Origin of the sequence: Nocardia sp. NPDC049220 (assembly GCF_040647855.1) — a bacterium.
Lineage (GTDB): Bacteria > Actinomycetota > Actinomycetes > Mycobacteriales > Mycobacteriaceae > Nocardia.
On record NZ_JBEZDA010000002.1, the window covers coordinates 1 to 57,122 of the forward strand.

Consider the following 57,122-nt stretch of genomic DNA (forward strand, 5'->3'; position numbering starts at 1 on the left):
GGTCACCCGATCCCGCTGCAGTATCAGGGCGCTCCGGTGCCGAAGAAGATGAGCAAGCTGGGTTCGGCGGGCAAACCGGGCACCGGCAGCTTCCTCCGCGCGGACCCCTGGCAGGAGTCGGAGCGGAACCATTCGATCGAGCACGAAGAAGAACACAAACAACTCGCGGTGCTGCGCAAATACCAGAGACGGGCCAACGGCAGCGGAAATGGCTCTGCTGGTTGATGATTCGACCCTCAGGAAAGCTCGCCGCGGCTGGCCCGAACATCGCGAAGGCCCCGAGTCCGTGCCGACCCGGGGCCCGCTCTGCCTTATTCAGGCGCTTCGGGAGCCGCTCAACCGCGCCGGAACTCCCCCACCGAGACACCGGCTAGGAATGCATCCCACTCGCCCGGCGCGAAGGCGAGGATCGGACCGCTTCCGTTGTCCTTGGTATCACGGACCGCCACATTGCCGTCGATGAGAAAGGCGACTTCCACGCAGTTCCCATCCGGACCACTGTGTGCACTCTTGCGCCACACCGCGCCCGTCAAATCAACCTCCACGGCACTAGCTCCTTTGCTGCGTCGAGAACGAAAATTCTCCTGACATCGTTCTAGCTAGCATCGGCACCCGGCTGGAGACGCCGAATCCCGTAGTGCGCCTCGCGGTAGCGCGCACTTCCCCGGTGCGTCGAGGGCGCACATCGAGTTCAAGAGGAATACACCTCGTACGGGGTTGGCCCCGCGCGGTAAAGACTAGCAGGTCCTTCGAAAGTTTGCCCGTCTCTTACCTATTCAATCATCGCAACGTCCTACGGTTTGCGAACGAATAGTTTGCGGAAGCATTGCCAGCGGTTGGGATACATTCTGAACACCGGCATACCACAATGTCTTTAACGTCTGTGATTGCCCCGTTACCCGGTCGACAATTCGCGGGCGCGCCCGGTCACATCGACGCCGTCGCCGGGGCCGTGCATCATGGAACCTATGGTGGAACGCGATCGCGACGACGCAGGTCGCGCCCGTAGTGCTCGTCCGCGCGACCAACTCGGGCGTCCGCTGCCGCTGGGAAGTGTCGGAGTTGCCCGAATTCCGGATGATCTGGAACTGCCGCCGCAGCAAACCTTGACTTTCGCCCAGCAACTGCTGGACGACGGTCTCGCATTCAACGCGCACGAGGTATTAGAGGCAGCATGGAAGAACGGCCCGTTCGCCGAGCGGATGCTGTGGCAGGCGCTCGCGCAGTTCGCTGTCGGCGTTACCCACATACAGCGCGGAAATCCCAAAGGGGCGCGTACACTGCTGACCCGCTCTGTGACCCGGCTGACCGCCTATCAACCGGAAGGCGACATGGTGCCATACGGAATCGACCGTGCCGGACTGATCAGCCGGGCCGAATCCCTACTCGCCGCGCTCGACGCCGGCGCGCGACCTACCGCCGAAGACCTCAGACCCCGACTTCGCGGCTGACCCCCGCCCCTACCATGGCCATCGTGCGCACCCCATCGTTCAGCCGGGCCCGTGTCTGAGGCCGGGGCAGGCCGGTACGCGCCGAGCCCGTCTGGGGACCTGCACCTGGGTAACCTCCGCACAGCTCTGCTCGCCTGGGCGTTCGCCCGCTCCACCGGGCGGCGGTTCGTGCTCCGGATCGAGGATCTGGACCGCGCGCGCCCTGGCGTCGAACAGCGGCAACTGGATGACCTCGCCGCGATCGGCGTGGACTGGGACGGTCCTGTCGTCCGGCAGTCCGAGCGGTTGCCCCGCTACGAGGCGGCCATCGATCAACTCACCGCGGCCGGACTGACCTACGAATGCTATTGCACCCGAAGGGAAATCCAGCAGGCCGCAACGGCGCCGCACGGACCGATGGGCGCTTATCCCGGCACCTGTCGCACGCTGACCGCGTCCGCGCGCGAACGACTGCGCGCGCAGGGCCGTCCGGCCGCGCTTCGCCTGCGCGCGACGGTCACCGAGCTCGATGTCGTCGATGAACTGCGCGGGCCCTACCGCGGCCGAGTCGACGACCTCGTGCTGCGTCGGGGTGACGGTATCCCGGCCTACAATCTCGCGGTCGTGGTCGATGACGCGGCGCAGGGCGTCGACCAGGTGGTTCGCGGCGACGACCTGCTGCCCTCCACGCCACGACAGGCCTATCTCGCGATGCTGCTTGACCTTCCGGTGCCGCGCTATGCCCATGTCCCGCTCGTGCTCAACACGGCAGGGCAGCGACTGGCGAAACGCGATGGCGCGGTCACTCTCGCCGACCGCCGGGCACTCGGCAACACACCCGGACAGATCGTGGCGACTCTAGCCGCCTCGCTCGACTGCACCGCGACGTCGGCCTCCGAGCTACTCGCGCATTTCAACGCCGGGAAACTGCCCCGCGAACCGTGGATACTCGATGTGAACGGGTTGTTGCAATGCAGCCGATGTCCGTAACGTACGCATCGTCCATCTACTGATTCACTCGACGAGGACAAACAACTATGACTAGCGGTGGGTACGACCCCAACCAGTATCCGCAGGGCGGGCAGCCGTATGGGCAGCCGTACCCGGGCGGCGACCAGTCGGGGCAGCAGCCCCAGTACGGGCAACAGCCACAATATGGGCAACAGCCGCCGCAATACGGGCAACAGCCCCCCCAGTACGGCCAGCAGCCCCAGTACGGGCAACAGCCGCCGCAATACGGGCAACAGCCCCAGTATGGCCAGCAGGCCCAGTACGGCCAACAGCCCCAGTACGGGCAACAGCCGCAATACGGGCAGGATCCATACGGCCAGCAGCCTTACCCGCAGCAGCCCGGGAACTTCGGTTATGGCGGCCAGCCGGGCGACCTCGGCACCCGCATCGGCGCCCGCGTCATCGACGCGCTCATCCTGATGATCCCCTACTTCATCATTTACTTCCTGGTCCGGGATTCGTTCGGCCTGACAATCGGCCTTGGCCTGTTCTGGACCCTCGTGCAGCTCGGCTACTTCGTCGGGATGGAGACGACCCAGGGCACTACGCTCGGCAAGAAGATTCTCGGCCTGAAAGTGCTCGCCCCCGGCGGCGCCGCCAAGATCGACCCGGTCACCTCGCTGAAGCGAAACCTGTTCATCGCGGCCAACATCATCCCGTGCGTCGGCGGCCTCGTCTCGTTGGGTCTGGCGATCTACATCATGGTCACCATCTCGCAGGACCCGAACAAGCAGGGCTGGCACGACAAATTCGCCGGCGGCACCCAGGTCGTCAAGCCCTGACCTTCGGCAGTCGTATCAAACCAGTAGGGGCGCACCCGAATATCGGGTGCGCCCCTACTGCTTTCCCGGCGTCGCCGCTATGAACTCGTCGCCCCCACGACGATCACGAAGACGAACCACAGGATGCCGAGCACGATCGACCCGACACCGACCCAGATACCGGCCAACGCCATGCCACGCCCTTCTTGCCCCGACTGCTTGATCTGGTTCAACGCGACAGTGCCGAGGATGATGCCGACGATCGACCCGAGCCCGCAGGTGACGAACCCGACCAGTGATGAGATCAATGCGCCGATCGCCACGCCGTTGGTGCCCTGCACCGACGCGCCGTAAGGCTGGTAAGGGTACGGATAATTCGGCTGCGGATAGGGCTGTGCGGCCTGGTGGTAGGCAGGGTACTGCGGTTGCGGCGGGGGTGTCATCGGCTGGGCGGGCGGTTGCACCGGGTACTGCGGCGCCGACGGGTAACCGGACGGCGCGGCGTTCGGGTACTGCGGCGTCGACGGATAACCAGAAGGCGGCGCGGCGTTCGGGTACTGCGGGACCGAAGTCTGCCCACCGGATTCCGGCGAGACGCCTTGGCCGCCGTACTGTTTCCACCATTCGTCGGAATCGCCGGGATTCGTCATCGCTACAGCGTATTCGACAACCTGGTTGGATGATGCGGGTGAGTGAGTCGAAGACAACCGAAGAACACGACCAGCCTGCCGGCCCCGTACCGCACCATGCCGCATTCGCGCAGGTAACGCGGGGGTATTACGCACCGATCGTCGCACTGTTCACCGCTACCTTGATCATCTCGAATATCTGCGCCACCAAGGGGGTGGAGTTCCTCGGCGAGGAGTCGCTGTCGCTCGGGCCGCTGCAGATCCTGCCCATCGCCACCGACGGGGCCTTCTTCCTGTTCCCGTTGGCCTACATCCTCGGTGACGTCCTGAGCGAGGTGTACGGCTTTCGCGCTACGCGACGCGCCATCTACTACGGTTTCGCCGCGCTGCTGCTGACGGTCGCGTGCTTCGCCATCGCGATCCGGCTGCCCGCCGCGAGTTTCTACGAGAACCAGGAGGCGTTCCGCACGGTCATCGGGACGACGCCACGGCTGGTTGTCGCGGGTCTGGCCGGATACTTCGTCGGCCAGCTGCTGAACTCGGCAACGCTGGTGTTGATCAAGGAGCGCACGAAGGAAAAGCACCTGTGGGCCAGACTGATCGGATCGACGGTTGTCGGCGAGTTCGCCGACACTCTGATCTTCTGCTCGATCGCCGCGGGAGCCATCGGTATCGATACCTGGCAGCAGTTCGTGAACTACCTCATCATCGGCTTCCTCTGGAAAACGCTCTGCGAGGTGCTCGTGCTTCCGATCACCTACCGAGTGATCGCGATCCTGAAGAAGCACGAACCCAGTTACGCCCCCACCGACGTTGCCCCGCTGCAAGCCTGACCGAAGCCCCACTACACCGAGCGACGCGATTCACCCCAAGCATCGGCTATGACCGCTTCCAGCGGCCCAGCGTCTCCGCTTTGTGCTCATCGAAATAGTCGCCCTCGATGCTGCGCCGGATGCGGTCGACGAGCCGCACCGTGAACCGCTCGTTGTGAATCGTGCACAGCGTGGACGCCAGCATCTCCTTGGCCTTGAACAGGTGGTGGAGATAGGCGCGGGTGTAGTTGGCGCAGGTGTAGCAGTCGCAGGTCTCATCGATCGGGGTGAAGTCGCGGCGAAAACGGCTGGTATTGATGTTGAATCTGCCGTTGTCGACATAGATCGCGGCGTTGCGGGCGACTCGCGACGGGTTCACGCAATCGAAGGTGTCGGCGCCGTTCTCGATCGCGGCGAAGACGTCCTCCGGTTCGCTGATTCCCAACATGTGGCGCGGCTTGTCCTCGGGCAGTTCGTCACAGCACCAGCCGACGATAGCGCCCAGGTTGCGCTTCTCCAGTGCGCCGCCGATGCCGTATCCGTCGAAGCCGGTTCCCGCTCTTCCTCGGATCGACTCGAGTCCGCGACATGCCTTGCGGCGTAGGTCCTCGTACTGCGCGCCTTGGACGACGGCGAACAGCGCCTGGTACGGGCGGTGCGTGCGTGCGGAGGTCAGCCGCTCGTGCTGATCGACGCAGCGCTGTGCCCACTCATGCGTGCGCTGCAACGATTTCTCCTGGTAGGCACGGGTGTTGAGCAATGTCGTGAGTTCGTCGAAGGCGAACATGATGTCGGCGCCGAGCTGGTGCTGGATGCTCATCGACACCTCGGGAGTGAACCGATGCTCGGAGCCGTCCAGATGTGAGCGGAAGGTGACACCGTCGTCATCGACGGTGGCCAGCCGCTCCTTTCCCGGGGCGATCACCTCGTCGCTGCGGATGTCGACCGCCTCCATCGCGAGCACCTTCTTGAACCCGACTCCGAGCGACATCACCTGAAACCCGCCGCTGTCGGTGAAGGTCGGCCCGGACCAGTTCATGAACTTGCCGAGGCCACCCGCCTCGTCCACGATGTCAGCGCCCGGCTGCAGGTACAGGTGGTAAGCGTTGGCCAATAGCGCCTGTGCGCCGAGCTCCTTCATGGTTTCGGGCAGCACCGCCTTCACCGTCGCCTTGGTCCCCACCGGAATGAACGCGGGCGTGGCGATCGATCCGTGCGGCGTGCCGATCACACCGGACCGGCCGTGCCGCCCATCCAGGCGAGCGCCGACGGCGAAGGAGAAGGATTCGGGACTGGACACCCCGCTATCCTCGCAGTTCAGCGGATACCAACCGCACGGGGCCATCGATCACCAGATCCGGTATCGCTCGCGACGTGTGCGCGGGTAGACATCGTCAGCCGCGCCGGCTGCCGTGACGGCCCCACCCCCACTCGCCCCGCGAGCCAGTAGCGCCCGTCACATTCCGTGCCGACCCACGGAAGATACCCGACCTCTACGTCGCCGGATTACCCAAGCAAACCCACCCGCGCAACACATCCACAGATAAACCGATCACTACCCACCGAACACCCCTTGCGAGCAAAGCGAGACCGAACATCCCCGTTCACGGCCGAAGGCGCTGCTAATTAGATACAGCCCCCGCGAATTGGGCGTTGTACAGGCGGTAGTAGGCCCCACGTTCGTCGAGTAGTCGTTCGTGTGTGCCGTGTTCCACGATGCGGCCCGATTCCATGACCACGATCAGATCGGCGTCGCGGATGGTGGATAGGCGGTGGGCGATGACGAAACTGGTTCGGTCGCGGCGCAATGCGGCGGTGGCGTGCTGCACCAGCAGTTCGGTGCGAGTGTCCACTGAGCTGGTCGCCTCGTCGAGGATGAGGATGGATGGTTTGGCCAGGAACGCTCGTGCGATGGTGATCAGCTGCTTCTCGCCCGCGCTGACTCCGGAGCCTTCTTCGTCGAGGACCGTGTCGTAGCCGTCGGGCAGCGCGTGCACGAAACGATCCACGTATGCGGCGCGCGCCGCGGCAAGGATCTCCTGTTCGCTCGCGTTCGGGTTGCCGTAGGCGATGTTCTCCCGGATGGTGCCGTGGAACAGCCAGGTGTCCTGCAACACCATGCCGATGCGGGCGCGCAGGTGGTCGCGAGTGATCTCGGTGATATCGACGCCGTCGATGGTGATGGTGCCCGCGTCGAGTTCGTAGAACCGCATGAGCAGATTCACCAACGTGGTCTTACCCGCGCCGGTCGGGCCGACGATGGCGATCACATGGCCGGGTTCGGCCACCAGCGACAGCCGCTCGATCACGGGTTTGTCCGGTTCGTAGCGGAACGAGATGGCCTCGAATTCCACTCGGCCGCGATCCACCGGGCGAACAGTGGGCATCACCGGGTCCTGGCTCTGTTCCTCGGCGTCGAGGATCTCGAAGATTCGCTCGGCCGAGGCGACACCGGACTGCAGCAGGTTGGCCATCGCGCCGAGCTGGGTCAGCGGCTGGCTGAACTGTCGGGAGTATTGGATGAACGCTTGTACCTCGCCGAGCGACAAGTTGCCTGTCGCCACCCGCAGGCCGCCGACCAGGGCGACCAGCACGAAATTCACGTTTCCGAGGAACATGATCGCGGGCATGATCAGGCCGGAGATGAACTGGGCCTTGAAACTGGCCTGGTACAGCTGCTCGTTGCGCTTGTCGAACTCTTTGCCGACCTCGTGGTTGCGGCCGAACGCGGCGACCACCTCATGCCCGGTGTACGCCTCCTCCACCTGGGCGTTGACCAGGCCGGTGTACTTCCACTGATCGACGAAGTGCGGTTTGGAGCGTTTCGCGATTTGCGCGGTGATCAAGACCGCGGCCGGCACCGTGAGCAGCGCGATCACTGCCAGCAGCGGCGAGATCCAAAACATCATGATCAGGATGCCGAGCACCGAGAACACCGAGGTGAGCAGCTGACTCATGGTCTGCTGCAGGCTCTGCGAAATGTTGTCCACGTCGTTGGTGACCCGGCTGAGCAAGTCACCGCGCGGCGCGGAATCGAAGTAGCGCAACGGCAACCGGTGAATCTTGTCTTCGATATCGCCGCGCAGCCGCTTCACCGTTCGGTTGATGACGATATTGAGCAGATAGCCCTGCAACCAGCTGAACATCGCGGCGCCCAGGTAGAGCGCGAGCACCAGTGTGAGCACCCGGCCGACCGCGCCGAAATCCACACCCGCACCCGGGACGACATTCATCGCACCGAGCATGTCGGCAAAGGTGTTGTCGCCCTTGGCCCGCAGCCCCTCGACGGCCTCGTCCTTGCTGATTCCCGCGGGCAATTGCTTACCGACCACACCGTCGAAGACCAGATTGGTCGCTTTGCCGAGGATGTACGGCCCGAGCGTGTTCAGTACCACCGAGACGATGACGAGCGAAATGATCAACCCGACATAAAACTGCTCCGGAGCGAGCCTGCGCAGCAGTCTCCGCAGTGAAGGGCCGAACGATGTGGCCTTCGTGCCCGGCGCACCGGGGCCCGGCATTCCTGGCCTCATCACACCTCCAGTGCCATGCGGGACACCCGCACCCGGTCGGCGCAGACGAGCGCTGCGCGATGATGACTCATCACACCTCCAGTGCCATGCGGGACACCCGCACCCGGTCGGCGCAGACGAGCGCTGCGCGATGATGACTCATCACACCTCCAGTGCCATGCGGGACACCCGCACCCGGTCGGCGCAGACGAGCGCTGCGCGATGATGACTCATCACACCTCCTCGGCACTCAGTTGTGATTCGACGATTTCCCGGTACTCCGAGCAGTCCCGCATCAGCTGTTCGTGGGTGCCGACCCCGGCCATCACGCCGTCCTCCAGCACCACGATCTGATCGGCGTCGCGGATGGTCGTGATGCGCTGGGCGACGATGACCACCGAGGCCTGCACGGTGGCCGGCTTCAACGCCTCCCGCAACCTGGCGTCCGTCGCAACGTCCAGCGCGGAGAACGAGTCATCGAACAGGTAGACCCTCGGCTTCTTCACCAGTGCCCGCGCGATGGCCAGCCGCTGGCGCTGACCACCCGAAACGGTGGTTCCGCCCTGCGCGACCGGGTTCTGGAGGCCCTGCGGCATCTCCCGGACGAAATCGGCGGCCTGCGCGATCTCCAATGCCTGCCACAGCTCCTCGTCGGTGGCGTCCGGATTCCCGTAGCGCAGGTTGCTCGCGATCGTTCCGGAGAACAGGTAGGCCTTCTGCGGAACGAGTCCGATCTGCGCGCGCAACAGTTCCAGGTCGATATGCCGTACGTCGGTACCGCCGACGTACACCGCACCGTCGGTGACATCCATCAACCGGGGTATGAGATTGAACAGCGTGGTCTTGCCCGCGCCGGTGGACCCGACGATCGCGGTGGTGGTGCCGGGCCGCACCTCGAACCGGATGGCTTTCAGCACCGGCTTTTCCGCGCCGGGAAAGCAGAATTCCGCGAACTGGAAGTCCACCGCGGCCGGGTCGTCGGTGAACGGCCGCGGCAGTCGTGGTGGGTGGACGGAGGATTCGGTGTCCAGCACCTCGCCGATCCGGTCCCCGGAGACCGCCGCGCGCGGCGCCATCATGGCCAGAAACGAGGCCATCATCACGGCCATCAGGATCTGCATGATGTAGGACAGCAGCGCGGTGAGTGAGCCGATCTGCATGTGACCCGCGTCGATCGCGCGCCCGCCGAACCAGATCACTCCGACAGCGGTGACATTGCTGATCAGCATGACCGTCGGAAACATCAGCGCGGTCAAACGGCCGACGCGCAACGCCGTCTCGGTGAGTTCGGAGTTGGCCACGCCGAAGCGCCAGGTCTCCTGCCGCTCCCGCACGAAGGCCCGGACCACCCGAATGCCGGTGATCTGCTCGCGCAGCACCCCGTTCACCCCGTCGATCCTGGCCTGCATCTCGCGGAAGCGAGGCACCATCCTGGAGATGAGCAAACCCATGGTGATCCCGAGCGCGGGCACGGCGATCAGCAGCAGCCAGGACAGGCCGAGAGCCTCCCGCAGCGCCATGATGATGCCGCCGACGCACATGATCGGCGCCATCACCAGAATGGTCGCCGACATCACGATGAGCAGTTGAACCTGCTGAATATCGTTGGTGTTGCGGGTGATCAGCGACGGCGCGCCGAACATGCCCACTTCCCGCGCGGAGAACGTGCCGACCCGGTGCAATACGGCGGCGCGCAGATCCCGTCCCGCACCCATCGCTGCTTGCGCGCCGAGATAGACCGAGCAGGCCGATGCGACGATCTGCACCCCGGTGACCGCGAGCATCCACATCCCGGTCGTCCAGATGTAGCCGATATCGCCCTTGGTGACGCCGTCATCGATCAGATCCGCGTTCAAACTCGGCAGGTACAGCATCGCGATGACAGAAACCAGCTGAAGCGCAACGACCCCCGCCAATTGGGCGCGGTAGGGGTACAGATGCGTACGGAGCAGACTGATCAGCATGGTGATTCGCAGGCTACCGGCAAACGACGCACTCCGTCGTGGAGATTGCTGACCAGCATGAATACCCTTCCTGGCACGGAGCTATCGGCGTGACCAGGCTCCAGGATCCTCGGTGAGCGCCTCGACGAATCCGGGCAGCCGATTCCGCGCGATATCGTCGATGGACACATTCTCCAGCACCGCGCGCAAATTCACCCGCACAGCGATCCACACCCGCTGCAGCGACTCGGCCGCGCCGGAGTAGTGCACGTCCTCGGGTCGTTCGCCGCGTACCGATGCGAGCGGCCCTTCGATCGCGCGGATCACGTCGGCGATGGAGATCTCGGTGGCGGGCCGTGCCAGCCAGTAGCCGCCGTCCGGCCCGCGCCTGCTGATCACCAGTTCGGCCCGCCGTAGCTCGCCGAGCACGGACTCGAGCACCTTGGGCGGAATCCGCTGCGCGGTGGCGATCGCCTCGGCTTTGACGACCGGGGCGGCCGGCACGACGGGCGCCGCGCGCTCGACCGTGGGCGGACCCGGCCGTGGTACCTGGGCGATCTCGAGCAGCGTCCGCACCGCGTGATCGACCTTCGCGCTGATGTGCACAGCGACAACTCCCTGGCGTTGGCGGCGGTAGGTCGAATCTACGCGGTTGCACCCGCGGTGAGTACCCAAGTCGCGGCGTCCAGCAGGGACGACTCGACCACCGAGTCGTCGGCGCCGGGCACCAATTCCTTGGACACCAGCGCGACGCCGATCACCTCCAGTGCCGCGCAGGCCCGGAGTTGGGCGTCCTCGGTCGCGTTCGGCCCAGCCAGCCATTCGCGCAGCACCCTGCTCGCTTCCATCAGATCCGGGTAGCGGTCGGCCATCGCGTTGATGATCGCGACCGTGTCGCGCACAACCAATGCTCCGGCGTCGCGGTGATGGATCAGGCCGCGCAGATACGTCCGCAATACCTGACGGATGCTGTCGGGGTCGCGCGGCGCCTGGTCGAGATCGTCGACCACCGAGCGCATGTGATCGACGATCGGATCGATGATGGCGAGCAGGAGGTCGAGCTTCGAAGCGTAGTGATAGTAGAGCGACGCCTTTGTGATTCCCACCGCATCCGCGACCTCGCGCAGGCTCGTCTGTTCGAATCCTTTGGCTCCGAACAGCCGAACGGCAGCGTCGCGAATCGCAATTTTCGTGCCTCCACCTGCGGCAACGGTGCCAGGTGTGTCGCGGACAGCCATGGGATGATCCTCTCATCACTTCTCAGCCGAGCGAGCGTTGCCCTCAGAATTAGAGGTTGTACCTCCGCTTAGCTCCTGGGTAGTCTACCTACCGCACGGTAGGCAGAAGCGTCAGTGTGGAGGCGGGGCAGGCAGGGCTCCCCGCGAGAGTGCTGTCTACACGCGAACCAGCACGTTCCCAGTCACCGCTAGGAGTAATCCCTCGTGTCCGTTTACCTCTATAGATGGGGAAAGTTCGCTTTCCGCCGGAAATGGATAGTCCTCCCCGCCTGGATCGCCTTGTTCGTGCTCGTCGGGGGCCTGGGCGCACAGCTCAGCAAACCGATGACCAACGACTTCAGCTTGCCGAACCTGCCGTCCGCGCGAGCCACCGACATTCTGGACAAGCACTTCCCCGGCGCCTCCGACGCGTTCAAATTCGACGCGGTCACCGGCACCTATGTCATTGCCGCGCCGGACGGGCAGAAGCTGACCGACCCGGCCAACCGGGTGGCGCTCGAAGCGTTCATCGCCAGGCTCGGCCAGCTCGACATCGTCGACCACAGCAAACCGATCATGAACCCGATCGAAGCGGCCGAGAAGATGGGCTGCCTGGCAGATCCCGACCCGACCAAGTGCAGTGGCGCGCCGCTGAACGTACTCAGCAAGACCGAGCCGGACGCGGTAGCGGTGATGAACGTCCCGTTCACGATCGCGAAGTTCACCGACGTGACCGACCAGAATCGGGATGCGGCGTACGAGGTGGCCGCCGACGCGCGCAATGCCGGACTCACCGTCGAGATGAGCGGCTCGATCGCGATGAAGCAGGAAGTTCCGAGCGGCAAGTCCGAGATGATCGGCATGGCCGTCGCGCTGGTCGTGATGGTCGCGGCGTTCGGCGCCATCGTCGCCGCGTTCGTGCCGATCGTCACCGCGATCGTCGGCCTCGGCGCGGCCACCTCGCTGATCATGCTCGGCACCTCGGTGATCGAGGTCCCCAGTTTCACCACCTTCCTCGCCTCGATGATCGGTATCGCGCTCTCCATCGACTACGCGCTGTTCATCGTGTCCCGATACAAACACGAACTCGCCGTACAGGATTCACCCGAAGAAGCAGCCGGCACCGCACTCGGCACCGCCGGGTCGGCCGTGGTATTCGCCGGACTGACCGTCATCATCGCGCTGGCCGGTCTGAGCATCGTCGGCGTTCAGTTCATGACGTTCATGGGCCTGGGTGGCGCGATCGCCGCGGGCTTCGCGGTGCTCACCGCGATCACGCTGATGCCCGCCCTGCTCGGCGCGTTCGGACGTTTCCTGTTCAAGCCGAAGCTGCCGCTGATCGCGCAACACGACCCCGAGGACGACAGTTCGGTCACCAACGGCATGCGCTTCGGTCGACTGATCGGCAGAGCGCCGTGGGCCGCGCTGGTTCTGAGCGTCGTGGTACTCGGCGCGCTCGCCGCGCCCGCGGCCGGGCTGAACCTCGGCCTGCCCGGCGACGACAGCATGCCGAAGACCTCCACCGTCCGCAAGGCCTACGAGCTGCGCACCGCGGGCTTCGGCGAGGGCAGCAACGGCGTGCTGAATGTGGCGGTCGACCTGACCGACGTACCCACCGAGAACCGGCAGGCCGCGGTCACGGCGCTGCGGGACAAGCTCGCCGCCTACCCCGGCATGGACTATGTGACCGAGCCGCAGTGGAGCAAAGACGGGCAGGGCGCGCTGCTGGACGGCGTGCCGAAGTCGGGCCCGAACAACCAGGCCACCAAGGACTTGGTGCAGGACGCCCGCGCTGCCGAGGGCCAGCTGAAGGCCGAATACGGCATCGAGTACGGCATCACCGGCACCACGGCGATCTTCGCCGACGTGGACCACGTGCTACTCGGCAAGATCGTGCCCTACCTGGCCATCGTGGCCGGTGCCGCGTTCGTCCTGCTGATCCTGGTGTTCCGCTCGATCCTCGTGCCGCTCACCGCGGCGCTCGGATTCCTGCTGTCCATGGCGGCGACCTTCGGCGCGACCGTGCTGATCTTCCAGCAGGGCAAGCTCGGCCTGATCGAGGACCCGCATCCGCTGATCAGCTTCCTGCCGATCATGCTCATCGGCCTCGTCTTCGGCCTCGCGATGGACTACCAGGTGTTCCTGGTGACCCGGATGCGGGAGGAGTACGTCAACGGTAAGTCCCCCAGGGAGGCGGTGGTGGCCGGTTACCACCACGGCGCCCGCGTGGTGACCGCGGCGGCGGTCATCATGATCTCGGTGTTCGGCTCCTTCCTGCTGGAAACCGACGTGACCGCGAAGTCGTTCGGCTTCGCGCTGGCCGCGGGGGTGCTGTTCGACGCGTTCATCGTCCGGATGGTGTTGATCCCGTCGCTGCTGGTGTTGATGGGTAAGTGGTCCTGGTGGATACCGACCTGGCTCGATCGGCTACTGCCCGATATCGATGTCGAAGGCACCAAACTGCGTGAACTGCAGCAGCGTGCGACGGACGACATGAAGGTGCCGGTCGGCGTCAGCTGATCCGGCCAGTACCGTTCGGCCCCGCACCCGAGGACGGCGATTTCTAGGGGTCGTCGCAATCTCTCAATCGAGAGCGTTGCGACGACCGCGTGAACCCGCCGGACTCGGGTGCGGGGCCGCGTGCGTTTCCGGTTCTTGACTCGCGAGTAGTCGGCAGCAGACTCAGAAACTGTTCGACCTCCAGCTCGGAAGTACCGGCCGTTCCCGGCCGGCCGTTCGTGAAGCGGGCCGCTGGCCCGCGTATGTCGCTACACCCGACCGGCACGAACCGATCAGCGCGAGGAGAGCACTGTGTCCGCGTATGGCATGCGATACGGCGTCACCGGCACCACCGCGATCTATGCCGACATCGACAGCGTGCTGCTCAGCAAGATCGTGCCGTACATGGCGATCGTGGCGGGCGCGGCATTCGTCCTGTTGATTCTGGTGTTCCGCGCGATCCTCGTGCCGCTCACCGCGGCGCTGGGATTCCTGCTGTCCATGGCGGCGACCTTCGGCGCGACCGTGCTGATCTTCCAGGACGGCGGGTTCGGGCTGATCGAGGACCCACACCCGATCGTGAGCTTCCTGCCGATCATGCTCATCGGCCTGGTCTTCGGCCTCGCGATGGATTATCAGGTGTTTCTGGTGACCCGGATGCGCGAGGAGTACGTACACGGCAAGCCACCGAACGAGGCGATGGTCCACGGCTACCACCACGGCGCGCGCGTGGTGACCGCGGCCGCGATCATCATGATCTCGGTGTTCGGTTCGTTTCTGCTGGAGTCGGATGTCACCGCCAAGTCCATGGGCTTCGCACTGGCGGCGGGTGTGCTGTTGGACGCGTTCATCGTCCGGATGGTGTTGATCCCGTCGCTGCTGGTGCTGATGGGTAAGTGGCCTGGTGGATACCGGCCTGGCTGGATCGGATCGTGCCGGATATCGACATGGAGGGCGCCCGGGCAGCCCACGCTGGATGACTCCAAACAACCGGCCGACGTGGGCTGACCTGATCCGCCCGCATCCCCCGCCCGGATGCCGGGCGGGGGATGAGTAATTACGACTATCGTTCGGTCACCGGCTGGGCTGTGGCAGCTCGCAGTCACCGACTTTCGGATTCATCCCCAGGTAGTTGAAGGGGCCGACGACCGTTGTCAGACCGATCGTGCCCCAGCCCGCGCAGTCGATGACCGGGCCGCTGTCGAAATAGTGCCGCTGGGCGGCCGCGAGTAGCCCGACGGCCAGCCAGACCATCAGCAGGAGCCCGACCAGTCGGCTGCCTGTGCCACGAGTGGATCGCCGACGCATTTCGCGGTCGCGCATCGCATCGCTTCCTTCCGTGCTCCCCGTGAGTTGGATACCCGGATCCCGAACAGTTACCCCGCACCCCCAGTGGAGAAGTAGTGCACCACAGTTGCCGAATTCGACAGTCGTCCCGGCTGCACTCAGGCCCGGTGCCCACTCGTCACACAGGCGATGCCGACTCATCGCACAGGCGCGGCGCCGATCCTCTTACCGGGCGGATGCGGTGCAGATTCCCTGACTCGGAGCCGCGCCGGACGTGGCACGACGACGGCCGAGCGGAACCCGCTCGGCCGTCGGTGTCACTCCGCTGAACTACGGACTTGGTTGCGGCACATTGCAATCCTCGATCTTCGGGTTCACGCCCATGTAGTTGAGCGGTCCCGCGATGACGGTGACGGCAATGGTCCCGAAACCGGCACAGTTGACCGGGCCGCTGTCGAAGTAGTGCCGCTGTCCCGCGGCGACCACACCGATCAGCAGCCAAACCAAAACGATTACACTTCCGATTCTCATGTTTCTCTCGCGCATCGTTCCTGCGCGGACTGTTCGACGGCGCATTCTGGCATCGTGTCCTTTCCGCACTCCTATATCCGGCGGATACCCCGGATTCCGCCGAATATCCGTCGGACGACCAGCATTTCTCGAACCGCACCGACCAGGCGGTTCGTATGTCCGGACGCGGAGCGCTACTCACCGAGCCCGCTCCTGGTACCTTCCGGAGGTATGACATCCCGTCGACGGTGCGCCTGCGCCGGGTGACGCCAGCGGCATCGAGATCGTTGGGTATCAGCGAAGACTGACGTCGAAGATGAGTGTTCTCGCTGGACGGGAGTGTCCGCTGAACGCATGATCGTGCCGAATGGCGAATAGTGGTCTCGACCTCGCGCCTGCTGATCATCTGGTCACCGCGCATTCTCGTAGGCTGATTTCCCACGTGATGGACAGGAGGCTGAGGTGGCCGAGACGACGGTAGCCGAGCTATTGGCTGAGCTGGTCGCACTCGAGGACCCGAAGGCACGCAAGGTGAATGAGAGACACGGTGACGATCACGGTGTGAATCTCGGCAAACTACGCGCGCTGGCGAAGCGGCTGAAAACGCAGCACGATCTCGCGCGCCAGCTCTGGGACACCGATGACACCGCAGCGAGACTGCTGGCAATCCTGGTCTCCCGCCCGAAGGCGTTCGAGCGTGACGAGCTGGACGTCATGGTGCGCGAGTCGCGCGCACCCAAGGTGCATGACTGGCTGGTGAACTACGTGGTGAAGAAGAACCCGCACGCCGAAGAACTGCGCCTGGCCTGGTCGGCGGATCCGGATCCGGTGGTCGCGAGTGCCGGCTGGGCGCTGACCACCGAATGCGTGGCGAAGCGGCCCGAGCGCCTCGACCTCGCAGGACTGCTCGATGTTATCGAAGCGGAGATGAAAGCGGCCCCGGATCGCCTGCAGTGGGCGATGAACCATTGCCTGGCCCAGATCGGGATCGAGCACGCCGAGCACCGCGCGCGTGCCATCGACATCGGTGAGCGCCTGAAGGTACTGGAGGACTACCCGACTCCACCGAACTGCACGTCTCCGTTCGCGCCGATCTGGATCACCGAGATGGTGCGCCGACGGCAAGAAATGTAGGTAGGTTCGCGCTCACGCCCATGCTGCCGGCGGAGGAGTAGCGACTGCCACTGTTATTATAATTCCCCGGTACCAATCCACCCAACGTCGGGCACGGAAACGATCCAATCACCGAATTCTGTTGCTGTTCCCTTGTTTTCATCGCAACTGGGTGCCGGTGCATCGTCCGAGAACGATGACGTAGAGTCATTGTGCCTCTTCGAGGGCAGTGACATTCCTTGCCGGAAATTCGTTCTTCATCATTGAAGCCATTCTGAAGAAATGGGTGTCGCCGAATATCCCGAAGACATCCTTCCCCTCAGCCATATCCTCGCGAATCAACTGTACTGCATATGACCGTCGGCGATCATGAGTATCCGCTGCCACCTTTTGGATCGGAGTCTCGACCGGCCCACCTGCCGAAGGGTCCCCCGTTTCTCGCAACAACCAGTCTTCGTCTGACACATCGAACTCGAACGGAGATTTTCCCCTCTCCGAATACAGCCTTCCCATCACTCGCTTGAACACTTCTCCCGCGTCGACATCGTCCGGAAGAAAAGTAGAATGTATGATCATGGTTTCTCGCAGATGCGCTTCTATGTCCGGCCGATACCCCTCCTGCGCGCGAAGCGCCTGCGGTATCCGACGCAAGACGTAGTATCCGAAGACCGTTTCGGGATCGTGTCCTTTTTCTTGGATCAGCCACAGCGCTTGATCATGAAAATTCTCCTCCAGCGAGCCGATGGGAACGCCATGCTTGTTGGCCAGGTAAGCCAAGCGACCTGTGTCACCATGTGCGGCGAGAGAAGCTTCCTCCGTGCGGCCCGCCTCGCCGACTCGGCCCTCGATGCGGAATATTCGATCGTGTCCGTTCGTATGGTCGAGCCAGTCGTGAACGATTTTGCCGAACGCCTTGGATTGGGGGTGATCAGGTTTCGTATAGTGGACTACCCCTACAAAGATGCTGTTAGCGGATTCGGACCTCGCTACCAGATGTGGGGTGTGGTTCTCATCGTCGCCAGCGACTCGCTGAGCGCTGCTCCTGAGTTCGTCCAATTTGAGAGAAAAGGCGCTATCAGTTCTCTCGATTTCTCGTGCGCCCATCCTGACGGCCTGCGCTAAATTTCGCCAGCTGTCCGTCGCAGAATGCGTACCTCTTGGTATTTGTCCACACAAGATATCCCTGATAGCCACGCAGAGATCGCTGAGTTTCCTCATTCTCCTATCCCGAACTCGAATCCACCGCGTTGGGCCCGGCGTCTGGTGTCGGATATGGTGTCAGAGGTTGGTCGGTGATGTAGACGTGGCGGGGCCGCCGGTCTGTCAATTTTCCACTATCGGCCTGAAATGATTTCGCCGCTCAAGGCCGCGGGGCGAAGTCGTCTGGTCGGCTCTGTCGCAGGGCATCCTTCTCGTCGGGCGGCGAATTCCCAGGGCTTCTCGTGGTCCACGGTGTCAGAAATTTTGGTGGCTCTGGCCTACTGGAGCCGGCAGCTTCGGGTTTCACCGACGATGCCGTAGTCGATTCCGTTCGGTCGTGGGCTCCGAGCACCGGTGGTTTCGACTGATTCTCGGAAGAAGCACTTTCACGGGGCAGGGCGTCACCTGAGTCATCGGCAGAAAGCGCAGAAGTTCCGACTTTCTCTGTCTCGTGTTCGTCGGCAGGTTGCCGATCACCATTTTTCGGCGCCAGTTGGCCTGGTTTCGGTAAGCATCGCTCGCGTACCAGGGACGCCTGTGGTGAGCGATTGGCGATCGAGTCACAGAGCTCGGCGGCCACGTGGCATGCTCGTCATTGTTGGTGCTATGGCAGAAATTAACGCGATCACTGCGCAAATTTTATAATGTCGACCATCAACCACAGCTGAAATATCCCACATCGTCAACCCGGGGAAACATGGGGGAAATGCCTACGATCCGTCGATGCACAGAGTTGTCGGGTCGTTTTCCGCAGTGAGCAAAGGTCAGGGTGATGGAGGATTGTGGCCGCCGTCGATGATGGAGGCACTCTCGCCCGCGTCCGCGAGGCTGTCCGAACGCCCTGGTACCGCGAGGAACTGACGAGACTGCCGCGGGATACGGTGCAGCGTGGGCTGAACTGACCATTCATTCAGCACGTGCGTGGTAGCGAAGGTAGACAAGGGCCGCGTCCGCACAGGTGCGTGCGACCGAGCGGGTGCGCGCGCTGTGCAAGCGCATCTGCTCCGCATCAGTGTCGTCCGGCCGATGCCGCCACCCGGTCCTGCGATGATACCGTCCAGCGACACGCTCATCGAGCAGATCACGGGCAGCATGGGGCTGCTGCACAGATGGGTGACACCGATATGGCTGGCCTGCGGGTCGGCCTGAGAAGATGTCACAGTGCCCAAGCCCTACCCGAAAGAGTTCCGCGACGATGTCGTGCGGGTCGCCCGTCAGCGTGAAGACGGGGTGACCACTGGAGCAGGTCGCCGGTGATTTCGGTGTGCACCCGGCGACGCTGAACAAATGGATTCGGCAGGCCGATATCGACGACGGAAGCAAGCCAGGCAGCGGCACAAATGCATTGGCGGAGTTGCGAGAGCTGCGCCGCCGTAACCGGTTGCTGGAGCAGGAGAACGAGGTGCTGCGCCGGGCCGCGGCGTATCTGTCGCAGGCCAATCTCCCGGGAAAAGGATCTACCCGCTCGTGAAAGAGCGTGCCGCGGAGGGGATTCCCGTCGCGGACGTGCCGGGTATTGAAGCTTGCTCGCCAGCCCTACTCGCAGCCAAGCACTTTGTCCCTGCGAGGATCCGATGATCAACCTCGCCAGCGCCGAACAGCTGGACAGGGTCGACCATGGCTAGTGACAACGAACCGATCGGCATCCGGCAGGACCACATCGACGGCTCGCTGTCGATGATCGGCGCCGACGGCTGGCCGCTCAGCCCCGAGGAAACCGCCGATCTACTCCGAGCGGCCGACGCCGGTAACTCTCTGGAACTGCTGGAGCGGGTACGCGACGCTCTGCGCGCGTTGGCGAGGGAAGCCGATGGCGGTCAGTAGATCGCACGAACCTGGGGTACACACCGATCCCGAACCCCACGTTTTGTCTGCCCCTCACGCGTGGCCGCGCGAAGCCTCGGGCGACCGTGGTGAATTGCACCATGGTCTGTCCCTCACGACCGCGGGCGCGCAACCTCGGTGATGAACACCGACAGGTCCGCCAGCCCTGCGGCACTCCTGCGCGAGTCTGGCAATCAGTGCGGGCGTGAACGTCCTAGCGCTCGCGAGGATGCTCGGTCACGCCGACCCATCGGTGACGCTGCGATGCGGGTGTACGCCGATCTGTTCGATACCGACCTCGACGCGGTGGCGGAAGCGCTGGATTCGAAGTGTGCCCATTCTGTACCCAAACCGGCCGCGCCGGTCGCTGTCACAGCATAGAAAAAGCCCCCTACCTGGCAATTCAGATAAGGGACTCTGGCGGTGGCGGAGGGATTTGAACCCTCGGAGGGGGGTTACCCCTCACACGCTTTCGAGGCGTGCTCCTTAGGCCGCTCGGACACGCCACCGCCGACAACCATACCGGACTGCCAACGGATCGCTAAATCGGCTTGTGAGCTGGACAAGGGTGACGGCTGACTGCCATACGGTTGCGACGACCGACGGTCAGCGCTGTGCGCGGAAGAACGTGTCGAGCAGCGCGACGCACTCCGCTTCCAGCACTCCGCCGCGCACCTCGGGCCGGTGGTTGAGACGGCGATCACGCACCACATCCCACAGCGAGCCGACGGCGCCGGTCTTCGGCTCCCACGCGCCGAACACCAACCGGCCGACCCTGGCGAGCACCAGCGCTCCCGCGCACATGGTGCACGGCTCCAGCGTCACGGCGAGAGTGGTACCCGCCAACCGCCAGCCGTCGCCGAGGACTTCGGCGGCACGGCGCAGCGCCAGGATCTCCGCATGCGCCGTCGGGTCGCCTAGTGCTTCGCGCGCATTGGCGGCACGCGCAAGTTCCTTTCCTGCCGAATCGAAGACAACCGCGCCGACAGGTACGTCACGGTCCCCAGCGGCAGCCGCTGCGTCGAGCGCGACGCGCACCAGGTCGGCGTCCGAGAGGATCGACAGGTCCGGGAGATCTCCCACGTCAGCGGGGCAGCTTGTCCAGCACCGCGGAGAGTTCGTCGGCGAAGCCCAGTCGCTGGGCGATCATGTTGAGCTGCTCGTCCGGGTAGAGATCGGTCTCGGCCAGGATGACACTCAACACCGGTTCGGGCAGGCCGAGATCGGCGAGCACACCGAGGTCGCCCTCCTCCCACGGCTCGACTTCGTCCAGCTCGTCCGGGTCGATGTCGGGAATTTCCACATTCAGGGCGTCCAGGACATCCGCGGCAATGTCGTAATCGATCGCGGCGGTCGCGTCCGACACCAGCATCCGAGTGCCACTCGGCGCGGGCCGTAGCACGATGAAGAACTCGTCATCGATGTCGAGCAATCCGAACACAGCTCCCGAGCTGCGCAATGCCTTCAGTTCGTTCTCTGCTGCGGACAAATCGGTCAGCGCGGCTTGGCTCAGCGGACTGCATTGCCATTTTCCGTCTTCGCGGACAACCGCTACTGCGAACCCATCTACGTCGTCGTAATCATCCGACGCCGCCCTGTTCGTGCCCGAGCGCTGTGCTGCCATGGCCGCAACGGTAGTCTGCTCGAGCTGAAATGTTGAAGTCGTATGCGAATCTGTTCTTGTGACTTCCGCAAAGAAAGCACCCGTATGCGTCCTCGGAACGGGTCTGATCGGTGGTTCGCTGGTCCGCGCGGCCGTCGCCGCGGGATATGACAGTTGGGGATACAACCGGTCGGCGGCGGGCGCTCACGCCGCGCGCACCGACGGATTCGACGTCTCCGAGGACCTGCCCGCCGTCTTGCGCCGGGCCGCGGACGCCGACGCGCTGATCGTTGTCGCGGTGCCGATGCCCGCGGTGGACCACATCCTCTCTTCGATAGTGACGTTCGCCTCGCAGTGCGCGCTGACCGACGTGGTCAGCGTGAAAGCCCCGGTCCGCGCGGCCGTACATGCACACGGTCTCGCTTCGAGATATGTCGGCGGCCATCCGATGGCGGGTACCGCGCAATCCGGATGGGGTGCCGCCGATCCCGACCTGTTCCGGGACGCGGTGTGGGCAGTCGGCGTAGACGAGGGAACCCATGCCGACCCGTGGGCTCGAGTCGCGCGGCTCGCACTGGACTGCGGCTCCGTGGTGCTGCCAGTACTGGCCGACGAGCACGATCGCGCCGTTGCCCGCGTCTCACACCTGCCGCACGTGCTCGCGGAGGCGCTGGCACTGGCGGGTGGCAGCGGCGGTGACCTCGCGCTCGGCCTTGCCGCCGGATCGTTCCGCGACGGCACCCGCGTCGCGGGCACCGCACCGGATCTCGTCCGTGCAATCTGCGAACCGAACTCCGCCGCGCTATTGGACGTGCTGGAGGAGACGCTCACCGTGCTCGGCGCCGCACGCGACAGTCTGCGGATCGACAACTCCCTCGCCGAACTCGTCGAAGCGGGGTACGACGCCAGGCTGCGCTACGAATCGGCGAGGCGCTGGGAAATCACCGATGTGCGTCCCGGCGACCATGATTGGCTGGAAACCCTGCGTGCGGCCGGACAGCGTGGCGGAGTTCTCACCCACCTGAACTGAACCGGGTTGGCGGTCGAAACACGTCTGGTCGGCTCGCGCAACAGCCGCGACTGCCAGTGGCAGCACCCATCGACAGTTGGCGAGTTCAGATCCGTTCGGCGAGTCCCGGATAGTCGAGGACGAAGCCGTCGGCGTCGACGGTAACGGTAGCGCTGGAAACCGGAGACAGCACGCTGATGCCCTCGGGCGCGCTGCTGTAGACCAGTGTGGCCTCCTGCACGAGCAGATCGGGCAGCCGGACGTAGACCACGGGGACCTGTATGGCCTCGGCCGCGTGCTGCAAGTCGTAGCGGCGAATCGGCAAGGTATTGAAGAACGGGCTGAGCACCACATCCACATCGAGGGCGCCCGCGAAAGTGGAGCGGATATGGTTGCCGCCGGCGTCGACGAGCCAGTAGTTCTCCTCGTCCCGTGCGATCGACGCTTGGCGCTCACCAGCGGCTGTCGCGGTGCGCAAGGAAAGCCGCTTCGTCCTGCCGTTCTCGTCGGTGACCAAGTCATAGGACGCACTGAACGCGGAATGATCGGCACCAGCACCCCCGATCATTCGCCCGGAGGCGCGAATACGGTTGCCATTGAGTGTCACCCGCACCGACTCCATCCGCGACGCGTCGTGGGCGCGCCACGTGAGGATTGCCGGCCACCGGGATGCCTGCTTGCTCTGGGCGGGGCTCTCGGGGTCGGAGGCTGGGGTCGTCACGTATCTACCGTAAGCGACACCCAGCCGTAACCTGCACACCACCGAGTCGCATCACGCCAGCGACGCGCGCCACGCCGCGTGCAAGCTCGCGAACCTGCCGGTACCGGCGATCAGCTGGTCCGGTGCACCGTCCTCGACGATCCGTCCGGCCTCGAGCACGAGTACCCGGTTCGCGATCGCCACCGTGGACAACCGGTGCGCGATGATCACGGCGGTGCGCCCGCGCAACACCGTCTCCAGCGCCCGCTGCACCAGCCGTTCACCGGGTATGTCCAGACTCGACGTGGCTTCGTCCAGCACGATCACGGCGGGATCGGCCAGGAAAACCCTGGCGAAGGCGACCAGTTGCCGTTGGCCGGCCGAAAGCCTGCCGCCACGCTTGCGGACATCGGTGGCGAAGCCTTGCGGGAGAGTCCGCGCGAAGTCGTACAGACCGACCGCGCGGGCCGCGGCGAACACCTCCGCGTCGGTGGCATCCGGCCGGCCGAGCCGGATGTTGTCGGCCACCGACCCGGAAAACAGGTAGGACTCCTGGGTGACCATGACGATATTTCGCCGCAGATCGGTGTCCGACAGATCGCGCAGATCGACTCCGTCCAGCGTGACCGCGCCACCGGATGGGTCGTAGAACCTGGTCAGCAGCTTGGCAAGCGTCGACTTGCCCGCGCCGGTCGCACCGACCAGCGCGATCACCTGTCCGGCGGGGATGTCCAATGTCAGTTCCGGCAGCACCGGCCGCCCTTCACTGCCGTCCGACGCCGTGGAGTCGGCGGATCGCATCGAAGCGACATGGTGTGTGGAGCCGACATCCTTCGCGGAACGCCGCGCCACGTCGGCGCCGCGATCGGCGGGCCGGGCGCCATAACCGAACCACACCTTGTCCAGCCGAACCGCGCCCGACGCGGTTGGCATGACCACCGGCTCCGCGGGCTCGGGCACCGACGGCTTCTCCTCCAGCACACCCGAGATCTTCTCCAACGCCGCCGCTGCGGACTGGTAGGAATTGAACACCTGTGCCAGTTCGTCCAGCGGGCCGTAGAACTCGCTGAGATACAGCAGGTAGGCCGCGAGCACGCCGACCGCGAGATCACCCTCGATCACCCGCCACGCCCCGACCATGATGACGATCACCGTGGTCAGATTGCCAAGCAGCTTGGTCAGACCGGCATAGTCCCCCATACCGCGCATGGCCGCGGTGGTCGCCCGGCGGTATTCGGCGTCCTCGACGGCGAGCACCGACTCGTTGCGCTGCTCCCGGCGGAACGCCTGCACCGCCCGTATGCCGCCCATCGACTCGACGAACTGAACGATCACTCTGGCGATCGCGCCTCGCGTGCGGCGGTACCCCGCACGCTGCCTGCGCTGCGCCCAGCGGGTGACCAGCGCCAGCGGGACGAAACCGCCCAGCACGATCGCGGCGAGCGTCGCGTCCAGGTAGATCAGCAGCGCCGCGATGGTCAGCACCGAGAGGACCGCGCTCAATGCCTGGTTGAGCGCGCCCTCCAGCAACTCCTGCAGCGTCTCGATGTCACCGGTGAGCCGGGCGACCACCTTGCCGGAGGTGTACTTCTCGTGGAAGGCGACGCTCAACCGCTGCATATGCGTGAACGAGCGCACCCGCAGGTCGAACAGCACCCTCTGGCTGATCCTGCCCGATGCCCGCAGGAAGAAGAACGTCGTGAGCACACCGAGCAGGACCGACCCGAGGTAACCGGCCACGGTGGCGACGAGCGGGAGCCAGTTCCCCTCGGCACCTTGCGCGATGCCGATGTCGAGCCCACGTGCGACGAACAGCGGCGCCGCGTTGTCGACCACGATGAGCACCAGGGCGACACCGACCAGCGTGCGGTAAGGCCGAACCACATCCAACAGCAGCCGCCGGGATCGACCGGCCAACACCAAGTTTCCGGTCTCGGTGACCTCCTTGTCCTCGCTCGCGATACCGCGCCAGTCGGTCGTCAGATCTTGATTTACCGAATTATCTTGTGCCACGGGGTCTTTCATCGAGAATTTTTCCGTGCTCAATTCTCACCCCCCATCAGTTCCCGGTATCTGCCACTGGTCCGCAGCAGATCGTCGTGTGTTCCCTCCGCGACGATCCGACCGTCGGCGAGCACGACCACCCGGTCGGCGAGCGCCGCGGTGGACGGGCGGTGCGCGACGAGCAGCGTCGTCGCGTCGGCCAGTACGGTGCGCAGCCGCTCCTGCACCCGTTCCTCGGTCTGCACGTCGAGCGCGGACAACGGGTCGTCGAGCACCATGACCCGGCTTTGTTCGCCGGCGCCGCCGAGCACCGCACGGGCCAGTGCGAGCCGCTGACGCTGCCCACCGGACAGACTCATGCCTTGTTCACCGATCCTGGTATCCAGACCCCAGGGCAGCTCGTCCACGAATCCGGTGGCCTGGGCGACATCCAGCGCGCGGCGCACGTCGGCATCGGTGGCGTCCGCAGCGCCGAGCGCGACGTTTTCGCGCACACTCGCCGAGAACAGCACCGGCTCTTCGAACGCCACCGACACCAGCGAGCGCAGGTCGGCCACCCGCATCGCGGCGATGTCGACCCCGTCGATGCTGATCACGCCACCGGTCACGTCGTACAGGCGCGGGATCAGGTTGAGCAACGCGGTCTTTCCGCTGCCCGTCGCGCCGACCAGCGCGACTGTCTCGCCGGGCCGCACTCGCAGCGACACATCGTGCAGCACATCGTCTTCGGCGTCGGGAAAGGCGAAACGCACGCCTTGCAACCACAACTCACCGTCGATCCGGGTGGGCAGGTCCACGGGATCAGCCGGATCGGTGATGTCGACCGGGGTATCCATGATCTCCCAGTACCGATCTGCTGCTGTGCGCGCGTCGTTCAGTTCGGCGAGCAGGTAGCCGGTCCAGATGATCGGCCACTGGAGAAAAGTGGTCAGCGTAATGCCCGCGACCAAGGTGCCGAGCGTCATCGTGTTATGCACAACCGCGTAGCCGCCGTAACCGAGCGCGAACACGACGGCCAGCTGCGGCAGGCTCACCATGGCCGACCAAAGCGTCGCGCTGTAGCGTACCTTCAGCAACTCGGTCTGCTGGAGCTCGCGCGACTGGGCGGTGAACCGGCCGCCGAAGAACACACCGCGACCGAATGCCTTGAGTACCCGCACCCCCTGCGCCGACTCCTCGGCTGTGGTAGCCAGGTCGCCGGACTGGTCCTGCGAGCGCCGCGAGGCCATCGAGTACTGCCGCTCGAACCGAACGCAGACGTACACCAGCGGAATCGACACGATCGCGAACATCAGACCGATCTGCCAATTCAGCGCGAACAGCACGAACAGGCCGACCGGAATGATCACCATGTGGATCAGCAGGAACGGTCCGGCGAACGAGACGAACCGACGCAGGGTGGCCAGGTCGTCCACCGCGCGCGACAACAGCTGACCCGACTCCCACGCGTCGTGCCTGCCAATCGCCAACGACTGCAACTGACGAAAGATCTCGGCGCGCATGGTGATCTCGAACCGAGTGGCCGGCGCGGAGACCAGCCAGCGGCGCCCCCACACGCCGACCGCCTCCAGCATGCCGAGCACCAGCACGCCCGCCACCGGCGCAAGCGCGCCGGTGAAGTCCCGCTCGGCGATCGGGCCGTCGATGATCCTGGCCAATATCAGCGGAATCACGATGGCCGTCAGCGTCGCAAGGGTAGCGAGGCCACTCGCGGCGAGCAGCGCAGTGCGATGCGGACGCAGGTATGGCCAGAATCGGCGCAACGAATGCAGGCGACCCGGCGCGGCAGCGGACTGCTCCGGGCGGTCGGCCTCCGGTTCGGCCGACGAGAGGTCCAGCGCGACGGACAAAGCTCCCCCTCGGATCTCGTGGATCGCGGTGTCGGAAGTCGAAACGCTCGATGATGTTCGCATCGAGGTACGACAGTCCAGGGTCGCATCGCGTCCCGGATCGGCCAACCGATTTTCCGGTCGACCACATACGTCGCACACCGCGTCCCCGCTGCACAACGGGGGATCGCGGCGGAGAACGGCGCTCATGGGCCAAGCCAACAACCTCGAGCCCCCTCGAGGTCAAGACGTAGACTCGGTGTCCATGCTGATCGTCGCCGGATATCTGCGCGTCACCGATCGTGACCGCTACCTCGAGAACTGTCGCGACGTCGTCGCGCTCGCCCGCGCCACCGAAGGCTGCCTGGACTTCACGCTCGGCGCCGACCTGGTCGAAACCGATCGGGTGAACATCTACGAGCGCTGGGCGACCCGCGACGCCGTGGAACACTTCCGCGGCACCGGCACCTCCGCCGACCTCGACGCCCAGATCGTGGGCGCCGACGTCCGGGAGTTCGAGTACGCCACCGACATTCGAATCTAGCCGGTGACCGCGCGCTCCGAATCCCACTCCAGCGGCGCGTCCGGGAACGCCTGCTGCTGATACCCGCCACGCAACGTGCCTTCCAGGTAGGCCGCACGACAGGCTCGTCGGGCGATCTTGCCGCTGGAAGTGCGCGGGATCGAGCCCGCGGGGACCAGCAGCACGTCGCGCACCTGGACGCCGTGCCGCCGTGCGATGGCGGCACGCACACTGTCGACGACCGGCTGGGGTTCGAGCTTCCCGGCGCCGGAGTTTCGCTCCGCGACGATCACCAACTGCTCGGAAGTGTCATCGGCGTCGAAAGTGAGGCCGGAGTGGTTGTCCTGATCGAAGACCAGTGCGGGCAATTCGTTCGCGGGCGCCGAGAACGCCGCGACGAAGCCAGGACGCAGCGCCGGACTCGATTCCTGCGCGGAGAACTCCAGATCCTGGGGGTAGTGGTTGCGGCCGTCCACGATCACCAGATCCTTGACCCGGCCCGTGATGTACAGCTCGCCGTCGAGGTACGCGCCGTAGTCACCGGTGCGCATCCAGTGGGCATCCGGCTCGGTGCCTTGGGCATGGCTGCCTTCCGGCACGCGCGCGGCCAACTCGGCGCGGAAGGTCGCCGCCGTCTCCTCGGGACGACCCCAGTACCCGATGCCCATGTTCTCGCCGTGTAGCCAGATCTCGCCGACCTCGCCATCACGCCGCTCGGTGCCGTGTTCCGGGTCGACGATCACCGCCCACTGCGACAGCGCGACAAACCCACACGACACCTGGGCGATGGCATTCGCCGTCTCCCGCGCCACCTCGACCATGCGCCCCGCGTTCAACTCGGCACGATCCACATAGACGACCTTCGCCGTATCCGCGGCTTTGGTCGCCGACACGAACAGCGTCGCCTCCGCCATGCCATAACAGGGTTTGATCGCCGTCTCCGGTAGCCCGTACGGCGCGAACGCCTCGTTGAACTTCGTCATCGACGACACCGACACCGGCTCGCTGCCATTGACCAGGCCGATGACATTGGACAGATCCAGCTCCTCTCCCGGCTTCGGCTTGCCCCGTACCGCAGCATGCTCGAAAGCGAAATTCGGTGCGGCGGCGAAGGTCCCGGCACCGTCGGAAGCGGCGGAGAGTTCCTTGATCCACCGGTACGGACGGCGCACGAACGCGCTCGGCGACATGATCGTGATGAATCGGCCCGCGATGGTCGGCAGGATCACGCACAGCAGGCCCATATCGTGGAACAGTGGCAGCCAGGTGACGCCACGCGAGTACTCCGTGACACCGATGGCGTCGATCATCTGCAACAGGTTCGTGCCGACCGCGCGGTGGGTGATCTCCACACCCGCGGGCGTGCGAGTCGACCCCGACGTGTACTGCAGGTACGCGACGCTGTCGATATTGATATCCGGCCACACCCAGGACCCGCCGACGCTGTCCGGGATCGCCTCCACCGCGATGATGCGCGGCCGTTGCTGCGGCGGAAGGTGCCGGAAGAGATTCCGTACCCCACGCGCCGCCGACCCCACCGTGAGGATCGCCGCGGGTGCGCAGTCGCCGAGCACGGCGTGCAACCGGTCGGTGTGCCCTTGCTCGTCGGGATCGAACAGCGGTACCGCGATATTGCCCGCGTAGACCGCGGCGAAGATCGAGACGACGTAGTCGAGCCCCTGCGGCGCGAGGATCGCCACCCGGTCGCCTGGTCGTGTCACCTGCTGCAACCGAGCCGCCACCGCGCGCAAGCGGACGCCGAACTGGCGCCAGGTGAGGTCGTGGTACTCACCGTCGCGTTCGCGGGAGTAGTCGATATAGCGGTAGGCGAGCTCGTCGCCGTTCTTCGCGCAGTGCTTGTCGACGAAGTCGATCAGGGTCTTGTCACCGCGAATCTTGATATTGCCCTGATCGTCCAGATAGTCGTCGAAGGTCTCGTCGATCATCGCCTTATCCTTTTCCAGCGCACCGGCACTCAGGCCGTGCAATGACACCGAACACAGGTCGATAACGAAGCGTCGGGAAGGCTAGCAGGTGTCCCGGGCACCCAGCGCTCAATACCGGCCGAACGTGAGTGCGACGTTGTGCCCACCGAAGCCGAAGGAATTGTTCACGGCGTAATCGATCCGGCCGGGGCGGGATCGGCCACGCACGATGTCCAAGTCGATGTCCGGGTCCTGGTTGTCCAAGTTCAGCGTCGGCGGCACGATCTCGTCCCGCACGCTGAGCACAGTGATCACCGATTCGAGCGCGCCGACCGCGCCGATCGAATGGCCGAGCGCCGACTTGGGTGCGTAGACCGACGCGTGCGTGCCGACCGCCTTGGCGATCGCGCGCGCCTCGGCGGTATCGCCGATCGGGGTGGCAGTCGCGTGCGCGTTGATGTGCGAGATGTCCCTGCGGCCGAGTCCCGCGGTCTGCAGCGCCCGCGTTATCGCGCGGGCCGCTCCGGCGCCGTCCGGATCGGGTGCGACGAGGTGGAACCCGTCGGAGGTGACGCCGGCACCGAGCAGCCGGGCGTGGATGGTCGCGCCGCGCGCTTTGGCGTGCTCCTCGGTCTCGATCACCATCATCGCACCCGCCTCGCCGAACACGAACCCGTCGCGATCGACGTCGAACGGGCGCGAGGCGCACTTCGGTGCGTCGTTGCGCATGCTCATGGCACGCATCATGGTGAACGCCGCGATCGCGATCGCCTGGATCGAACCCTCGACACCGCCGGCGACGACCATGTCGGCATCACCCATGACGATCATCTTCCACGCGTTCGCGATCGCCTCCGCCCCCGATGAGCACGCCGAGACCGGTGTCGCGGCGCCGGCTCGCGCGCCCAGTTCGACCGCCACGCACGCGGAGGCGCCGTTGGGCATGACGGCCTGGACGGTGAACGGCGAAACCTTGCGATAGCCACCGTTGCTCAACTTGTCCCGCGCGTGGATGATCGCCTCGGCGCCGCCGAGGCCGGTGCCGATGGATACCCCGAGGCGCTGCTTGTCGACCTCCGGGCTGCCCGCGTTGCGCCAGACCTCACGACCGAGCACCGTGGCCATCTGCTCCACATAGGCCAGGCCGCGCGCCTCGGTTCTGGACAGCAAGTCCGCAGGGGCGACCTTCAGGTGGCCGCCGATCCGCACCGGCAGTTCGAATTGATCGATGAAGTCGTCATCCAGCACATCGATGCCGCTTTCGCCATTGAGCAGGCCCTTCCAGGTGGAGTCCACGTCGCTCGCGATAGATGTCGTCGCGGCGAGGCTGGTGACAACGACCGCGGGAAAGCTCCCGTTCTCGGTGGAAGGAATCCGCATCTTTCGCTCACTTTCCCTAGCGTCGCTCTGGAAACTGTGTCGAGCAAAATGGCAATTCGCGAGCGCGCCACCAGGATCGTGCACCGGCCCGCGCGGACGGCACTGGAGCGCAGGAAGATCGACCTACCAGCCTGTCATCATGGCCGCGCGTGTGATCGGCCCTGTGCATTATCGGGAAGGGCTCGCCGATCGCAGTGCGTGACACGCGGACCGTACCAGGTGCGGGGCAATCGGTCGGGTAGTTCACCGATCGCCCCAGCACCACTCGAGTAATCTCGGACCACTCGAGTAACCTGCTCACCGGGCACGGGCGCAAGGTTGACGGCGTCTCGTCCTGGACACGAGGAAGGACGATCGGTGACGGGCGCGCGGATGGTTGGGCTGTTCGCCGGGATAGGCGGACTCGAGCTCGGCCTCGGCGAGCACGGCTGGCACACCGAACTGCTGTGCGAGATCGAGCCCGGCGCCCAAGGCGTGCTGGCGGCCCGCTTCCCGGACGTGCCACTGCATTCCGACATCACCCGACTGCGCGCCATCCCGGCGGGGACGGAACTGGTCGCGGCGGGGTTCCCGTGCCAGGACCTGTCGCAGGCCGGACGCACCGCGGGCATTACCGGCACGCGGTCCGGACTGGTCGACGAGGTATTCCGATTGGTGCGCCGACAACGCGGACCGCGCTGGTTGCTGATCGAGAACGTCCCGTTCATGCTGCAACTCGGCCGCGGGGCGGCGATGCGGCACATCACCCACGCACTCGAGGAAATCGGCTACACCTGGGCCTACCGGGTGGTGGACGCGCGCGCGTTCGGCCTGCCGCAGCGGCGCCAGCGGGTGCTGATGCTGGCCTCGCGCACCGAGGACCCGCGCCAGGTGCTGTTCGGCGACGACGCTGGTCCCCGTGCCGTCGGCGACCCACAACACGATCCGTGCGGCTTCTACTGGACCGAGGGGGTGCGTGGTCTCGGCTGGGCGGTGAACGCGGTGCCCACGCTGAAGGGCGGCTCGGCACTCGGCATCGCCAGCCCGCCCGCGGTACGGCTACCCTCCGGCGAGATCGTCACGCCGGGCATCGTCGACGCCGAACGACTCCAGGGCTTCGCCGCGGACTGGACCGCACCCGCCACCGAGGTGTCCGGCGTCCGCAAAGGGCATCGCTGGAAACTGGTCGGCAACGCGGTGAGTGTGCGGATGGCGGGCTGGGTCGGGTCGCGGCTGGCCGCGCCGCTGGCCCCGATTCCCGGCGATCAGACGCTGGCGGCGGGCACGCCGTGGCCGGTCGCCGCGTGGGGGCACGGCGGTGTCGCCTACCGAGTTCCGGTATCCACGTGGCCGGTGCACGAACCGTACGAAGATCTGACCCACTTCTTGTCCGACGCGCGACTGCTCTCCGCCCGGGCGACCGCCGGATTTCTGCGCCGAACCAGCATGGGCAGCCTGCGTTTCCCCCCTGGTTTCCTCGCCGATGTGGAATGCCACCTCGGCCGGATGGGCGGCTGGGCGGCGTGAGCGATCGACCAGGCACGGACTCGGCCACCAGCGCTCGGCTGGCACGCCAGCGGCGCACCGGGACAGATCCGGAACTCGCGCTGCGTCGCGAGTTGCACCGCCGCGGGCTGCGCTATTTCGTCGATCGCGCACCGCTACCCGGGCAACGCCGCCGAGCCGACCTGGTGTTCCCGCGCCGACGCGTCGCGGTCTACGTGGACGGCTGCTTCTGGCACCGCTGTCCACAGCACGCGACCGATCCGAAGAACAATGCCGAATGGTGGGCCGCCAAACTGGCGGGCAATGTGGCCAGAGATCGCGCCACCGACGCGGCGCTGACCGCGGCGGGCTGGCACGTGGTCCGGGTGTGGGAGCACGAGGACGTCATAGCCGCCGCCGACCGCGTCCAGGCGGCGCTGCGGTCGTCCTAGCGGTGCCGGACGCGCACAAGCGAGCGCGGGGCGTGTGTGGCCAGATAGCCGGACACCACCATCACCGTCAGCACGGCGATTCCGGCGGCGGCGGTCGCGAAGCCGAGCATAAGGTCCTCCTCGAATGTCATCTTCCCCTACAGAGTGTGCGGCGAACCTGACAAGACCCTGTGTGTCGAGTGCCGGTGACGTTTGCGAAACGTAGACGGGTCGAACCTCGGCGGTGCCCGGCGAGCAGCAGAATGGGGTCGTGACTGATAGCCCGAAGATCGCCGAGCGGCGAGCGCGACTTGCGTCGGTGATGCTCGCTACGGCAATCGCGATCACGGGGCTCTGCTATTCGTCCTGGCTGCTGGCATATGTGCTGAATGTCGACGTCGACTCGGTCAATTCCTTCCTGAGCCAACTCGACGCGGAGGGCAAACCGTACCGGCAGGTATTTTCTGTTGCCGACACGATCGTCGGGGCGACCCTGATGCCCGCTGCGGTCACGGGGTTGCTGCTTTTCCCGCGCCGCCGATTCACCACGGTCGGCTGGGTAGCGTTGTTCTGCTTCGGCGCGGCGACCATCGCCGATGTGGTGTTGCCGCTGCGCGAATGCACTCCCGGCGACAGCGCCTGCGGTGGGCCGAGCGAATTGTTTCCCCAGTTGCATCAGCCGCACGCGCTATCGAGCACCGTGGCGGTGACGTCGATCGCGGTCGCCACCTTCGCGTTCAGCCTGGCCGCGTTCCGCTACCACCGATGGCGAATCCTGCGCGAGTTCGGTCTGGTCGTGCTGGTGGTCGGGTCGGTGGCGACAGTGTGGATGCTGGTCGCCGACAACCTTTCTGGCAACTACGCCCTCGGAATCGCCCAGCGCATCCAGGTGGGGGCGATGTCGCTATGGCTGCTCACGCTGGCCGCCGCCGTGGTTCTAGAGGGCAGGGACTGGACTGGACCGACCCGACCTGATGCGGCCGCGCCGACACGTTTCCGCGCACGAAGGCCATGCGATGCTGACGCCATGAGCGATCGCGTGAACATCTCCTCCGGTTCGGAGTTCGAAGATATCGTCGGCTACTCGCGGGCAGTGCGGCTCGGCAATGTCATCGCGGTCAGCGGCACCACGGCAGCGGCACCCGGCGGCACCGCCGTCGGCGGCGACGACATCGGCGAGCAGGCGAGGGAAACGCTGCGCCGGATCGCCGCCGCACTGAACGAGGCGGGCGCGAGTCTGGCCGATGTCGTGCGCACCCGCATCTTCGTCACCGATATTTCGCGGTGGCCCGAAGTGGCCGAGGCGCACGCCGAGGTATTCGGTGCGATCCGGCCCGCGACGGCCATGTACCAGATCAGCGCGCTGATCACCCCGGCTTTGCTGGTGGAGATCGAAGCCGACGCGATCGTCGCCGACTAGGTCACGCGAATTGCCCGGCACCCACATGTCCCGTGCCTGCGTGTGCGGTCCGCCGGTCGAGCACCCGCGGCGGTTTCCGGCAACCACAGGCGGACTAATTCCAGCGGAACCCGGCCCGTAGGCGCAGCGTGCCGAGTTCGCACCGCCTAGGGTCGAAGTCGTGACTGCCGCCGCCTCGCAGACCCCCGTCCAGCTCGACACGGTCGCCGAGGCAACCGCCCGCCTGCTCGACACCATCCGCGGCCTCGACGGGCACGCCGGTGCCGCGCCTTCCGCGCTACCCGGTTGGACCCGCGGCCATCTGCTCGCGCATCTGGCCCGCAATGCCGACAGCCTGGTGAACCTACTGCTGTGGGCACACACCGGCGTCGAAATCCCGCAGTATGCCAGCGCTTTCCTGCGCGACCACGACATCGAGGCAGGCGCACCGCGTCCCCTGGCCGAACAACTAGCCGACAACGAGACCGCCGCGAACCGCTGGCTCGGCCTGGCCCGCGCCCTCACCGAGCACGACTGGCAGGCGGAAGTCCGCACCCGCCAGGGCCGCCCGATTACGGCGACCGAAGTGCGCTGGATGCGTCTGCAGGAGGTGGAGATCCATCACGTCGATCTGAACACGGGCTACCAGCCATCCGACTGGCCGACCGCTTTCGTGGCGCGCCTACTCCCCCAGGCGGCCGCCGACCTGAACCGGCGGATCGTCGAGTTCCCCCTCGCGTCGTTCGCCCTGCACGCTACCGACACCGACTACACCACCATCGTCGGCGCCACCCCCGCGACCCACAACATCACCGGCCCCGCCGCGTCCCTCGCCGCGTGGCTGATCGGCCGCAATGCGGGCACCGATTTGAGCGGCGATTTGCCATCCCTTCCTGCGTGGAAGTGAAGTAGAGACACGAACTCCCTACGAGTAAAGGCCCTCCGCAAGAGCGGGAGTGACTATCTACCTGTGTGCGCCCGAGGGATCGAACCGCTGACCTTCTGATCCGTAGGGGATCCAGGTTCGGGGCAACAGCGAGATCAGGGGGGCTAAGGCAGGGAACTACCGTGTGATCGAACTTCCGGCCCGCGGTTTCGTGTGTTCAGACGTTTCGCCCGCTCGGCTTCGCTGGGCGTGGACATCTTCACAAGGATGCCGACAGGGCCCCGAAGCTGGGATCGCACGCGACCGTCAAGGTTGAGCATCAAGTCTATGAGCGGTCGTCCCATCACCTCCGCCACCCTGCGGTCCATTTGGTAGAGAGCGCGTCGAAACCGCACGACCACCACCAGGTAACGGGCGATCGCGTATGGCACCAGGACCACCGGGGCCACCGGCCACCACGGCATGTCGTACACAGCCGCGAACCAACCGCCTATGCCACTGAGGATTATGGCCGCTGCTCCCAGGAGAAGGCGGGATGCGACCAAGAAACGTCGCCCGGACTTCAGGGAGTCCAGGATCACTACGGCCTCCGCGAGCGCGCCTTCTTGCTCTGCCAGAGAAAGGTAGTCGTTGAAGGCACTCCCGACCATGACGACTGCCTGGCCCTTCCTCAATTGCGGCCGCACCCCGTCCAGACACCACTCCGGCACGTTTCCAAGCTCGATGTGCGGCGGCTGCACACCGAATCTCGCCGCGAGTTCCCCGGTGAGTGTTCTGATCTGATCAAGGTTCACGCGCACATGATTCAGTACGTAGGCGCAGAGATATTTGCTGGGGTGGTGCTGCATGGAAACCACAGCCGATGGACCGAGCAGGGTGCCGGCGGATTCGTGCTCGACCGCGAGACGCACGACGAGGACGACCGTCGTCGTACGCAGCACAGCGAGCGCGTTGACCAGCTGGTCATCCAGGAACAGGGAGCGTCCTGCCAGATCGCGAGCGGAGCCCGACGCACCACGAACAGGCGTTTGCCGAAGTACGCGCTGCGCCGGCGTCCGACCGATTCGGCTGCATGATCTGCGGCGCCCCTGCGCGACGGTGTTGGTCACGTAGGTGTGGAGGCGGCGGTGCGGAGAATTCTGCGCCACAGCTCCCTTACCGTGAGGACGCCTACCTACATGGAGGCGATCGGCGCCGTGAGCGGCACGCAATGCTGGGCATGGACTCCCTGTCCGAGTGGCATCGTGGGCGATTGGTGTCGTCAAAGACGAGAGAAGGCCCCTCCGCTCGAGCGGAGGGGCCTTCTACCAGAGTGCGCCCGAAGGGATTCGAACCCCTAACCTTCTGATCCGTAGTCAGATGCTCTATCCGTTGAGCTACGGGCGCATGTAGTTATTCAGTTGTACCGGTTACCCGGGTGTGGCGGAGGCGAGAGGATTTGAACCTCCGGTCCCGGTGAAGGGACAACTCATTAGCAGTGAGTCCCATTCGGCCGCTCTGGCACGCCTCCTGGAGCCTTCTCTTCGAGGGCACCGGTCCTTTCGAACCACCGAGCAGAAAGGTTACAGGAGCCACCGTCCAGATCACAAAACGACTGGTCAGCGCAGGTTACTGTCGAACCAGTCGAATATTCTGGTCTGCGAATCCGCCAGATCGATGTCATCGGCTTCGGGGGTGTCGGCGCGGTGGTACAAACCCGGATAGGTCACGACCAGGCTGGCAACAGCCGCGCGGGCAGTCGCGTCGCGCAACTGGTCGACCTGGGCCGGCGGGGTGGCCGGGTCGTCGGTGCCGAACAGGCCCAGCCACGGTGCCTGCAGGCCCGGGGCCGCGGACACCAGGGCGTCGGCCTGGTCGGTGAGCGGTTCGACAATGCCCGGCGCCGCGACACTCACCGCCGCTCCGATCGGCCGGTTGGTGGCGACCAGGAAAGCGGCGGTCCCGGCGGAGTCGAAGCCGAGCACGCCGATGGTGTCCGGAAATACGCCACGGTGGGTGAGCCAGTCGAAACACGCGTCGAAGTCGCTGAACAGCTGGTCGCCGAAGACGCCGCCTTCCGGCTGGTCGTCGACGCGATGGAAGAGGTTGGGTGCGATCACCGTCCAGCCCTCGGTGGCCAGCGCGTTCATCAGGTTGCGCACGGCGCCGGGGAACTGCCGGGACTCGTGTAGCACCACGATCCCGCCCCGGGCGTTTCCGTCGGGCTCTACCACGGTGATGGGCACCGGCGCATGGGCGATCGGCCGCTCGTCTTCCAGGTCGTCTGCCCGCAGCGGGGCCATATCGTCGTAAGTGCCCGACATGAAACCAGCGTAGGGCGAGTTGCTGTTCTTCGGTAGAAATTGCAGGTGGGAGCTCATCATCGGGAGAATTTCCGGTACGCCGATCAGGCTTTCCGGCGCGCGGATTATGGTTGGGGTGTGTCAGCTCAGATCCGGCCGGACCTTGATTCGATCCCGGCCTACGCCCCCGGCCGCACCCATCCCGGCTCCGTGAAGCTGGCCAGCAATGAGACCACTGTCGGTCCATTGCCCGCTGCGGCCAAGGCCATCGCCGAGGCGGCCGAGCTGGCCAACCGATACCCCGACAACCAGGCGACCGAGTTGCGCATGGCGCTGGCCGAGTTTCTCGGTGTGGGAGTCGGCAATGTCGCGGTCGGCTGTGGCAGTGTCGCGCTCTGTCAAGAGCTGGTGCAGATCACCTGTTCCGCTCCCACCGACGAAGTCCTCTTCGCCTGGCGCTCGTTCGAGGCGTATCCGATCGTGACCAAAGTTGGCAACGCTACCGCTGTGCAGGTACCGCTCACCGCGGACTACCGGCACGATCTGGACGCGCTGGCCGCGGCGGTCACCGAGCGAACCAAGCTGATCTTCGTCTGCAACCCGAACAACCCGACCGGCACCGCTGTCGGGAAGGCTGCGCTGATCCGGTTCCTGGACGCGGTGCCGTCGCACGTCCTCGTCGTGCTTGACGAGGCCTACTACGAATACGTGCGACTGTCGCCGGAAGACCATCCCGACGGCGTCGAACTCGGCAGGACCCGGCCCAATGTGGTTGTGCTGCGCACCTTCTCCAAGGCCTACGGACTCGCGGGGCTGCGGGTCGGCTACGCGGTGGGCGATCCCGCCGTGATCACGGCGCTGCTGAAGGTGCATATCCCGTTCAGCGTCAGCCGGGTCGCGCAGGCTGCGGCGATCGCGTCGCTGGAGGCCCGGCACGAATTGCTCGACCGCACCGACCTGCTCGTCGTGGAGCGTGGGCGGGTACGCGACGCGCTGGTCGCGGCGGGCTACCGGGTGCCGCAGAGCGCGGCGAACTTCGTCTGGCTGCCGCTCGGCGAGCGCAGCGCCGAATTCGGCGAGGCGAGCGCGGAAGCGGGCGTCCTGGTACGGCCGTACGGCACCGACGGCGTGCGAATCACCATCGGTGACCCACACGAGAACGAACTGTTTCTCGGCTTCGCCACCGACCCGGCGGTGATCGCGCGGTTCCTCGGTTAGTCGACGCCGAGCGCGCCCGCGATGGTCGGCCAGGACAGGGCGAGCTCGTCTTCCCAGTACGGCCACGAGTGTGTGCCGGTATCGCGGAAGTGCGCGGTCACCGGGATACCGAGACTGTGCAGCCGGTCGGTGAGCCGTCGAGTGCAGGCGTTCGTCGCGGCCTCCAGCGGTCCACCGAAACCGATGGCGCTGACCACGTCCACGTCGGGGTTGCCCGGCACGTCGTGCACACCCGGCAGGCCGCTGCCGACCGACAGGTAAATCGTCTTGCCACGCAACGCCTCCGCGTGCAGCGTGACATCGTGGGCCAGCCAGGCCGGGTCGTCCGGTTTGCCGAACATATTGTCGGGCCCGCCCTGGTAGGTCGCCACCACAGCACGTGCCTGCGCCTGGCCGATGTCGGTGCCGGTCGAGAAGCAGCCGCTGTGTGCGGCGATCGCGGTGTAGAGCGTCGGGTGCCGGAACGCGAGCATCATCGCGGCTTCGGCGCCCATCGAGACGCCCATCACCGCGTTGCGTCCGTTGCCGTTGAACTTCGCGTCGATCAGCGGGGGCAGTTCCTTGGTCAGGAACGTCTCCCACATGTTCTTACCGAGCACCGGGTCGGCGCGCTGCCAGTCGGTGTAGAAACTGGCTGGGCCGCCAACGGTGAGCACCACGTTGACGTCTTTATCCGCGTAGAACTGGTCCGCGTGTCCGAGGTCGGTCCAATTGTTGCTGTCGGCTTTCGCACTGCGGCCGTCGAGCATATAGACCGTGGGGCGCGGACGGGACTGGTCGCGGGGCAGCAACACCTGCACCTCGACCTCGCGGCTCATCGCGGGCGAGGCGACGAAGACGCGCAGCCACTGGTCGTTGATCGGCTCGATTCGCTTGATCATGGGAAACGCGGGCGGTTTCGTGGTCGGCTCGGCCGCGCCCGGCCCATCCGAGGACCCGGTGCTCGCCGGCGGAACGGGGGGAGCCGCCGCCACTCGGGAAACACCGAATACCACCGCACCGGAAACAAGTGCGGCGACTGTGAGGGCGCTGGAAACCCAACGCCGCACCCCGCGCCGAGCCAGCATGCCGACCATCCTGCCAGAGATGGCGGGGGCAGGCCTTACCGACGGCGGGCGGCGAAGCGAGCCTGTCCCGGGTTCACCGAGCGGCGAGACCGTCCTGCCAGCGCCGTTCCACTCCGGCCAAGCGCCACACCGCGATCGCGACTGCCCAGGTGAGCACGAAAAGCCCCACGATGATGAAACCGAGATCACCGAGATCGAGATTTCCGACCCAGCCGATAACGCCCGACTCGACTTCCAGCTTCTCGGCGAAGATCGACACGATCTCCTGCCCGCCGATCAGCAGCGCGACCGCCACCGACAGCCCAGTGATCACCAGGTTGTAGTAGATCTTTCGCACCGGCCTGGCGAAGGCCCAGTCATACGCGTAGCTCATGAACGAGCCGTCCAAGGAGTCGAACAGCGCCATGCCCGCCGAAAACAGCACGGGCAGTACCAGGATCGAATACCAGGGCAGCCCGGTCGCCGCCGCACCGCCCGCGATCACCAGCAGACCAACCTCGGTGACGGTGTCGAACCCGAGGCCGAACATCAGTCCCACCGGGTACATATGTCTCGGTGTGCGGACCATGCCGATTACCGGCCGCAGCACCCGGTTCATCAAACCCCGACTGTCCAGCTGCCGTTCGAGTTGCGCCTCGTCGAACGCGCCGCGACGCATCTGCCGGAACACCCGCCAGATCCCCACCAACGAGCCCAGATTCAGCAGACCGATCAGGATGAGGAAGGTGCCGGACACGCTGGTGCCCCACAGCCCCGTCCAGCGCAAAAGCGTCGAATCCTGGTCCTGCAGGCCGGCCGCAAGCGCGCGCACGCCGAAAGCGAGCAGGGCGACAAGCACGAACACCACACTGGAGTGACCGAGCGCGAACCAGAAACCCACGGTCTGGACCCGTTGTTTCCCACTCTCCGCCACCAGTTTTCGGGTTGTGTTGTCGATCGCCGCGATGTGGTCGGCGTCGAACGCGTGCCGCATCCCCAGCGTGTACGCGGTCACGCCGAGACCGACGCCGAACACCGATTCCTGAACGACGAAATGACTGGGCGCCACGAACACCAGCAGCGTCCCCCAGCCGATGATGTGTAGTGCGACCACGGTGATCGCCATCCCGATGACGCTGCGCACGACCAACCTCTCCACTCTCGAAAAGCAGATCAGATCAACGGTACTCGCCACCGCCGCTTTCGGTCCGCGACATAGGCATATCCAGCAAATCCAGCAAATCTCGGCACACCGCCAGCACACCGGCCGTACCCTGATCGGCGGGCCTTTTCCGGGCAGGAACGAGGACGGGCATAATCGTGCATTTACACCACCGGCACCGAGGTCAACTCGCTTCGCACACGCGTGGTAAGCGGACCGGCCGCCCGGTTCTGTGGCACGACATGTCTCTCGCTCTTCGGACAGGCTTCGGGCGAAGGCTATTTTGTGGCATCACACGCCGCGCACGCCTTCGCGGCCCACCGCAACGATGCGGTACCAGCCGCGCAACTGCCGCGACTTCTCTGCTCGAACTCGTCTGTTTCATCGCAGCACCTATGCCCGACCGGAGAAAACCGTGAATCAATTGTTACCCGTGCCGTCAATCGAGAAGACACCGAACACAAACCCTTTCGGCAGCTGTCTGAAACGCCGGATACAGGAGTGCGACGAATTCTTCCAACTGCCCGAGCTGGCTCATCTTTCCCCCCGGCGGCGCCACAGCGCGCTCGAGCAACTCGAACAGTCCGGTGGCTATCTACAGACCGCCGAGGAAATCCTGATCGGAGCCAAACTGGCCTGGCGCAATCACGCCCGCTGTGTCGGCCGAAAGCACTGGCGCTCCCTGAAATTGCTCGATGCCCGCCGCGTGCGTTCGGCCCGTGACCTGGCCGAGGTCTGCTGGCAGCACCTGCAGATGGCCACCAACGGCGGCGCCATCCAGTCGATGATCACCGTGGGCCCGCCGCGTCAGCCGGACGGACGCGAGTTCCGCATCGTCAACCCCCAGCTCATCCGCTACGCCGGGTACCGCAATGGCGACGGCACGGTCACCGGCGACCCCGCCGCCCTCGCGCTCACCGAGTTCGCCATGAAACTCGGGTGGCGCGGCGCCGGAACGCCTTTCGATATCCTTCCGCTGCTGATCAGCACCCCTGACGAGCCGATTCGCTGGTTCGACGTCCCACAGGAGCTTGCGCGCGAGGTGGAATTGGAGCATCCGGAGTTCGACTGGTTCGCTGGACTCGGCCTGCGCTGGCACGCGCTGCCCGCGGTATCCAATATGAACCTGGAGGTCGGCGGGATGGTCTACCCGTTCGCGCCGTTCAATGGCTGGTACATGGGTGCGGAAATCGGTGCGCGCAACCTCAGCGACACCAACCGCTACAACATGTTGCCGCTGATCGCGAAAATGATGTGCCTGGACACCAGAGTCGAGCGCACCTTGTGGCGCGATCAAGCGCTGGTCGAACTCAACCGCGCGGTGCTGCACAGTTTCCGCAAGGCAGGCGTCTACATCGTCGACCACCACACCGTCGCCAAGCAGTTCTGCGATCACGTCGAACGCGAGAAGGCTGCGGGCCGAACCTGCCCCACCGACTGGAGCTGGATCAACCCGCCCATCTCCTCGGGGCTGACCCCGACCTTCCACCGCTACTACGACCCGCCCGACCTGGACATCCGTCCGAACTTCGTTCGGCGGGATTTCGGCGAGGACGCGACCCTCTGACCACCTACCGTCCAGCGGATGCCGAGCCGGACGACTCGCTCGACGCCCTGACGGTGTTGTGCGCCGTCAGCTGGTCGATGGATCGCTGACCTAGAGGTCCACGGGTCGTGGTGGAGGCGGAGACAATTGAGCCCCGGTCACTGTCGAGACGCTCGCTTTCTAGGAGGATGTTCGGATATGGCCGAGTCCAGATTCGGCCATATCCTGCGGAAGTCCGCCATGTCAGTCCAGTACCATCCGGCAGAGTTCGACCGAGTTGCGAGAACGCCGTGACAACCGGGTGGCGTTGGATGTCAGCACTCATGTCGGGGTCGACGCGGCGCACCGCCGATGCCAACCATTCAGATCGGCGGTGATCGGCCGGCGCAACTGCCATACCGCGCCCACATTTCGTTCGTCCGACCAGGCGCGGTTCGTCGCCAACCCGCACGCCAGCCACGGCCCGGAATGCCTGCAATACCTGTCGACTTCGACCCGCATCTGCGCTTGTGGGGACGGGGCCGACCATGGTGAATAACGAACCCATCGGAATCAGGCACAACCACATCGACGGCACATTCGAGATCATCGGCGCCGACGGCTGGCCGCTCAGCCCCGAGGAAACCGCCGAGCTATTCCAGACAGACGACGACGGCGACTCCCTGGAAGTGCTGGAGCGAGTACGCGACACCCCGCACGTGTTCTCGAGGAAAGCCGATCGCGCTCAGTAGATCGCAGGCGAAGGTTCGGAGCCCTCGAACAGGGTCGACCCGGCGCAAATCTACCGGGTGACCTGACCGAATCTGAGCGGAGACGGAGGGATTTGAACCCCCGGTCGCTCTCGCGACGCTCGCTTTCAAGGCGAGTGCATTCGGCCACTCTGCCACGTCTCCAGGTCACTGATCGTAGCGGACTGTCTAGCCGGGCTGCTTTCCGATTTCTTTGTCGACGCGTCCGAAGACGTCGGAAATCGCCTCGAGCTGGGCCGGGGTGAGCAGATCGATGAAGTCGCGGCGGACCGCTTCGACATGGCCCGGAGCGGCGGCTTCCAGGCGGCGCATGCCTTCGTCGGTGAGCTCCGCGAGAACCCCGCGGCCATCCTCCAGGCAGGTGTTACGCCGCACCATGTGCTGGGCCTCGAGCCGACGGATCTGGTGGGTCAGCCTGCTGCGGGACGACAGCACGCCGTCGGCCAGCTCGCTCATCCGTAACGAGCGGTCGGGGGCCTCTGAGAGCAGGACCAGGATCCGGTACTCGGCGAGACTCAGGTCGCTGTCCCGCTGCAGCTGCCGGTTCAACGCTGTCATCAGGCGCAGGTGTCCGTCCGTGTAAGCCCGCCATGCGCGCTGCTGCGCAGGCGTGAGCCATCGCGGTTCGACCACTGCGTGACCGCTCGGTTCGGGATGCACGAACGTCATTCTATGCCCGGAAATCCGCGGGAATTGGCAATATCGCAGGTCAGGGAACAGCGGAGAGGAGCGAGCGGCCGACATCGGCGATGGCCGCGCAGCCGGAGAGGCCGAGCACCGAGTCGAAATCGGCGAGCAGTGACCGCAGCGCGTGCCGCACGCCCGCAGCGCCCGCGATGCCGAGACCGTAGGCCCACGGCCGCCCGTACAGTACCGCCTTGGCGCCGAGCGCCAAGGCGACGAGCACATCGGAGCCGGTGCGCACACCCGAGTCGAACAGCACCTCGGCACGGTCACCGACGGCAGCGACCACCGCGGACACCGCGTCCAACGCGGCGATCGAGCCGTCCACCTGACGGCCGCCGTGGTTGCTGACCACCACCGCGTCGGCGCCCACGTCTACCACCTGCTTGGCATCGTCGGGGTGCAGGATGCCTTTCACCGCGATCGGGAGATCCGTCCACGCACGCAGCTTCGCGAGGTCCGCGGGCCGCAAACCATGGTTGCCGAACAGCCCGGCCCAGGCGAGAATCGCCATCCGCATGGCCTCCTCGCTCTCCTCCGGTGGGGACGGCAGTTTCGCACGGAAGACCGGATCGGACAGGTAGTTGGCGATGCCTTTGCCATGCAGGAACGGCAGGTGCGCATGTTCCAGGTCACGCGGACGCCAGCCCAGGGCCGGGGTGTCCACGGTGACCACAATCGCCGTCGCGCCAGCCCGCTCCGCGCGCTGGACGAATGACCTCGCCAGTTCGTCGTCGGCGGGCCAGTACAGCTGATACCACCACGCACCGGCCGCCGCGCCGACCTCTTCGATCGTCGAGGACGCCGCCGTGGACAGCACGGTACCGATACCGAGTTCCTTGGTCACCTCGGCGGCGATCACCTCGCCGCCCTCGTGTAGCAGTTCTAGTACGCCGATCGGGGCGGTGAGCACCGGGGCCGCCAGCCGCGTCCCCAGCACCTGCACCGACAGGTCCCGTGCGCCCGGCCCGGTGGTGCCGCGCAGCATCCGCGGCAGGATCCGATAACGCTCGAACGCGCGCCGGTTGGCCGACGCGGTGCGTTCCGCCGAGGCGCTGCCCGCGACATAGGCGAACGCCGCCGGGTCAAGCCGCTCCTGGGCGCTCAATTCCAAACCCGCCGCGGTCATGGGCAATTCGGGCACCGCGCCACCGAGGCCACCCAGGTAGATCTCGTTCTGGAAACCGATGAAGCCGCTGGTCACCACCGAGACGGTAGTCCGTGGCGCGCATTGCCGCAGGCGGCTTGTCAGATTGCTCCCCCGTCCACCACCGATCATGGGATGACGCGCCGCCAGGGGCCCCGCGCGCAACGGTCGTGAAAGCCGGAGCACTATGAGATCGTGCGTGCAATCAACCTGAACGGTTTCGGCGGCCCAGAGGTGATGCAATGGTCCGCGGCCGCGGACCCGACGCCCGGGCACGGCGAGGTGCTGATCGAAGTGGCCGCGGCCGGTGTCAACCGCGCCGACCTGATGCAGCGTCAAGGCCACTATCCGCCCCCCGCGGACGCCAGCGGAATCATCGGCCTGGAATGTTCCGGCGTCGTCGCCGAACTCGGCGACGGCGTGCACGAGTGGCAGGTCGGGGACCGGGTGTGCGCGCTGCTGGCCGGCGGCGGCTACGCCGAGCGGGTCGTTGTGCCCGCGACCCAGGTGCTTCCGATTCCAGACGGCCTCGACCTCGGCGCCGCCGCCGGGCTGCCCGAAGTGGCCGCCACCGTGTGGTCGAACCTGGTGATGACCGCGGGGTTGCACGCGAACCAGCTGGTATTGATCCACGGCGGCGGCAGCGGCATCGGCACGCACGCCATCCAGGTCGCCAAGGCGTTGGGCGCGCGCGTCGCGGTAACCGCGGGGTCGGCCGAGAAGCTGACGCGCTGCGCGGAGCTCGGCGCGAGCGTGCTGATCAACTACCGGGAAGACGATTTCGTTGCCATGGTGCGTGCCGAGCAGTCGGCCGCGGACGGCCCCGGCGCTGACATCATCCTGGATAATATGGGCGCCAGTTACCTGGCGCGCAATGTCGACGCGCTCGCCGCACACGGACAGCTCATCGTGATCGGCATGCAGGGTGGAATCAGCGCAGAGCTGAATGTCGCTGCGCTACTTCGCAAATGGGGCACCATCCACGCGACCAACCTGCGCGCGAGGCCGGCCACCGGCGTGGGCGGCAAGGCAGCCATCATCACGGAGCTGACTCAGCAATTGTGGCCGTTGATCGCCGACGGCACCGTAGCACCGGTGATCGGCGCCGAACTGCCGATCGACCAGGCGGCGGAGGCACATCGCCTCCTGGACTCCGGCGAGGTATGCGGCAAAGTGATACTGCGGGTACGGGAGCTGTGAACACCGGTAGTTCCGGCGGTCATTCCAACGCGACGAGCGCCCTGCTGAGTTGATCGATCTCGAACCTCGTGGTGTACGGCGCCAGGCCGACGGTCACCGCGCCGCCCTCGTCGTTGACGCCGAGCGCGTCCAGCAGCCTGCTGCCGCCGTGCACCCCGCTCAACGTGCCGATCCGGTTGTCGGCCAATTTGGCCGCGACCTTTTCCGCCTGCATGCCGGCGAGCGTGAAACTGACGGTCGGGATTCGAGTGGACGCACGCCCGATCACGGTGATGTTCGGAATCTTGTCCAGCGCGTCCATCAGATACTCGAACAGTTGGTCGTGGTAGTCCTGCAGCGAGGTGATCGACATCTCCAACCGCTCGCGGCGGGTGCCGTGCGCCCGTTCGTCGAGCCCCGCGAGGAAGTCGATCGAGGTGGTCAGCCCGGCGAGCAGCGCGTACTGGTGCCCGCCTACCTCGAGCCGTTCGGCGCCCTTCGCATAAGGGTTCAATGACATCGAGGGAATCCGGTCCAAGAACGCCGGGTCGCGGAAGACCAGCGCGCCGATCTGCGGACCACCCCACGCCGGGGCGCTCAGCGCGACCACGTCGGCATTCAAATCCTCGATGTCGATCAGCGCGTACGGTGCGGCGCCGAACGCATCGGCGACCAGCAGGCCGCCCACCTCGTGCACCCGGTCCGCGGCCACTCGGACGGCGGGAGCGGAGCCGACGATGGGCGAAGCCGCGGTCAGCGCCACCAGTCGAGCGGTGGGTCCGATCAATTCTTCGAACTGCCAAGACGGCATCTCGCAGGTCTCGATCTCGACCTCCGCCCAGCGCACGTGCGCGCCGTAGCGGTTGGCGATGCGCAACCACGGCGCCACATTGGCCTCGTCGTCCAACCGGGACAGCACGATGCCGGTGCCGAGTCCGAGCCGGGAACTGAGCGATTCGGCGAGCCAGGCCAACAGGACCGCGCGGTCGGGGCCGAGCACGACACCCGCCGGGTCACCGCCGACCAGGTCTGCCACCGCTTCACGGGCCGCGTCCAGGATCGCCGCGCTGCGCACGGCGGCGCCGTTGCGCCCGATATGTGAAAACGAAGAAGTTCGGAAACCCGTTGATACGGCGCGAGATACCGCGTCCGGAACCAGCATGCCCAATTGCGGGTCGAGATGGATCCAGCCGTCGCCGAGGGACGGTATCAGGCCCCGAACCCTCGCGACGTCGTAAGTCATGTTGGCCACTCTAAGGGCAGCGGACGAGCCTGTGTAACCGCGTTCCCTTCTGCCTCGCGGCGGGAGCACAGTGACCTGGGACTCAGCATGGCAACCGACTTTCGACAAATCCGAACCACACGACCCGAACAGAATAGAACGCCATCGCGTCGCCGCGGCGTGGACTGGGCAACCCCATTTCAGCCGGTCGCACCGCGCGCACCGCCCAGGCCGGGGGCACCCGCTGAGCGCCTGCCGAGCGAACGCGACATGATAGGGATCATGACGCACTCGGATGAGGAACCGGACCACATCGTCGTTGTCGGACCGGACGGCAGACCGTTGGTTATCCCCGCGGAGGCCGGATCCGGAGCGCCCTTCACCGCGCAGGTGATGACCGATGGCGACAAGACAGACGACCCGGGTATCGGTGACGATTCCGGCGAATCGCTCGCCGACATGGTCGAGCAACCCGCGAAGGTCATGCGGATCGGCACCATGATCAAGCAGTTGCTCGAAGAAGTGCGCGCGGCTCCGCTCGACGACGCCAGCCGCAGTCGACTCAAGGAGATCCACAAGTCCTCGGTGCGCGAGCTGGAGCAGGGTCTCGCCCCCGAACTGCGCGAAGAACTCGAGCGGCTGACCTTGCCGTTCACCGACGACACCGTCCCGACGGACGCTGAACTGCGGATCGCGCAGGCACAGCTGGTCGGCTGGCTGGAGGGCCTTTTCCACGGCATCCAGACCGCGCTGTTCGCCCAGCAGATGGCCGCACGCGCGCAGCTCGAGCAGATGCGCCAGGGCGCACTGCCTGCAGGCATCCACGCCACCGACCCGCGCGGCGGGCATGGAAATCAGGTCACCGGCGGTTCTGGCCAATACCTCTGACCGGGCGAGCGGATGTGCCACGCGGGTCCAGGCCGGCCGCAAGGGTAGTGTCGAGCACCGTGCCCGCCGCTGCCGCGCGCTCCGACTCGGTATCCGAACCGAGTGCGGTGCGTCCTGAAGAGAGCTCAGTTGGTTCCGATGACCAAGCACGTTCGGATGACAGCTCACCGACCCCCTCGACCGAGCGCACGGTGCGTTCCAGCGACGATTCGGCGGAGCAGAATTCAGTGAACGCGACAAACAGTGACGCGACGGAAAGCACGGCCGCGGCCGAAGCGGACCCGGCGCCCGCTGGGAGCGAACGAGCCGGCGCCACCGCGGAGCCGATCGTGTCGGACTCCCAGACCTTCCGTCGCGCGTTCCTGGACTTCCGCAGCGGCGTCGCCCAGCGCGAGCTGTGGCTATCGCTCGGCTGGCAGGACATCAAGCAGCGCTACCGACGCTCGGTGCTCGGCCCGTTCTGGATCACCATCGCCACCGGCCTGCAGGCCGCGGCGATGGGCGTGCTGTACGCGGCGCTGCTCGGCCAGCCGCTGCGGGAGTACCTGCCCTATGTCACGGTCGGGTTGATCATCTGGAACGTCATCAGCGCGAGCATCCTGGAAGGCTCGGAAGTCTTCATCGCCAACGAGGGGCTCATCAAACAGCTTCCTTCGGCCCTGAGCGTCCATGTCTACCGGATGGTGTGGCGGCAGTTGCTGTTCTTCGCGCACAACATGGTCATCTATCTGGTGATGCTGGCGGCCTTCGGCGTCTGGCAGAACCTGCGCTGGTCGAGCCTGCTGGCGATTCCAGCGATCGCGTTGGTGTTCCTGAACTCCATGTGGGTGTCGATCGTGTTCGGCATTTTCAGTACCCGCTACCGCGATATCGCACCGATTCTCGGTAGCACCACACTGATGCTTTTCGTGCTGACTCCGGTCATGTGGACGACCAAGACCCTCGAGTCGCAGATCGGCACCGGCGACCGCGCCAAGCTGGCCGAACTGGTGCCGACCTTCCACTATCTCGAGATCGTCCGGGCGCCCCTGCTCGGCGAACCGCAAGAGTTGCGGCATTGGTTGGTCGTCGGCGGAATCACCATTGTGGGCTGGATCGTCGCGATCTTCGCCATGAAGCAGTACCGTTCGCGCGTGCCGTACTGGGTATAGGAGCGCCCCTGTGAGTCGTGTGAGTATCGAAACCCAGCAAGCGTGGGTGGAATTCCCGATCTTCGACGCCAAATCGCGTTCGTTGAAGAAGGCTTTTCTCGGCAAGGCGGGCGGCGCGATCGGGCGTAACCAGTCCGACGTCGTCGTGGTCGAGGCACTGCGCGACATTACGCTTTCCCTGAAGGAAGGTGACCGGGTCGGCCTGGTCGGACATAACGGCGCGGGCAAGTCCACGCTGCTGCGGCTGCTTTCGGGCATCTACGAACCCTCGCGCGGCAGCGCGCGCATACGCGGACGGGTTGCGCCGGTGTTCGATCTCGGCGTCGGCATGGACCCGGAGATCTCCGGGTACGAGAACATCATCATCCGTGGCTTGTTCCTCGGGCAGACGCGCAAGCAGATGCTGTCGAAGATCGAGGAGATCGCCGATTTCACCGAGCTCGGCGAATATCTGTCCATGCCGCTGCGCACCTATTCCACCGGTATGCGGGTTCGTCTCGCGATGGGCGTGGTGACTTCGATCGATCCGGAGATCCTGCTGCTCGACGAAGGAATCGGCGCAGTCGACGCGGAATTCATGAAGAAGGCCCGACTTCGGCTGCAATCGTTGGTGGCGCGCTCGGGCATCCTGGTTTTCGCCAGCCATTCCAACGAATTCCTTGCGCAACTGTGCGATTCGGCGCTGTGGATCGATCACGGGCAGATTCGTTTGCGTGGCGGTATCGAAGAAGTGGTGCGAGCCTATGAAGGCCCGGACGCGGGTAATCACGTCGCGACCGTGCTGCGTGAGATGGCAGCCGAGCGGGCGGTCGGAACCGAGCGAGAACTGGAGCGGAATCAGGCATGAGCGGTCAAGCTCGGAGGCGGCAGCGAAGCATTACCACGGAGAGCTCCGCCCATGCCCGAGGGGCCACAGCATGAGTGAGCCGAACGGGCCCGACACCCCGATCGATGCGGGGGCGCAAGCCCCGGGCGACGCGGTGCCGGAAAGTTCCGAGCCGACCGTGATCTCGGCGGGCAGCGACAGCGGCCCGACCGCACCGGCCACCGCCGTGGCGGCGACCAACACCGGCCCGGACGCCCGCGTCGTGGCCGTCGTGGTCACGCACAAGCGCCGCGAACTGCTCGCCGAATCGCTGAAAGTCCTTGCGTCCCAGTCGCGACCGGTGGACCACCTGATCGTGGTCGACAACGGCAACGAGTCGGAAGTCGCCGATCTGGTGCGCGACCAGCCGGTCGAGACCACCTACCTCGGTTCGGCGCACAACCTCGGCGGCGCGGGCGGGTTCGCGCTCGGCATGCTGCACGCGCTGAGCATCGGCGCGGACTGGGTCTGGCTCGCCGATGACGACGGCAGGCCCGAAGGCGCGGACGTGTTGTCCATCCTGCTGGACTGTGCGGACCGGCACGGGCTGGTCGAGGTGTCACCCGTGGTCTGCGACATCGACGAACCCGACCGCCTCGCGTTCCCGCTGCGCCGAGGCGTGGTCTGGCGCCGGCTGCGCTCCGAACTCGGCGACGAGGATTTGCTCCCCGGCATTGCCTCGCTGTTCAACGGTGCGCTGGTCTCCGCGCAGGCCGTCGACGTGATCGGCGTCCCGGACCTGCGCTTGTTCGTGCGCGGCGACGAGGTCGAGGTGCATCGTCGCCTGGTCCGCTCCGGTCTCCCGTTCGGCACCTGCCTGCAGACCGCGTACCTGCATCCGAACGGCGCGGCCGAGTTCAAGCCGATCCTCGGCGGCCGCATGCACACGCAATACCCCGATGACCCGGTGAAGCGATACTTCACCTACCGCAACCGCGGCTATCTGATGTCCCAGCCCGGCATGCGCAAACTCCTTCCCCAGGAATGGGTCCGCTTCTCCTGGTTCTTCTTGGTCACCCGCCGCGATCCCGCAGGTCTGCGCGAGTGGTTCCATCTGCGATCCCTTGGCCGCCACGAACAATTCGGCAAGCCCGACTGAACTCGGCATTTCGCAACCCACCGTCGCTGAGCACCCAGTGCGCAACCGAGCCAGCCGGGTACCAACGGTGGAAATTCGATTGCGCCGGAATCAGGAGGCGTGTCAGGGTGGGGGACAGCTGCGAGAGAGGCAAGGAGGTGTGGTCTGTGATCAGGAACGTTCGGATTGTCGCGCCTAGGCGAGCTGCGTTCACGCATGCCGCCGCACAGAACATCTCCCCTCTCTCCGCTCGCTGAGCCCCGGTCGGCTTCAGCGCCCGACGAAAGATTCCAATCATGGTCGACTACGACCGTCTCTTTCCCTACGGCTGGACCGAACCCGTTGCCGAGGAATACACCTCGTTGATCGAGGAAGGCTGTATGCCCGCGCGGGTGATCCGCATGGACCGCAGCGAATGTGATGTCGCCACACCCACCGGGCTCGCCCGTGCCCGATGCCACCGCGCGGATTCCGCGGTGAGCGGACTGTGCACCGGCGATTGGGTGAGCATCGACGCCGAATCGACTGTCCAGCAGCTGCTTCCGCGCCGCTCGGCGATCATGCGAGCGTCGGTGTCCGGCCGGTCACAGGGCCAGGTGCTCGCCGCCAATGTCGACACCGTACTGGTCTGCACCGCGGCCGACGGCGACATCGATCTGGCACGGATCGAGCGCATGCTCACGCTCGCCTGGGAGAGCAACGCACAGCCGATCGTGCTGCTCACCAAGGCGGACGCCACGACCGACCTCCCGCTCGACGACGTCCGGACCGTAGCGCCGGGCGCGGCGACGCTCGCGGTCAGTGCCGCCAGCGGCGTCGGACTCGATGTGCTGGTCGCGATGCTCGACGGCACCGTCGCACTGATCGGACCCTCCGGCGCGGGCAAGTCGACCCTCGCCAATGCTTTGCTCGGCGCGGAGGTGTTCGCCATCAACGCGGTCCGTGCAGCGGACAAGAAGGGCAGACACACCACGGTGCACCGGGAACTGCGCCCGCTGCCGGGCGGTGGCACCCTGATCGATACGCCAGGACTTCGTGGCATCGGGCTGTGGGATGCCTCCGTCGGGATCGAGAAGACCTTCAGCGATATCGAATCCCTTGCCGCACAGTGTCGGTTCACCGATTGCGCGCACCGCGATGAACCCGGGTGTGCGGTGCTGGAAGCGATCGAAAACGGTGCGCTGACCGGGCGCCGACTCGACAGTTATCAGAAACTGGCGCGGGAGAACGAGTGGGTCCAGGCGCGCACGGACAAGCGGTTGCAGGCCGAACGCCAACGGGTCTGGCGGGACATCTCCAAACAGCAGCGCAGGATGTACCGAGAGCGGAACTCTCGGCACTGATTTCGCCGGGACGCGGTAGGGTGCGGCTCGCACTGTTCGCTATCTGGGAGGGATAGATGAGTCACCCCGGCGGTTACCCGCCTCACGGCCAACAGCACGGGCAATGGCCTGGGCAGCCGGCATACGGTCAGCAGCCGTCCGGCGGTCAGTACCCGCCCCCACCACAGTTCGCGCCGCCGCCCCCGACGCAGCATCCGAGTCATCCGCAGGTTGTCCAACCCGCGGTCGGCCAATCGGCGTATGGCCAGCCCGCGCCACAATATGGCCAGCCCGCAACCCCATACGGCCAGCCCCAGCAATACGGCCAGCCCCAGCAATACGGGATGCAGCAGCAGTTGGGCTACGGCCAGCCCGCCGATCCACCAGGCATCACGATCGATGCCTCGTACTCGGGATGGACCTTCCTGCTCGGGCTGACCAAGCCGAAGATCCTGGTCAACGGACAGCGCGTGCCGAATACCCGCTGGGGCGCGAATCACATCCCGGTCGGCCCGGGTCACTACCACGTCCGGGTCACCACACCGTGGCTGTTCGACATGGGCCCCGCCGCTGTGACGGTGCCGATGGCCGAGGGCCAGGCCACGCGGTTCTACTACAAGGCGCCCGTGGCGCTGTTCCTCAACGGCGCGATCGGCCCGGTGCCGCAGAAGGCGCCCGGCATGGTGGTCCTGTACGTCATCTGGGCATTGGCCGGGCTGACCATCCTGTTGAACATCCTGACGCTGGCCACGCTGTAGGCGGAAGGGCACCGGAGCCCCGGTGCCCTTCGGCCCCGATGCATTCTGGCCCGATATGCAACTGATTGCATAAGGATGCGGTCTACGCTGGATGTGCACCTGTCGATAGCCGCGGGGATGTGCTGCGGCAGACCCGAAGGAGCACTGACATGACCGAACCGGATACCGAACCGCTCGCGGGCCGGACGATGATCATGTCCGGGGGTAGCCGCGGCATCGGGCTGGAAATCGCCAAACGGGCCGCGGCCGACGGAGCGAACATCACCTTGATCGCGAAGACGGATCAGCCGCATCCCAAGCTTCCCGGCACCATTCACACGGCCGCGGCCGAACTGGCGGCGGCGGGCGGCCAGGTGCTGCCCTTCGTCGGCGATGTCCGAATCGACGAGTCGGTCGCCGAGGCCGTGCGCCGGACGGTCGAGCGATTCGGCGGCATCGACCTCGTGGTGAACAACGCGTCCGCGATCGACCTGTCCCCGACCGACCTGCTGCCGATGAAGAAGTATGACCTCATGCAGGACATCAACTGCCGAGGCAGCTTCTTGCTGTCCAAGTTGAGCATCCCGCACCTGCGCGAATCGGCGAAGGCGGGACGCAACCCGCACATCCTTACCCTCTCCCCGCCGCTGAACCTGGACCCGAAGTGGGCGGGCATGGCGCTGGGCTACACCATTGCCAAGTACGGGATGTCGCTGACCACGCTGGGTCTGGCCGAGGAACTGAAAGGCGACGGCATCGGTGTCAACTCACTGTGGCCGCGCACAACGATCGCGACCGCCGCGGTACGGAACCTGCTCGGCGGCGAGGAGATGGTGGCCACCTCGCGAACCCCCGACATCTACGCCGACGCGGCTTATCTCGTGCTCACCTCGCCGGCCGCGAAGACCAGCGGCAACTTCTTCATCGACGACGAAGTCCTCGCTGCCCACGGCAGCATCGACCTGGACAAGTACCGCGCCACCCCGGGCGCCGGCGAACTCACCACGGACCTCTTCCTCTGACCTGATGCCGGCCGCACGCCTCTCGGGCGTGCGGCCGGCACAGGACAGCTATGCCCGTTCGCACCGATAACTACCGATCTCGCGCGTACACAGGTCCCCCGGTCGGGTACGCCCGGAATACGGGTGACACCCGACGCCGGACCTCACGACTCCTGGCTGGTGGGGCCTGCAGATTGGGAAATGCCGTACAGCCGCTCCCAGTTGGCCCTGCTGGTGAGCTCCGGCATGGCGGCGCGGTACTGGGCCTGCACGGTGGGCATTTCACGGCGCAGACGACGCAACACCCGGAAGGTACGGCGCAGCAGCTGACGCGCGCGGGCCTTGTCCCGCTTGCGCACCCGTACGCCGGACTGCGAGGCGTCGGTGACCACCACGTGGTCGAACAGCGAAACATGCCACCAGTAAGCATCTTCCCTGGTCACGCCGATGATTCCCGGCTGAGTCCGGCCGAACCACTGGATCACGGCGCGCTTGATCAGCACCATCATCACCCGGCTGGGTTCCCCACCGGCACGGCGTAATTGGATGTCGGCCGAACGCACCGGCGGCGTCGCCGCCGGATGCTTGATCGTCTCGGGGTACTCGCCACGACTGGTCCGCGCCGCGGCCAGTGCCTCGATCCCGCCATCGCGCAACACCTTCGGTCCCCGCAAGAAGTCCTCGATACCCTGCAACGTGGTGTGCGCCAGGCCGTACTGCATGGCGACAAGATGCTCGGCCAGCTCACGAAACAGCTTGCGGGTGATCGCCTTCGCGTCCAGATCGGTGTGCAGCGAGCCGACGATCAGCGAGTTGCGCGTGCTGAAGTAACGCGCCCAGTCGTCGTAGTCCTTCCAGTAGAAGTCCGCGTGCCACACCGCCGCGTTGGGCAGTGTGACGGTAACGAAGCCGTTCTCCCGCGCACGGATGCCGTACTCCACGTCGTCCCACTGGAAGAAAATGGGGACCGGGAGACCGATCTTCGCGACGACCTCCGCCGGAATCAGGCAGGTCCACCAGGCGTTGTAGCCCGCGTCGACGCGGCGTTCCTGGTTCTTCTTCAGCATGCTGGTGTTGCGCAGCGCCTTCGGTACCTTCTGCCCGTGCCGCAGCCGCTGCAGATGCACCTCCTCGGCGCTGACATTGAGGTAATCGGGGTTGAGCAGGAACAGCATCTGTGCGCCGACCAGGGTCGGCTCCACGGTCATGTTGGCGAAGGCATTGAGCCGCAGGACAGTTTCCGGCTCGCAGAGGATGTCGTCGTCCATCAGGATGACGTCGGCGTGCTCGTTGACCGCGGACACCTCGTACAGACCCCGGGTGAAGCCCCCCGCACCGCCGAGATTCGGCTGGCGGAGGTAGCGCAACTTGTCGCCGAAGACCGGGGCGACCTCCTGGTAGCGCGGCCTGTTCTCGACCAGATCGGTGCCTTGGTCGACGACGTACACCGCGTCGATGGCGGCGAGCACCGTCGGGTCGGACGACAGCGCGGCGACGGTCTCGGCGCAATCCTCGGCGCGGTTGAAGGTGCAGATGGCGATGGCGACCGGCCGCACACGATCCGGCGCCACGGTGCTCCAGGTCAGCTCCGCGATACCGAGCTCGCCGCCGACGGCGTCGAACTCCAGCCACAGCGCGCCGCCGTCGACGTATTGATCGAGCGGTGCGCTGAGCGTCAACGGGCCGGCGCTGTCCACCTGCGCGGTGTCGATGATTCTGCGATGGCCCGCGATGTCGGACGCGACCAATCGCACCCTTGCCTTCTTCGCGACGTCGAGCACCATGGTGGTTCGCACGTCGGTGACCGTGGTCCATCGCTGCCAGTAGCTCGCGGCGAACCGGCCGAAGTAGGTATTGGTGTGGGCGGTCGCGCCCTTGTCCAGTCTCAGCGTTTGGCGTTCCCGACGCGCGCCACCCTTGACGACGGCGTAGAGCTCATCGCTCACCTTCGCCGACGGACCGGTGAAGATGCCGCGCTGCAGCACCAACCGGTCCGGCGCCCGATGGTCGGCGCGCAGCGATGCGGGCGCGTCAACAGCCGTCGAGCGATCGTTTGTTTCGGTAACGGCTTGGGTAGCCGACTGATCCATGAAATCCTCGGAATTCTTTATTGTCTGGACGGGACAGATACGCCCCTGGATAACCGTTCACGGCGGGGGTGAGGATAGCAACCGGCCTGAGCACATGCTTGCTTTGGAATGGCGGCGCCCGGTATTCGCAGCATTGCTAGCCGTTCGCCACGGCGCTGTCCGATGCGCCGTCTCTGGGCTTGCGCGCCCCGGTGAAGACGAAGGTGTCGTAGGCCCAATAGCGAAACACCACAGCCATGATCTGCCCGATGAGCGTGCCGGAGATGTTGTCCGACAGCGGGCTCGACAGATCGAGAACGTAACGCGAGAAACCGAGGCAGCCCAGTTGCAGGCCGATCGCGACGACGTTGAACACCGCGTACAACAAATATTCGCGCCCGGGATTGTCGGTCTGTTTGTGCGCGAAGGTCCACCACTTGTTGCCGAAGTAGGTGACCACCGTCGCCACGACGATCGCGGTGATCTTGGCGGCCAGTGGGTAGTCGAAGAGCACACCCTCGCCACCCCAGAACACCAGGAGGTTATAAGTGCCCGCGTCCACGAGGAAACCGATCGCACCGACCACCAGAAAGGCGCTGCCCTGCCGCAGCGCGGTGAGCACCTTCCGGAGGATCGAACCCGGCTGCTGCGGCGCGGACTCGCCTGCGGGTGCGGTGGACTCACTGGTTGGCACCGACCGACGGTACCGCAGGCCGGTCGGACGGGCGTCGAGTCGGAATTTTGTCGGTCAGCACAGTGAGGTCGGCCACGCGGCTTCGGTGCGTTCCCTGTACCCTCCCCGTGTTCCCACATTCATCACTGATCGCGAGGATTGACCCGGGTGGACTCCACCGAGCTTCGTATCGCCGCCGTGA

Annotated in this window: 53 protein-coding genes, 4 tRNA genes and 4 pseudogenes (1 of these 61 running past the window's edge); 30 read left to right on the forward strand and 31 right to left on the reverse strand. The window is 65.6% G+C overall.

Translation table 11 applies throughout. The features are described 5' to 3' along the window. Window positions 1-225 (forward strand): annotated as a pseudogene (locus tag AB0C34_RS07380) (cytochrome b); the annotation flags it as partial. Between the two features lie 110 nt (window positions 226-335). Here the strand turns inward: AB0C34_RS07380 and AB0C34_RS07385 are convergent. Then, window positions 336-545, reverse strand: a complete 210-nt coding sequence (locus AB0C34_RS07385) for a DUF397 domain-containing protein (protein WP_357068572.1) — start codon at window positions 543-545, stop codon at window positions 336-338. Window positions 546-968: 423 nt separating this feature from the next. Here AB0C34_RS07385 and AB0C34_RS07390 point away from each other — a divergent pair, with 423 nt between their 5' ends. The 3 genes from AB0C34_RS07390 to AB0C34_RS07400 are packed head-to-tail and all read left to right on the forward strand — an operon-like array spanning window position 969 to window position 3,223. Continuing rightward, window positions 969-1,451 carry a DUF309 domain-containing protein gene (locus AB0C34_RS07390; protein ID WP_357068574.1) on the forward strand — a complete coding sequence of 161 codons (483 nt, stop codon included), beginning with the start codon at window positions 969-971 and terminating at the stop codon, window positions 1,449-1,451. Window positions 1,452-1,502: 51 nt separating this feature from the next. Continuing rightward, entirely contained in the window at window positions 1,503-2,420 is a 918-nt protein-coding gene (gene gluQRS, locus AB0C34_RS07395) for a tRNA glutamyl-Q(34) synthetase GluQRS (RefSeq protein ID WP_357068575.1), read from the forward strand. Between the two features lie 47 nt (window positions 2,421-2,467). Then, window positions 2,468-3,223 carry an RDD family protein gene (locus tag AB0C34_RS07400; protein WP_357068577.1) on the forward strand — a complete coding sequence of 252 codons (756 nt, stop codon included), beginning with the start codon at window positions 2,468-2,470 and terminating at the stop codon, window positions 3,221-3,223. A gap of 77 nt (window positions 3,224-3,300) precedes the next feature. Here the strand turns inward: AB0C34_RS07400 and AB0C34_RS07405 are convergent, their stop codons facing one another. Then, window positions 3,301-3,852 (reverse strand): DUF4190 domain-containing protein, encoded by a 552-nt coding sequence (locus tag AB0C34_RS07405; RefSeq protein WP_357068579.1) that lies wholly within the window; start codon window positions 3,850-3,852, stop codon window positions 3,301-3,303. 29 nt (window positions 3,853-3,881) lie between these two features. Here AB0C34_RS07405 and AB0C34_RS07410 point away from each other — a divergent pair, with 29 nt between their 5' ends. Continuing rightward, a complete protein-coding gene (locus AB0C34_RS07410; RefSeq protein WP_357068581.1) occupies window positions 3,882-4,664 on the forward strand; it encodes a queuosine precursor transporter in 783 nt (260 codons plus the stop codon). A 46-nt stretch (window positions 4,665-4,710) separates the two neighbouring features. On the opposite strand, the gene tgt is transcribed toward AB0C34_RS07410, so the two are convergent. The 5 genes from tgt to AB0C34_RS07435 form a co-directional block, all read right to left on the reverse strand. Continuing rightward, window positions 4,711-5,943, reverse strand: coding sequence for a tRNA guanosine(34) transglycosylase Tgt (gene tgt, locus AB0C34_RS07415; protein WP_357068583.1), 1,233 nt, complete (start codon window positions 5,941-5,943; stop codon window positions 4,711-4,713). Between the two features lie 322 nt (window positions 5,944-6,265). Beyond that, entirely contained in the window at window positions 6,266-8,164 is a 1,899-nt protein-coding gene (locus tag AB0C34_RS07420; RefSeq protein ID WP_357068585.1) for an ABC transporter ATP-binding protein, read from the reverse strand. 224 nt (window positions 8,165-8,388) lie between these two features. Continuing rightward, window positions 8,389-10,119 carry an ABC transporter ATP-binding protein gene (locus AB0C34_RS07425; RefSeq protein ID WP_357068587.1) on the reverse strand — a complete coding sequence of 577 codons (1,731 nt, stop codon included), beginning with the start codon at window positions 10,117-10,119 and terminating at the stop codon, window positions 8,389-8,391. Window positions 10,120-10,200: 81 nt separating this feature from the next. Next, complete coding sequence (locus AB0C34_RS07430; protein ID WP_357068589.1) at window positions 10,201-10,704, reverse strand: Rrf2 family transcriptional regulator; 504 nt, start codon at window positions 10,702-10,704, stop codon at window positions 10,201-10,203. 38 nt (window positions 10,705-10,742) lie between these two features. Further along, complete coding sequence (locus AB0C34_RS07435; protein WP_357068591.1) at window positions 10,743-11,336, reverse strand: helix-turn-helix domain-containing protein; 594 nt, start codon at window positions 11,334-11,336, stop codon at window positions 10,743-10,745. A gap of 204 nt (window positions 11,337-11,540) precedes the next feature. On the opposite strand from AB0C34_RS07435, the gene AB0C34_RS07440 reads away from it, so the two are divergent. Further along, entirely contained in the window at window positions 11,541-13,835 is a 2,295-nt protein-coding gene (locus tag AB0C34_RS07440) for an MMPL family transporter (protein ID WP_357068593.1), read from the forward strand. 300 nt (window positions 13,836-14,135) lie between these two features. Beyond that, a pseudogene (locus AB0C34_RS07445) lies at window positions 14,136-14,794 on the forward strand (MMPL family transporter); the annotation flags it as partial. 94 nt (window positions 14,795-14,888) lie between these two features. Here the strand turns inward: AB0C34_RS07445 and AB0C34_RS07450 are convergent. Next, complete coding sequence (locus tag AB0C34_RS07450) at window positions 14,889-15,137, reverse strand: hypothetical protein (protein ID WP_357068595.1); 249 nt, start codon at window positions 15,135-15,137, stop codon at window positions 14,889-14,891. Window positions 15,138-15,431: 294 nt separating this feature from the next. Continuing rightward, window positions 15,432-15,632, reverse strand: a complete 201-nt coding sequence (locus AB0C34_RS07455; RefSeq protein WP_357068597.1) for a hypothetical protein — start codon at window positions 15,630-15,632, stop codon at window positions 15,432-15,434. Between the two features lie 441 nt (window positions 15,633-16,073). On the opposite strand from AB0C34_RS07455, the gene AB0C34_RS07460 reads away from it, so the two are divergent. Next, entirely contained in the window at window positions 16,074-16,745 is a 672-nt protein-coding gene (locus AB0C34_RS07460; protein WP_357068599.1) for a DNA alkylation repair protein, read from the forward strand. A gap of 186 nt (window positions 16,746-16,931) precedes the next feature. Here AB0C34_RS07460 and AB0C34_RS07465 read toward each other — a convergent pair whose 3' ends face one another. Further along, the gene (locus tag AB0C34_RS07465) at window positions 16,932-17,828 is read right to left on the reverse strand and encodes a hypothetical protein (protein WP_357068601.1); all 897 of its coding nucleotides are present in this window, start codon (window positions 17,826-17,828) and stop codon (window positions 16,932-16,934) included. A gap of 1,333 nt (window positions 17,829-19,161) precedes the next feature. On the opposite strand from AB0C34_RS07465, the gene AB0C34_RS07470 reads away from it, so the two are divergent. The 3 genes and pseudogenes from AB0C34_RS07470 to AB0C34_RS07480 all read left to right on the forward strand — a co-directional run. Next, complete coding sequence (locus AB0C34_RS07470) at window positions 19,162-19,395, forward strand: transposase (protein WP_357070024.1); 234 nt, start codon at window positions 19,162-19,164, stop codon at window positions 19,393-19,395. 146 nt (window positions 19,396-19,541) lie between these two features. Then, complete coding sequence (locus tag AB0C34_RS07475; protein WP_357068603.1) at window positions 19,542-19,748, forward strand: hypothetical protein; 207 nt, start codon at window positions 19,542-19,544, stop codon at window positions 19,746-19,748. A gap of 166 nt (window positions 19,749-19,914) precedes the next feature. Then, window positions 19,915-20,129: pseudogene (locus AB0C34_RS07480) on the forward strand (site-specific integrase); the annotation flags it as partial. A 37-nt stretch (window positions 20,130-20,166) separates the two neighbouring features. Here AB0C34_RS07480 and AB0C34_RS07485 read toward each other — a convergent pair. From AB0C34_RS07485 to AB0C34_RS07495, 3 genes are all read right to left on the reverse strand, one after another. Further along, window positions 20,167-20,257, reverse strand: a tRNA-Ser gene (locus tag AB0C34_RS07485). 97 nt (window positions 20,258-20,354) lie between these two features. Next, a complete protein-coding gene (locus AB0C34_RS07490) occupies window positions 20,355-20,807 on the reverse strand; it encodes a nucleoside deaminase (protein WP_357070026.1) in 453 nt (150 codons plus the stop codon). A 25-nt stretch (window positions 20,808-20,832) separates the two neighbouring features. Beyond that, complete coding sequence (locus tag AB0C34_RS07495; protein WP_357068605.1) at window positions 20,833-21,372, reverse strand: tRNA adenosine deaminase-associated protein; 540 nt, start codon at window positions 21,370-21,372, stop codon at window positions 20,833-20,835. Window positions 21,373-21,430: 58 nt separating this feature from the next. Between AB0C34_RS07495 and AB0C34_RS07500 the strand changes: the two genes are divergently transcribed. Continuing rightward, window positions 21,431-22,381, forward strand: a complete 951-nt coding sequence (locus tag AB0C34_RS07500; protein WP_357068607.1) for a prephenate dehydrogenase — start codon at window positions 21,431-21,433, stop codon at window positions 22,379-22,381. A gap of 85 nt (window positions 22,382-22,466) precedes the next feature. Here AB0C34_RS07500 and AB0C34_RS07505 read toward each other — a convergent pair whose 3' ends face one another. From AB0C34_RS07505 to AB0C34_RS07515, 3 genes are read right to left on the reverse strand one after another with little or no spacing between them, the layout of a single operon-like run. Further along, window positions 22,467-23,081, reverse strand: coding sequence for a putative glycolipid-binding domain-containing protein (locus AB0C34_RS07505; protein ID WP_357068609.1), 615 nt, complete (start codon window positions 23,079-23,081; stop codon window positions 22,467-22,469). Between the two features lie 51 nt (window positions 23,082-23,132). Then, entirely contained in the window at window positions 23,133-25,085 is a 1,953-nt protein-coding gene (locus AB0C34_RS07510; RefSeq protein ID WP_357068611.1) for an ABC transporter ATP-binding protein, read from the reverse strand. A 17-nt stretch (window positions 25,086-25,102) separates the two neighbouring features. Next, the gene (locus AB0C34_RS07515; RefSeq protein ID WP_357068613.1) at window positions 25,103-26,977 is read right to left on the reverse strand and encodes an ABC transporter ATP-binding protein; all 1,875 of its coding nucleotides are present in this window, start codon (window positions 26,975-26,977) and stop codon (window positions 25,103-25,105) included. 181 nt (window positions 26,978-27,158) lie between these two features. Here AB0C34_RS07515 and AB0C34_RS07520 point away from each other — a divergent pair, with 181 nt between their 5' ends. Beyond that, on the forward strand, window positions 27,159-27,437 hold the full coding sequence (locus AB0C34_RS07520; RefSeq protein ID WP_357068615.1) for an antibiotic biosynthesis monooxygenase family protein: 279 nt from the start codon (window positions 27,159-27,161) through the stop codon (window positions 27,435-27,437). Here AB0C34_RS07520 and fadD32 read toward each other — a convergent pair. Both fadD32 and AB0C34_RS07530 read right to left on the reverse strand, forming a co-directional pair. Beyond that, window positions 27,434-29,359 carry a long-chain-fatty-acid--AMP ligase FadD32 gene (fadD32, locus tag AB0C34_RS07525; protein ID WP_357070028.1) on the reverse strand — a complete coding sequence of 642 codons (1,926 nt, stop codon included), beginning with the start codon at window positions 29,357-29,359 and terminating at the stop codon, window positions 27,434-27,436. The two genes, AB0C34_RS07520 and fadD32, sit on opposite strands and share 4 nt — an antisense overlap. A gap of 111 nt (window positions 29,360-29,470) precedes the next feature. Continuing rightward, complete coding sequence (locus AB0C34_RS07530) at window positions 29,471-30,721, reverse strand: KasA/KasB family beta-ketoacyl-ACP synthase (protein ID WP_357068617.1); 1,251 nt, start codon at window positions 30,719-30,721, stop codon at window positions 29,471-29,473. Window positions 30,722-31,093: 372 nt separating this feature from the next. On the opposite strand from AB0C34_RS07530, the gene dcm reads away from it, so the two are divergent. Then, window positions 31,094-32,227, forward strand: a complete 1,134-nt coding sequence (dcm, locus tag AB0C34_RS07535) for a DNA (cytosine-5-)-methyltransferase (protein ID WP_357070030.1) — start codon at window positions 31,094-31,096, stop codon at window positions 32,225-32,227. After that, window positions 32,191-32,637: a very short patch repair endonuclease gene (locus tag AB0C34_RS07540; RefSeq protein WP_357068619.1), complete on the forward strand. Its 447-nt coding sequence runs from the start codon at window positions 32,191-32,193 to the stop codon at window positions 32,635-32,637. The genes dcm and AB0C34_RS07540 overlap by 37 nt, the downstream gene beginning before the upstream one ends. Here the strand turns inward: AB0C34_RS07540 and AB0C34_RS07545 are convergent. Further along, window positions 32,634-32,768, reverse strand: coding sequence for a hypothetical protein (locus tag AB0C34_RS07545; RefSeq protein WP_357068621.1), 135 nt, complete (start codon window positions 32,766-32,768; stop codon window positions 32,634-32,636). The genes AB0C34_RS07540 and AB0C34_RS07545 overlap by 4 nt on opposite strands. A 170-nt stretch (window positions 32,769-32,938) precedes the next feature. Between AB0C34_RS07545 and AB0C34_RS07550 the strand changes: the two are divergent. The 3 genes and pseudogenes from AB0C34_RS07550 to AB0C34_RS07560 all read left to right on the forward strand — a co-directional run. Beyond that, window positions 32,939-33,532 (forward strand): annotated as a pseudogene (locus tag AB0C34_RS07550) (DUF998 domain-containing protein); the annotation flags it as partial. 111 nt (window positions 33,533-33,643) lie between these two features. Next, window positions 33,644-34,036, forward strand: a complete 393-nt coding sequence (locus AB0C34_RS07555) for a RidA family protein (RefSeq protein ID WP_357070032.1) — start codon at window positions 33,644-33,646, stop codon at window positions 34,034-34,036. Between the two features lie 160 nt (window positions 34,037-34,196). Then, on the forward strand, window positions 34,197-34,922 hold the full coding sequence (locus AB0C34_RS07560) for a maleylpyruvate isomerase family mycothiol-dependent enzyme (RefSeq protein WP_357068623.1): 726 nt from the start codon (window positions 34,197-34,199) through the stop codon (window positions 34,920-34,922). Between the two features lie 143 nt (window positions 34,923-35,065). Here AB0C34_RS07560 and AB0C34_RS07565 read toward each other — a convergent pair whose 3' ends face one another. The 4 genes from AB0C34_RS07565 to AB0C34_RS07580 all read right to left on the reverse strand — a co-directional run bounded on the left by AB0C34_RS07565 (window position 35,066) and on the right by AB0C34_RS07580 (window position 37,204). Next, entirely contained in the window at window positions 35,066-35,812 is a 747-nt protein-coding gene (locus AB0C34_RS07565; RefSeq protein ID WP_357068625.1) for a hypothetical protein, read from the reverse strand. Window positions 35,813-36,214: 402 nt separating this feature from the next. Further along, window positions 36,215-36,287, reverse strand: a tRNA-Arg gene (locus tag AB0C34_RS07570). 34 nt (window positions 36,288-36,321) lie between these two features. After that, a tRNA-Ser gene (locus AB0C34_RS07575) sits at window positions 36,322-36,411 on the reverse strand. 88 nt (window positions 36,412-36,499) lie between these two features. Beyond that, entirely contained in the window at window positions 36,500-37,204 is a 705-nt protein-coding gene (locus AB0C34_RS07580) for a dienelactone hydrolase family protein (RefSeq protein WP_357068627.1), read from the reverse strand. Between the two features lie 117 nt (window positions 37,205-37,321). On the opposite strand from AB0C34_RS07580, the gene hisC reads away from it, so the two are divergent. Continuing rightward, a complete protein-coding gene (gene hisC / locus AB0C34_RS07585) occupies window positions 37,322-38,401 on the forward strand; it encodes a histidinol-phosphate transaminase (protein WP_357068629.1) in 1,080 nt (359 codons plus the stop codon). Here hisC and AB0C34_RS07590 read toward each other — a convergent pair. After that, window positions 38,398-39,468, reverse strand: a complete 1,071-nt coding sequence (locus AB0C34_RS07590) for an alpha/beta hydrolase family protein (RefSeq protein WP_357068631.1) — start codon at window positions 39,466-39,468, stop codon at window positions 38,398-38,400. The two genes, hisC and AB0C34_RS07590, sit on opposite strands and share 4 nt — an antisense overlap. Before the next feature lie 73 nt (window positions 39,469-39,541). Beyond that, on the reverse strand, window positions 39,542-40,573 hold the full coding sequence (locus AB0C34_RS07595) for a HoxN/HupN/NixA family nickel/cobalt transporter (protein WP_357070034.1): 1,032 nt from the start codon (window positions 40,571-40,573) through the stop codon (window positions 39,542-39,544). Window positions 40,574-41,042: 469 nt separating this feature from the next. Between AB0C34_RS07595 and AB0C34_RS07600 the strand changes: the two genes are divergently transcribed. Together AB0C34_RS07600 and AB0C34_RS07605 are read left to right on the forward strand one after the other, a co-directional pair. Next, entirely contained in the window at window positions 41,043-42,176 is a 1,134-nt protein-coding gene (locus tag AB0C34_RS07600; protein ID WP_357068633.1) for a nitric oxide synthase oxygenase, read from the forward strand. A 506-nt stretch (window positions 42,177-42,682) separates the two neighbouring features. Beyond that, window positions 42,683-42,886 (forward strand): hypothetical protein, encoded by a 204-nt coding sequence (locus tag AB0C34_RS07605; RefSeq protein WP_357068635.1) that lies wholly within the window; start codon window positions 42,683-42,685, stop codon window positions 42,884-42,886. Window positions 42,887-42,963: 77 nt separating this feature from the next. Here AB0C34_RS07605 and AB0C34_RS07610 read toward each other — a convergent pair. The 3 genes from AB0C34_RS07610 to AB0C34_RS07620 form a co-directional block, all read right to left on the reverse strand. Further along, window positions 42,964-43,048: transfer RNA gene (locus AB0C34_RS07610), tRNA-Ser, on the reverse strand. A gap of 24 nt (window positions 43,049-43,072) precedes the next feature. Beyond that, on the reverse strand, window positions 43,073-43,573 hold the full coding sequence (locus AB0C34_RS07615; RefSeq protein WP_357068636.1) for a MarR family transcriptional regulator: 501 nt from the start codon (window positions 43,571-43,573) through the stop codon (window positions 43,073-43,075). 40 nt (window positions 43,574-43,613) lie between these two features. Beyond that, window positions 43,614-44,792 (reverse strand): alpha-hydroxy-acid oxidizing protein, encoded by a 1,179-nt coding sequence (locus AB0C34_RS07620; protein WP_357068638.1) that lies wholly within the window; start codon window positions 44,790-44,792, stop codon window positions 43,614-43,616. 138 nt (window positions 44,793-44,930) lie between these two features. Between AB0C34_RS07620 and AB0C34_RS07625 the strand changes: the two genes are divergently transcribed. After that, a complete protein-coding gene (locus AB0C34_RS07625) occupies window positions 44,931-45,935 on the forward strand; it encodes an NAD(P)H-quinone oxidoreductase (protein WP_357068640.1) in 1,005 nt (334 codons plus the stop codon). Window positions 45,936-45,954: 19 nt separating this feature from the next. Here AB0C34_RS07625 and AB0C34_RS07630 read toward each other — a convergent pair whose 3' ends face one another. After that, window positions 45,955-47,157, reverse strand: coding sequence for a cysteine desulfurase-like protein (locus tag AB0C34_RS07630; protein ID WP_357068642.1), 1,203 nt, complete (start codon window positions 47,155-47,157; stop codon window positions 45,955-45,957). Window positions 47,158-47,418: 261 nt separating this feature from the next. Between AB0C34_RS07630 and AB0C34_RS07635 the strand changes: the two genes are divergently transcribed. The 7 genes from AB0C34_RS07635 (at window position 47,419) to AB0C34_RS07665 (ending at window position 54,199) form a co-directional block, all read left to right on the forward strand. Further along, window positions 47,419-48,024: a bacterial proteasome activator family protein gene (locus AB0C34_RS07635; RefSeq protein WP_357068644.1), complete on the forward strand. Its 606-nt coding sequence runs from the start codon at window positions 47,419-47,421 to the stop codon at window positions 48,022-48,024. Between the two features lie 326 nt (window positions 48,025-48,350). Further along, on the forward strand, window positions 48,351-49,175 hold the full coding sequence (locus tag AB0C34_RS07640) for an ABC transporter permease (protein ID WP_357070036.1): 825 nt from the start codon (window positions 48,351-48,353) through the stop codon (window positions 49,173-49,175). Between the two features lie 10 nt (window positions 49,176-49,185). Continuing rightward, window positions 49,186-50,022, forward strand: a complete 837-nt coding sequence (locus AB0C34_RS07645; RefSeq protein ID WP_357068646.1) for an ABC transporter ATP-binding protein — start codon at window positions 49,186-49,188, stop codon at window positions 50,020-50,022. Window positions 50,023-50,092: 70 nt separating this feature from the next. Next, entirely contained in the window at window positions 50,093-51,139 is a 1,047-nt protein-coding gene (locus AB0C34_RS07650; protein WP_357068648.1) for a glycosyltransferase family 2 protein, read from the forward strand. A gap of 275 nt (window positions 51,140-51,414) precedes the next feature. Beyond that, window positions 51,415-52,461, forward strand: a complete 1,047-nt coding sequence (rsgA, locus tag AB0C34_RS07655; RefSeq protein ID WP_357068650.1) for a ribosome small subunit-dependent GTPase A — start codon at window positions 51,415-51,417, stop codon at window positions 52,459-52,461. Between the two features lie 56 nt (window positions 52,462-52,517). Beyond that, window positions 52,518-53,198 carry a hypothetical protein gene (locus tag AB0C34_RS07660; RefSeq protein ID WP_357068652.1) on the forward strand — a complete coding sequence of 227 codons (681 nt, stop codon included), beginning with the start codon at window positions 52,518-52,520 and terminating at the stop codon, window positions 53,196-53,198. 149 nt (window positions 53,199-53,347) lie between these two features. After that, window positions 53,348-54,199 (forward strand): NAD(P)-dependent oxidoreductase, encoded by an 852-nt coding sequence (locus AB0C34_RS07665; RefSeq protein ID WP_357068654.1) that lies wholly within the window; start codon window positions 53,348-53,350, stop codon window positions 54,197-54,199. 143 nt (window positions 54,200-54,342) lie between these two features. Here the strand turns inward: AB0C34_RS07665 and AB0C34_RS07670 are convergent, their stop codons facing one another. Together AB0C34_RS07670 and AB0C34_RS07675 are read right to left on the reverse strand one after the other, a co-directional pair. Then, entirely contained in the window at window positions 54,343-56,268 is a 1,926-nt protein-coding gene (locus AB0C34_RS07670) for a glycosyltransferase (protein WP_357068656.1), read from the reverse strand. Between the two features lie 136 nt (window positions 56,269-56,404). Beyond that, complete coding sequence (locus AB0C34_RS07675; RefSeq protein WP_357068658.1) at window positions 56,405-56,941, reverse strand: GtrA family protein; 537 nt, start codon at window positions 56,939-56,941, stop codon at window positions 56,405-56,407. A gap of 147 nt (window positions 56,942-57,088) precedes the next feature. Here AB0C34_RS07675 and AB0C34_RS07680 point away from each other — a divergent pair, with 147 nt between their 5' ends. Next, window positions 57,089-57,122, forward strand: partial view of a glycosyltransferase gene (locus AB0C34_RS07680; protein WP_357068660.1) — the beginning only. It continues 959 nt past the right edge of the window; the window shows 34 of its 993 coding nt (coding positions 1-34); its start codon is at window positions 57,089-57,091; its stop codon lies off the right edge, out of view.

Excerpts from the sequence above, each read along its gene's own strand:
- AB0C34_RS07390 (WP_357068574.1), top strand. The coding sequence starts at position 969 with ATGGTGGAACGCGATCGCGACGACGCAGGTCGCGCCCGTAGTGCTCGT.
- AB0C34_RS07400 (WP_357068577.1), top strand. The coding sequence starts at position 2,468 with ATGACTAGCGGTGGGTACGACCCCAACCAGTATCCGCAGGGCGGGCAG.
- AB0C34_RS07405 (WP_357068579.1), bottom strand. The coding sequence starts at position 3,852 with ATGACGAATCCCGGCGATTCCGACGAATGGTGGAAACAGTACGGCGGC.
- AB0C34_RS07410 (WP_357068581.1), top strand. The coding sequence starts at position 3,882 with ATGATGCGGGTGAGTGAGTCGAAGACAACCGAAGAACACGACCAGCCT.
- AB0C34_RS07420 (WP_357068585.1), bottom strand. The coding sequence starts at position 8,164 with ATGCCGGGCCCCGGTGCGCCGGGCACGAAGGCCACATCGTTCGGCCCT.
- AB0C34_RS07425 (WP_357068587.1), bottom strand. The coding sequence starts at position 10,119 with ATGCTGATCAGTCTGCTCCGTACGCATCTGTACCCCTACCGCGCCCAA.
- AB0C34_RS07435 (WP_357068591.1), bottom strand. The coding sequence starts at position 11,336 with ATGGCTGTCCGCGACACACCTGGCACCGTTGCCGCAGGTGGAGGCACG.
- AB0C34_RS07450 (WP_357068595.1), bottom strand. The coding sequence starts at position 15,137 with ATGCGCGACCGCGAAATGCGTCGGCGATCCACTCGTGGCACAGGCAGC.
- AB0C34_RS07455 (WP_357068597.1), bottom strand. The coding sequence starts at position 15,632 with ATGAGAATCGGAAGTGTAATCGTTTTGGTTTGGCTGCTGATCGGTGTG.
- AB0C34_RS07465 (WP_357068601.1), bottom strand. The coding sequence starts at position 17,828 with ATGGGCGCACGAGAAATCGAGAGAACTGATAGCGCCTTTTCTCTCAAA.
- AB0C34_RS07475 (WP_357068603.1), top strand. The coding sequence starts at position 19,542 with ATGGCTAGTGACAACGAACCGATCGGCATCCGGCAGGACCACATCGAC.
- AB0C34_RS07495 (WP_357068605.1), bottom strand. The coding sequence starts at position 21,372 with ATGGCAGCACAGCGCTCGGGCACGAACAGGGCGGCGTCGGATGATTAC.
- AB0C34_RS07510 (WP_357068611.1), bottom strand. The coding sequence starts at position 25,085 with ATGAAAGACCCCGTGGCACAAGATAATTCGGTAAATCAAGATCTGACG.
- AB0C34_RS07515 (WP_357068613.1), bottom strand. The coding sequence starts at position 26,977 with ATGCGAACATCATCGAGCGTTTCGACTTCCGACACCGCGATCCACGAG.
- AB0C34_RS07520 (WP_357068615.1), top strand. The coding sequence starts at position 27,159 with ATGCTGATCGTCGCCGGATATCTGCGCGTCACCGATCGTGACCGCTAC.
- AB0C34_RS07530 (WP_357068617.1), bottom strand. The coding sequence starts at position 30,721 with ATGCGGATTCCTTCCACCGAGAACGGGAGCTTTCCCGCGGTCGTTGTC.
- dcm (WP_357070030.1), top strand. The coding sequence starts at position 31,094 with ATGGTTGGGCTGTTCGCCGGGATAGGCGGACTCGAGCTCGGCCTCGGC.
- AB0C34_RS07540 (WP_357068619.1), top strand. The coding sequence starts at position 32,191 with ATGCCACCTCGGCCGGATGGGCGGCTGGGCGGCGTGAGCGATCGACCA.
- AB0C34_RS07545 (WP_357068621.1), bottom strand. The coding sequence starts at position 32,768 with ATGACATTCGAGGAGGACCTTATGCTCGGCTTCGCGACCGCCGCCGCC.
- AB0C34_RS07555 (WP_357070032.1), top strand. The coding sequence starts at position 33,644 with ATGAGCGATCGCGTGAACATCTCCTCCGGTTCGGAGTTCGAAGATATC.
- AB0C34_RS07580 (WP_357068627.1), bottom strand. The coding sequence starts at position 37,204 with ATGTCGGGCACTTACGACGATATGGCCCCGCTGCGGGCAGACGACCTG.
- AB0C34_RS07590 (WP_357068631.1), bottom strand. The coding sequence starts at position 39,468 with ATGCTGGCTCGGCGCGGGGTGCGGCGTTGGGTTTCCAGCGCCCTCACA.
- AB0C34_RS07595 (WP_357070034.1), bottom strand. The coding sequence starts at position 40,573 with ATGGCGATCACCGTGGTCGCACTACACATCATCGGCTGGGGGACGCTG.
- AB0C34_RS07605 (WP_357068635.1), top strand. The coding sequence starts at position 42,683 with ATGGTGAATAACGAACCCATCGGAATCAGGCACAACCACATCGACGGC.
- AB0C34_RS07615 (WP_357068636.1), bottom strand. The coding sequence starts at position 43,573 with ATGACGTTCGTGCATCCCGAACCGAGCGGTCACGCAGTGGTCGAACCG.
- AB0C34_RS07630 (WP_357068642.1), bottom strand. The coding sequence starts at position 47,157 with ATGACTTACGACGTCGCGAGGGTTCGGGGCCTGATACCGTCCCTCGGC.
- AB0C34_RS07635 (WP_357068644.1), top strand. The coding sequence starts at position 47,419 with ATGACGCACTCGGATGAGGAACCGGACCACATCGTCGTTGTCGGACCG.
- AB0C34_RS07650 (WP_357068648.1), top strand. The coding sequence starts at position 50,093 with ATGAGTGAGCCGAACGGGCCCGACACCCCGATCGATGCGGGGGCGCAA.
- rsgA (WP_357068650.1), top strand. The coding sequence starts at position 51,415 with ATGGTCGACTACGACCGTCTCTTTCCCTACGGCTGGACCGAACCCGTT.
- AB0C34_RS07660 (WP_357068652.1), top strand. The coding sequence starts at position 52,518 with ATGAGTCACCCCGGCGGTTACCCGCCTCACGGCCAACAGCACGGGCAA.
- AB0C34_RS07665 (WP_357068654.1), top strand. The coding sequence starts at position 53,348 with ATGACCGAACCGGATACCGAACCGCTCGCGGGCCGGACGATGATCATG.
- AB0C34_RS07670 (WP_357068656.1), bottom strand. The coding sequence starts at position 56,268 with ATGGATCAGTCGGCTACCCAAGCCGTTACCGAAACAAACGATCGCTCG.